This is a genomic window from Pantoea sp. X-Soil-TKNS-1280, assembly GCF_059730475.1.
On sequence record NZ_AP035962.1, the window covers coordinates 113,622 to 171,292 of the forward strand.

General features: G+C 57.0%; 47 protein-coding genes, 1 tRNA gene and 1 riboswitch (2 of these 49 cut by a window edge). Of the genes, 29 read left to right on the plus strand and 19 right to left on the minus strand.

Annotation, left to right across the window (positions count from 1 at the left end):
* The 4 genes in view from fdhE to fdnG are tightly spaced (at most 11 nt apart) and all read right to left on the minus strand, a layout consistent with a single transcriptional unit that may run on beyond the window.
* On the minus strand, positions 1-580 hold the 5' portion of the coding sequence (gene fdhE, locus AC6I8X_RS00560) for a formate dehydrogenase accessory protein FdhE (protein ID WP_084871637.1). It extends 350 nt beyond the left edge of the window; the window shows 580 of its 930 coding nt (coding positions 1-580); the start codon lies at positions 578-580; the stop codon falls past the left edge of the window.
* The gene (fdoI, locus tag AC6I8X_RS00565; protein ID WP_332667358.1) at positions 580-1,221 is read right to left on the minus strand and encodes a formate dehydrogenase cytochrome b556 subunit; all 642 of its coding nucleotides are present in this window, start codon (positions 1,219-1,221) and stop codon (positions 580-582) included. The genes fdhE and fdoI overlap by 1 nt, the downstream gene beginning before the upstream one ends.
* Positions 1,221-2,120: a formate dehydrogenase subunit beta gene (gene fdxH, locus AC6I8X_RS00570; protein ID WP_313683443.1), complete on the minus strand. Its 900-nt coding sequence runs from the start codon at positions 2,118-2,120 to the stop codon at positions 1,221-1,223. Before fdxH ends, fdoI begins: the two co-directional genes overlap by 1 nt.
* 11 nt (positions 2,121-2,131) lie before the next feature.
* The gene (gene fdnG / locus AC6I8X_RS00575; protein WP_313683444.1) at positions 2,132-5,179 is read right to left on the minus strand and encodes a formate dehydrogenase-N subunit alpha; all 3,048 of its coding nucleotides are present in this window, start codon (positions 5,177-5,179) and stop codon (positions 2,132-2,134) included.
* A 141-nt stretch (positions 5,180-5,320) separates the two neighbouring features.
* On the opposite strand from fdnG, the gene fdhD reads away from it, so the two are divergent.
* Positions 5,321-6,145 carry a formate dehydrogenase accessory sulfurtransferase FdhD gene (fdhD, locus tag AC6I8X_RS00580; RefSeq protein ID WP_313683445.1) on the plus strand — a complete coding sequence of 275 codons (825 nt, stop codon included), beginning with the start codon at positions 5,321-5,323 and terminating at the stop codon, positions 6,143-6,145.
* On the opposite strand, the gene AC6I8X_RS00585 is transcribed toward fdhD, so the two are convergent.
* A complete protein-coding gene (locus AC6I8X_RS00585; RefSeq protein WP_299455537.1) occupies positions 6,142-6,918 on the minus strand; it encodes a DeoR/GlpR family DNA-binding transcription regulator in 777 nt (258 codons plus the stop codon). The genes fdhD and AC6I8X_RS00585 overlap by 4 nt on opposite strands.
* Before the next feature lie 174 nt (positions 6,919-7,092).
* Between AC6I8X_RS00585 and AC6I8X_RS00590 the strand changes: the two genes are divergently transcribed.
* From AC6I8X_RS00590 to AC6I8X_RS00600, 3 genes are all read left to right on the plus strand, one after another.
* On the plus strand, positions 7,093-8,433 hold the full coding sequence (locus AC6I8X_RS00590; protein ID WP_313683447.1) for an aspartate aminotransferase family protein: 1,341 nt from the start codon (positions 7,093-7,095) through the stop codon (positions 8,431-8,433).
* A 180-nt stretch (positions 8,434-8,613) separates the two neighbouring features.
* Positions 8,614-9,231 carry a superoxide dismutase [Mn] gene (sodA, locus tag AC6I8X_RS00595; protein ID WP_313683448.1) on the plus strand — a complete coding sequence of 206 codons (618 nt, stop codon included), beginning with the start codon at positions 8,614-8,616 and terminating at the stop codon, positions 9,229-9,231.
* A 184-nt stretch (positions 9,232-9,415) separates the two neighbouring features.
* Entirely contained in the window at positions 9,416-10,384 is a 969-nt protein-coding gene (locus AC6I8X_RS00600) for a VirK/YbjX family protein (RefSeq protein ID WP_416410751.1), read from the plus strand.
* Positions 10,385-10,390: 6 nt separating this feature from the next.
* Here AC6I8X_RS00600 and AC6I8X_RS00605 read toward each other — a convergent pair whose 3' ends face one another.
* The 12 genes from AC6I8X_RS00605 to AC6I8X_RS00660 all read right to left on the minus strand — a co-directional run bounded on the left by AC6I8X_RS00605 (position 10,391) and on the right by AC6I8X_RS00660 (position 23,828).
* Positions 10,391-10,753, minus strand: a complete 363-nt coding sequence (locus AC6I8X_RS00605; protein WP_313683450.1) for a YibL family ribosome-associated protein — start codon at positions 10,751-10,753, stop codon at positions 10,391-10,393.
* A gap of 97 nt (positions 10,754-10,850) precedes the next feature.
* Entirely contained in the window at positions 10,851-11,396 is a 546-nt protein-coding gene (gene mtlR / locus AC6I8X_RS00610) for an MltR family transcriptional regulator (protein ID WP_208617271.1), read from the minus strand.
* A 32-nt stretch (positions 11,397-11,428) separates the two neighbouring features.
* A complete protein-coding gene (gene mtlD / locus AC6I8X_RS00615) occupies positions 11,429-12,577 on the minus strand; it encodes a mannitol-1-phosphate 5-dehydrogenase (protein ID WP_497840395.1) in 1,149 nt (382 codons plus the stop codon).
* A 92-nt stretch (positions 12,578-12,669) separates the two neighbouring features.
* Positions 12,670-14,604, minus strand: a complete 1,935-nt coding sequence (locus AC6I8X_RS00620) for a PTS mannitol transporter subunit IICBA (protein ID WP_313683452.1) — start codon at positions 14,602-14,604, stop codon at positions 12,670-12,672.
* A gap of 443 nt (positions 14,605-15,047) precedes the next feature.
* Positions 15,048-15,764, minus strand: a complete 717-nt coding sequence (locus AC6I8X_RS00625; RefSeq protein ID WP_497840396.1) for a DUF3053 domain-containing protein — start codon at positions 15,762-15,764, stop codon at positions 15,048-15,050.
* A 314-nt stretch (positions 15,765-16,078) separates the two neighbouring features.
* Positions 16,079-17,677: a gamma-glutamyltransferase family protein gene (locus AC6I8X_RS00630; protein ID WP_497840397.1), complete on the minus strand. Its 1,599-nt coding sequence runs from the start codon at positions 17,675-17,677 to the stop codon at positions 16,079-16,081.
* Between the two features lie 9 nt (positions 17,678-17,686).
* Positions 17,687-18,568: an ABC transporter permease gene (locus tag AC6I8X_RS00635; protein ID WP_497840398.1), complete on the minus strand. Its 882-nt coding sequence runs from the start codon at positions 18,566-18,568 to the stop codon at positions 17,687-17,689.
* Between the two features lie 2 nt (positions 18,569-18,570).
* Positions 18,571-19,512 (minus strand): ABC transporter permease, encoded by a 942-nt coding sequence (locus tag AC6I8X_RS00640; RefSeq protein ID WP_310617530.1) that lies wholly within the window; start codon positions 19,510-19,512, stop codon positions 18,571-18,573.
* Positions 19,513-19,529: 17 nt separating this feature from the next.
* Positions 19,530-21,002: an ABC transporter substrate-binding protein gene (locus AC6I8X_RS00645; RefSeq protein WP_497841058.1), complete on the minus strand. Its 1,473-nt coding sequence runs from the start codon at positions 21,000-21,002 to the stop codon at positions 19,530-19,532.
* A gap of 53 nt (positions 21,003-21,055) precedes the next feature.
* Positions 21,056-22,117 (minus strand): ABC transporter ATP-binding protein, encoded by a 1,062-nt coding sequence (locus tag AC6I8X_RS00650; protein WP_313683455.1) that lies wholly within the window; start codon positions 22,115-22,117, stop codon positions 21,056-21,058.
* Complete coding sequence (locus AC6I8X_RS00655; protein WP_497840399.1) at positions 22,114-23,109, minus strand: ABC transporter ATP-binding protein; 996 nt, start codon at positions 23,107-23,109, stop codon at positions 22,114-22,116. The genes AC6I8X_RS00650 and AC6I8X_RS00655 overlap by 4 nt, the downstream gene beginning before the upstream one ends.
* Positions 23,106-23,828: a FadR/GntR family transcriptional regulator gene (locus AC6I8X_RS00660; protein ID WP_313683457.1), complete on the minus strand. Its 723-nt coding sequence runs from the start codon at positions 23,826-23,828 to the stop codon at positions 23,106-23,108. Before AC6I8X_RS00660 ends, AC6I8X_RS00655 begins: the two co-directional genes overlap by 4 nt.
* Positions 23,829-24,324: 496 nt before the next feature.
* Positions 24,325-24,419, plus strand: a riboswitch (guanidine-I (ykkC/yxkD leader).
* Positions 24,420-24,481: 62 nt separating this feature from the next.
* Between AC6I8X_RS00660 and AC6I8X_RS00665 the strand changes: the two genes are divergently transcribed.
* The 7 genes from AC6I8X_RS00665 (at position 24,482) to AC6I8X_RS00695 (ending at position 32,724) form a co-directional block, all read left to right on the plus strand.
* On the plus strand, positions 24,482-25,540 hold the full coding sequence (locus tag AC6I8X_RS00665) for a putative urea ABC transporter substrate-binding protein (RefSeq protein ID WP_313683458.1): 1,059 nt from the start codon (positions 24,482-24,484) through the stop codon (positions 25,538-25,540).
* A gap of 15 nt (positions 25,541-25,555) precedes the next feature.
* Positions 25,556-26,368, plus strand: coding sequence for an ABC transporter permease (locus AC6I8X_RS00670; protein ID WP_084871657.1), 813 nt, complete (start codon positions 25,556-25,558; stop codon positions 26,366-26,368).
* A gap of 10 nt (positions 26,369-26,378) precedes the next feature.
* Positions 26,379-27,140, plus strand: coding sequence for an ABC transporter ATP-binding protein (locus AC6I8X_RS00675; RefSeq protein WP_313683459.1), 762 nt, complete (start codon positions 26,379-26,381; stop codon positions 27,138-27,140).
* An 11-nt stretch (positions 27,141-27,151) separates the two neighbouring features.
* Positions 27,152-27,862 (plus strand): urea amidolyase associated protein UAAP1, encoded by a 711-nt coding sequence (locus AC6I8X_RS00680; RefSeq protein WP_313683460.1) that lies wholly within the window; start codon positions 27,152-27,154, stop codon positions 27,860-27,862.
* The gene (locus AC6I8X_RS00685) at positions 27,862-28,497 is read left to right on the plus strand and encodes an urea amidolyase associated protein UAAP2 (RefSeq protein WP_084871660.1); all 636 of its coding nucleotides are present in this window, start codon (positions 27,862-27,864) and stop codon (positions 28,495-28,497) included. Before AC6I8X_RS00680 ends, AC6I8X_RS00685 begins: the two co-directional genes overlap by 1 nt.
* A gap of 79 nt (positions 28,498-28,576) precedes the next feature.
* Complete coding sequence (gene uca, locus AC6I8X_RS00690; RefSeq protein ID WP_497840400.1) at positions 28,577-32,176, plus strand: urea carboxylase; 3,600 nt, start codon at positions 28,577-28,579, stop codon at positions 32,174-32,176.
* 251 nt (positions 32,177-32,427) lie between these two features.
* A complete protein-coding gene (locus tag AC6I8X_RS00695) occupies positions 32,428-32,724 on the plus strand; it encodes an HTH-type transcriptional regulator (RefSeq protein ID WP_013507298.1) in 297 nt (98 codons plus the stop codon).
* Between the two features lie 44 nt (positions 32,725-32,768).
* Here AC6I8X_RS00695 and AC6I8X_RS00700 read toward each other — a convergent pair whose 3' ends face one another.
* Complete coding sequence (locus AC6I8X_RS00700; RefSeq protein ID WP_313683461.1) at positions 32,769-33,362, minus strand: HD domain-containing protein; 594 nt, start codon at positions 33,360-33,362, stop codon at positions 32,769-32,771.
* Between the two features lie 61 nt (positions 33,363-33,423).
* Between AC6I8X_RS00700 and AC6I8X_RS00705 the strand changes: the two genes are divergently transcribed.
* The 18 genes from AC6I8X_RS00705 (at position 33,424) to AC6I8X_RS00790 (ending at position 55,749) form a co-directional block, all read left to right on the plus strand.
* The gene (locus AC6I8X_RS00705) at positions 33,424-33,888 is read left to right on the plus strand and encodes a MarR family winged helix-turn-helix transcriptional regulator (protein WP_084871664.1); all 465 of its coding nucleotides are present in this window, start codon (positions 33,424-33,426) and stop codon (positions 33,886-33,888) included.
* A 91-nt stretch (positions 33,889-33,979) separates the two neighbouring features.
* Positions 33,980-34,408: an organic hydroperoxide resistance protein gene (locus AC6I8X_RS00710; protein WP_299455496.1), complete on the plus strand. Its 429-nt coding sequence runs from the start codon at positions 33,980-33,982 to the stop codon at positions 34,406-34,408.
* A gap of 159 nt (positions 34,409-34,567) precedes the next feature.
* Entirely contained in the window at positions 34,568-34,720 is a 153-nt protein-coding gene (locus AC6I8X_RS00715) for a DUF3289 family protein (protein ID WP_497840401.1), read from the plus strand.
* A 12-nt stretch (positions 34,721-34,732) separates the two neighbouring features.
* Positions 34,733-35,158: a DUF943 family protein gene (locus tag AC6I8X_RS00720; protein ID WP_313683463.1), complete on the plus strand. Its 426-nt coding sequence runs from the start codon at positions 34,733-34,735 to the stop codon at positions 35,156-35,158.
* 322 nt (positions 35,159-35,480) lie between these two features.
* Entirely contained in the window at positions 35,481-37,175 is a 1,695-nt protein-coding gene (eptB, locus tag AC6I8X_RS00725) for a kdo(2)-lipid A phosphoethanolamine 7''-transferase (protein ID WP_497840402.1), read from the plus strand.
* Positions 37,176-37,301: 126 nt separating this feature from the next.
* Positions 37,302-37,378 (plus strand) — tRNA-Pro (locus AC6I8X_RS00730).
* 713 nt (positions 37,379-38,091) lie between these two features.
* Positions 38,092-39,702, plus strand: coding sequence for a dipeptide ABC transporter periplasmic-binding protein DppA (gene dppA / locus AC6I8X_RS00735; protein ID WP_497840403.1), 1,611 nt, complete (start codon positions 38,092-38,094; stop codon positions 39,700-39,702).
* A gap of 200 nt (positions 39,703-39,902) precedes the next feature.
* Positions 39,903-40,922: a dipeptide ABC transporter permease DppB gene (gene dppB, locus AC6I8X_RS00740; protein WP_084871670.1), complete on the plus strand. Its 1,020-nt coding sequence runs from the start codon at positions 39,903-39,905 to the stop codon at positions 40,920-40,922.
* 9 nt (positions 40,923-40,931) lie between these two features.
* Positions 40,932-41,834 (plus strand): dipeptide ABC transporter permease DppC, encoded by a 903-nt coding sequence (gene dppC, locus AC6I8X_RS00745; protein ID WP_497840404.1) that lies wholly within the window; start codon positions 40,932-40,934, stop codon positions 41,832-41,834.
* 12 nt (positions 41,835-41,846) lie between these two features.
* Positions 41,847-42,833: a dipeptide ABC transporter ATP-binding protein gene (gene dppD, locus AC6I8X_RS00750; protein WP_416410713.1), complete on the plus strand. Its 987-nt coding sequence runs from the start codon at positions 41,847-41,849 to the stop codon at positions 42,831-42,833.
* Positions 42,823-43,833: a dipeptide ABC transporter ATP-binding subunit DppF gene (gene dppF / locus AC6I8X_RS00755; RefSeq protein WP_313688530.1), complete on the plus strand. Its 1,011-nt coding sequence runs from the start codon at positions 42,823-42,825 to the stop codon at positions 43,831-43,833. Before dppD ends, dppF begins: the two co-directional genes overlap by 11 nt.
* A gap of 472 nt (positions 43,834-44,305) precedes the next feature.
* Positions 44,306-45,034, plus strand: a complete 729-nt coding sequence (bcsO, locus tag AC6I8X_RS00760; protein WP_497840405.1) for a cellulose biosynthesis protein BcsO — start codon at positions 44,306-44,308, stop codon at positions 45,032-45,034.
* Positions 45,025-45,825 carry a cellulose biosynthesis protein BcsQ gene (bcsQ, locus tag AC6I8X_RS00765; protein ID WP_299455477.1) on the plus strand — a complete coding sequence of 267 codons (801 nt, stop codon included), beginning with the start codon at positions 45,025-45,027 and terminating at the stop codon, positions 45,823-45,825. Before bcsO ends, bcsQ begins: the two co-directional genes overlap by 10 nt.
* Before the next feature lie 54 nt (positions 45,826-45,879).
* Entirely contained in the window at positions 45,880-47,985 is a 2,106-nt protein-coding gene (gene bcsA, locus AC6I8X_RS00770; RefSeq protein ID WP_299455475.1) for a UDP-forming cellulose synthase catalytic subunit, read from the plus strand.
* Complete coding sequence (bcsB, locus tag AC6I8X_RS00775; RefSeq protein WP_497840406.1) at positions 47,982-50,474, plus strand: cellulose biosynthesis cyclic di-GMP-binding regulatory protein BcsB; 2,493 nt, start codon at positions 47,982-47,984, stop codon at positions 50,472-50,474. Before bcsA ends, bcsB begins: the two co-directional genes overlap by 4 nt.
* 11 nt (positions 50,475-50,485) lie before the next feature.
* Positions 50,486-54,289, plus strand: coding sequence for a cellulose biosynthesis protein BcsC (locus AC6I8X_RS00780; RefSeq protein ID WP_313683860.1), 3,804 nt, complete (start codon positions 50,486-50,488; stop codon positions 54,287-54,289).
* Positions 54,289-54,735, plus strand: coding sequence for a cellulose biosynthesis protein BcsD (bcsD, locus tag AC6I8X_RS00785; RefSeq protein ID WP_299455468.1), 447 nt, complete (start codon positions 54,289-54,291; stop codon positions 54,733-54,735). Before AC6I8X_RS00780 ends, bcsD begins: the two co-directional genes overlap by 1 nt.
* A gap of 9 nt (positions 54,736-54,744) precedes the next feature.
* Positions 54,745-55,749 carry a family 8 glycosyl hydrolase gene (locus AC6I8X_RS00790; protein WP_313683864.1) on the plus strand — a complete coding sequence of 335 codons (1,005 nt, stop codon included), beginning with the start codon at positions 54,745-54,747 and terminating at the stop codon, positions 55,747-55,749.
* A 530-nt stretch (positions 55,750-56,279) separates the two neighbouring features.
* On the opposite strand, the gene bcsC is transcribed toward AC6I8X_RS00790, so the two are convergent.
* Positions 56,280-57,671: the end of a cellulose synthase complex outer membrane protein BcsC gene (bcsC, locus tag AC6I8X_RS00795; protein WP_497840407.1), read on the minus strand. 1,917 nt of this gene lie beyond the right edge of the window; the window shows 1,392 of its 3,309 coding nt (coding positions 1,918-3,309); its start codon lies beyond the right edge, outside the window; the stop codon is at positions 56,280-56,282.

Genomic DNA, 57,671 nt, shown 5'->3' on the forward strand with positions numbered 1-57,671 from the left:
CGCATACCGGGCAGAACTGACGATGCTCGCCATATTCGGCACGGGCTTTGCCCGGGATCAGCGCCGCCATCTGCGCCCAGTAAATGGACAATGCCGCCCAGATAAACGGCGACTTGTCGTTACTGACTTGCGCAAAGTTGCCTTCCAGCAACGCGGTAGCGAGGGTTTCCAGCTCGGTCGCGGAGGCTTTCTCCAGATTTTCCAGCACTGCCAGCGCCTGGCCACTCATCTCCGGTTTCAGCTCAGCGATGAGCGAATGCAGCAGCCGCTGCCAGTGGGCATCGCGTGGGTAGGTGTGAATATCCAGCGGCGGGATACCCTGCTCGGCGCATTGTTCCAGCCGCGCGCGTAAATCGATCTGCAACGGATGGTCGTACAGCACGATTTCCTGCGCCTGGGCGATTACGGCGGCAAAGCGCAGATAATCGCCGAGCGGATTTTTCGCGGCCAGATCGCGCAAACGGGCTGCCCGACGGCTATATAAATTTTTCAGCCGGGGGAAAAGTAACGGCGGAATTTTATCCGCCGTGTTCTTATCGCTTTTCTCCAGCTGGTCCTGCGGGATAATGCGAATACTCATCAGGGGCGTTTTTCCTGTTGTGTTTGGCGTTGGCGCTGCTCGCGATACCAGCGTGGGTGATGTTTCTTCGCCCACGCGGCAGGGACCCAGCCTTCAACCATCGCGGTGATGGTGCCTTTGACCCACAGGGCGGCGTAAATATGCACCATAATCACGATAATCAGCGCCACGGCTGAGACCGAATGCACCACCAGCGCGGCGCGAATCAGCGGAATGGAGAAGGCTCCGGCGAAGTACGGTCGCCAAATCACAATTCCACTCGCCAGCAGCATGACTAAGCTGATGATAGCAGCCCAGAACACACACTTCTGCCCGAAGTTGTATTTGCCGGTATCGCCGACCTCCTCATTACGCGCGATTTTATGAATATTTTTCGCCCATATCAGGTCGTCACGGTTGATCAGGTTATGTCGCCAGTAACGCAAGAACATGATGAGAAAGGCAGCAAACATAATCACGCCAACAAAAGGATGCAGAATCCGCGCCAGTTGTGGTGTGCCCAACACGTGCATCAGCCAGTTGAACGACGGGAAAAAGAAACCCAGTCCACTCAGGGCGGCAAAGACAAAGCAAAACGCCACAATCCAGTGATTGATGCGTTCGGGTGCGCTGTAGCGCACCAGGCGATCGCGCTTTTTCATCATTTGCGCTCCTCTTTATCGTCATGCAGGTTGTCGTCTTCGTCGTCCACCCGGTTCGGTCCGATGCCGACGTAGTGGAACACCGCCGCCGCGAAGGTGGCGGCAAAACCGACCGCCGCCAGCGGTTTCCAGATGCCTTTCCAGAAGGTGACAGCGGGGCTGATACTCGGGTTTTCCGGCAGGCCGTGATACAGCTGCGGCTTGTTGGCGTGGTGCAGCACATACATTACGTGCGTACCACCCACCCCGGCGGGATCGTACAGACCGGCATGGTCGTAACCGCGTGTTTTCAGCTCCTCCACCCGTTCCCCGGCGAGGGTTTGCATATCGGCTTTGGATCCGAAATGAATCGCCCCGGTCGGGCAGGTTTTCACGCAGGCCGGTTCCTGGCCGACGGTGACACGATCGACGCATAGCGTGCATTTATACACGCGGTTGTCGTCTTTATTGAGACGCGGCACGTCGAACGGACAACCGGCGATGCAGTAACCACAGCCGATGCACTGCTCGGACTGAAAATCGACAATGCCGTTGGCGTACTGAATGATCGCCCCTTCCGAAGGACAGGCTTTCAGGCAGCCAGGATCGGCGCAATGCATGCAGCCATCTTTGCGGATCAGCCACTCCAGTTTGCCGTTTTCCTCGACTTCGGAAAAACGCATCACCGTCCAGGATTTGGCGGTCAAATCCGCCGGGTTGTCGTACACCCCGACGTTATGACCGATCTCATCACGGATGTCGTTCCACTCCGAACAGGCCACCTGACAGGCTTTGCAGCCGATGCAGGTGGTGACGTCAATCAGCTTCGCCACCTCCTGCTGATGGTTGCGCGCCTGCGGCGGTGGCGTGACGCCGTTGGTGGCGGAGCGGCGGATAATGTCTTGCGATTGATAAGCCATATTCGTTCTCCTTACACCTTCTCGACGTTAACGAGGAATGCCTTAAATTCCGGCGTTTGCGTATTGGCGTCGCCGACAAACGGCGTCAGGGTATTGGCGATAAAGCCTTTCTTCGCGACGCCCTGATAACCCCAGTGAATCGGAATGCCGATGGTATTCACGGTTTTGCCATCCACCTGCAACGGACGCAGGCGTTTGGTGACCACCGCTTTGGCTTTGATATAGCCGCGATTCGAGCTGACCTTCACCGTGTCGCCCTGAGCAATGCCCAGCTTGTTCGCCAGCACTTCGCCAATCTCCACAAACTGTTCCGGCTGTGCGATGGCGTTGAGCCGCGCGTGTTTGGTCCAGAAGTGGAAATGCTCGGTGAGACGATAGGTGGTGCCGACATACGGGAACTGTTCGGCTTTGCCCATCGCCGCCAGATCGTCCTTAAACACGCGCGCCGCCGGGTTCGATACCACGTTGGGGTGCAGTGGGTTGGTACCGATCGGTGTTTCAAACGGCTCGTAATGTTCCGGGAACGGACCTTCCGCCATTTTGTCGAGTGCGAACAGATGGCCCATACCATCGGGTTGCATGATGAACGGACCGACATTGCTGCCAGGTGCGGCGGCGCTGTAGTCCGGGATATCCATACCGGCCCACTTGCTGCCATCCCACTTCAGCAACTGACGTTTGGCATCCCACGGATTGCCCTGCGGATCGGCGGAAGCGCGGTTATACAGGATGCGGCGATTAAGCGGCCATGCCCAGCTCCAGTTCAGCGTGTTGCCGAGGCCGGATGGATCGGCGTTGTCGCGCCGTGCCATCTGGTTGCCCTCCGGCGTCCAGCTACCGGCGAAAATCCAGCAGCCGCTGCTGGTGCTGCCGTCATCTTTCAGATGGGCAAAGGTACTGAGCTGCTGACCTTTTTTCACCAGCAGGGTGCCTTTGTCATCGACGATATCCGCCAGCGCTTTGCCGTTGCTCTCCATCGCCACCTCTTCCGACGCCGGGTTATCTGGCGTCAGATAGTTCCAGGTCATGTTCAGCACCGGTTCCGGCGCAACACCGCCCTGGTGCGCATACATCTCACGCAGTCGCAGGTAGATGCCCGCCAGAATTTCGCCATCGTTGCGCGATTCACCCGGACCGTCCTGACCTTTCCAGTGCCACTGCAACCAGCGGCCGGAGTTCACGATCGAGCCGTTCTCCTCGGCAAAGCAGGTGGAGGGCAGGCGGAACACCTCGGTCTGAATCTGAGCTGGATCGACGTCGTTAAATTCGCCGTGATTCTGCCAGAAGGTCGATGTTTCGGTGTTGAGCGGGTCGATGGTGACGAGGAACTTCAGCTTCGACAGCGAAGCAATCACTTTGCGCTTGTTCGGGAACGAGGCCACCGGGTTGAAGCCCTGGCACAGATAACCGTTCACTTTCCCCTGTGCCATCATTTCGAAGTATTGCAGCACGTCGTAGCCTTTGTCCCACTTCGGCAACCAGTCAAAGCCCCAGCTGTTCTCTGCCTGCGCTTTGTCGCCAAAGAAGGCTTTCATCATGCTTACAAAGAATTTCGGGTAGTTGCTCCAGTAGTTCACCTGGCCCGGCAGCGCAGCTTTCGGCGTGTTGGCGGTGAGATAGGTTTGCAGATCGGTTTGCTTCTCAGAAGGCAGCGTCATATAGCCCGGCAGGCTTTGCGACAGCAGGCCGAGGTCGGTCAGCCCCTGGATATTGGAGTGACCACGCAGCGCATTGACGCCACCGCCTGCCATCCCCATATTGCCGAGCAACAGCTGAATCATCGCCATGGTGCGGATGTTCTGCGCGCCGATGGAGTGCTGGGTCCAGCCGAGGGCATACAGGAAGGAAGTGGTGCGATCTTTTGCGCTGGTCTCGCCAATCAGCTCGCAGACATGCAGGAAATCGGCCTTCGGCGTGCCGCAAATGCGCTCGACAATCTCTGGCGTGTAGCGGCTGACATGCTGTTTCAGCAGGTTCCAGACGCAGCGCGGGTGGCTCAGGCTGTCGTCGCGTTTGGCGAAGCCATCATCGCCCAGCTCGTAGTTCCAGCTGGTTTTGTCGTATTTACGATTTTCAGCGTCGTAGCCGCTGAATAACCCTTCTTCGAAGGTAAAATCTTCGCGCACGATCAGGCTGGCATTGGTGTACGCCTGCACATATTCATGCTGAATTTTGTCGTTTTCCATCAGCCAGCGCAGCACGCCCGACAGGAAAGCAATGTCGGAACCGGAGCGAATTGGCGTATAGAAATCCGCCACCGATGCGGTGCGCGTAAAGCGCGGATCGATGACAATCAGTTTGGCTTTGTTGAAGATTTTGGCTTCCATCGCCCAGCGGAAACCGACGGGATGCGCTTCAGCCGCATTACCGCCCATCACCACGATCAGGTTGGCATTACGGATGTCGACCCAGTGGTTGGTCATCGCACCGCGACCAAATGTTGGAGCAAGACTTGCTACCGTTGGTCCGTGTCAGACGCGTGCCTGGTTATCGACCGCCAGCATACCGAGCGATCGGGTCATTTTCTGGGTGAGATAGCCGGTTTCATTGCTGGACGCCGAGGCGCACAACATGCCGGTGGTGAGCCAGCGGTTAACCGTCACGCCAGCGGCGTTTTGCGCCTCAAAATGGGCGTCGCGGTCCGCTTTCATTAGCTTCGCAATGCGATCAAACGCATCGTCCCAGCTGATGCGCTGCCATTTATCCGAGCCTGGCGCGCGATATTCCGGGTAGTGCAGACGGCTGTCGCTATGGACGAAATCCAGCAGGCCAGCGCCTTTCGGGCACAGAGCACCGCGACTGACCGGATGATCCGGGTCCCCTTCAATATGGAAGAGGGTTTCTTTGGCGTTTCTCGCGCCATCGCCGAGGCTGTACATCAATAAGCCGCAGCCGACGGAGCAGTATGTACAGGTGTTACGGGTTTCGCGGGCGCGCAACAACTTGTATTGCCGCGTTTCCGCCAGCGCCACCTCTGGCGTAAAGCCGAGGAGTGCTGCCGTGGTCCCTGCCATACCGCCCGCGCAGATTTTGAAGAATTTTCTTCTGCTGACGTTCATGGATAATCCTTGATTCGACATTACTACATTTTATTTTTGCGGAGCGCTGGTTAGCGGTTCAAAATGACCCAACTAAGACTGCGAGTATAGCGGCTAAATATTACCACTGCTTTTGTAAGGTTGTTGTGCGAGGCGAAGAAAGTGACACAGAAAGATCAGAAAAGTCCCAGCAATGTGAGTGAGATCGCAGGTGCGAGCCAGGCGCAGGTATGGCAACGGCGCGACATCACTCATGCGGAGCCGGACTGGCTGGCGCAGGAAGTTCCGGTGGCGCTGGTCTACAACGGTATTTCCCATGTGGTGATGATGGCGACGCCCAACGATCTTGAAGCCTTTGCGCTCGGTTTTTCGCTGTCGGAAGGGATTATCGACACGCCGCAGGAGATTTTTGGTCTTGATGTGGTGCCGGGTTGCAATGGCATCGAAGTGCAAATCGAGCTATCCAGCCGTCGCTTTATGGCGCTGAAAGAACAGCGTCGCGCGATGGCAGGACGCACCGGTTGCGGCGTCTGTGGTGTCGAGCAGCTGGATCAGATCGGCAAACCGATCACCCCCTTACCCTTTACGCAGACCTTTTCCCTCGACCATCTGGATGCCGGGTTAGCGCGGCTGCGTGATTTCCAGCCGGTGGGCGAACTGACCGGCTGCACCCACGCGGCGGCATGGATGTCACCCACGGGTGAACTGCGCGGTGGCTGTGAAGATGTGGGTCGCCATGTGGCGCTGGATAAACTGCTGGGCTATCGCAGCAAAGCCGGCTGGCAGCAGGGCGCGGTGCTGGTGTCCAGCCGCGCCAGCTATGAGATGGTGCAGAAGTCAGCGATGTGTGGTGTCGAGATTCTATTTGCGGTGTCGGCAGCGACTCAGCTGGCAGTGGATGTGGCACAGCGTAGCAACTTAACGCTGGTTGGCTTCAGCAAGCCAGGCCGTGCCACCATCTATACCCATCCGCAGCGGCTGCGTTAAACCACCTGAACCTGCGGCAGAACTTGTTGCAGGGCATTGAGCGCGCCAGGTTTGCCCTGGCCCGCATCACAAATCAGCAAATCCACCTCGGCAATCGCTGCGTATTGAGTGCGACTGACGACGCCAAGTTTGCTGTGATCTGCCAGCAGGATGGTGTGACTGGCCTGCTGCACCATGGCGCGCGCTATCGCCGCTTCGTGCGGATGGAAGCTGGTGGCCCCCTGTCTGGACTCAATCCCCACCGGAGACAGCAGCGCCACGTCGGCACGATAACGATAAATCTCACCCACCGTCATTTCGCCACGCGTCTGCTGAGCACCGGCAGACATCATGCCGCCCAACAAAATCACCTGATTATTCAGCGTTTCATGTTCTTCGGCTGAACTCAATGCCAGCGCCGCTTGCAGGCTGTTGGTGATGATGGTCAGCCCGGACATGGTGCGTAACTCTTCGGCCAGCAGGGTGGTGGTGGTGCCGGAATCGAGGAACAGCGTCTGGCCGGGTTGCAGATGCTGCACCGCCGCGATGGCAATGGCACGTTTCTCTTTGGCCTGGGCGCTGCGTCGTTCGCGCAGCGGTGCTTCTGGCTGGCTATCCACCGCCACCAGGCCGCCATGGACTCGGCGCGCCACCCCCTGCGCTTCCAGCTCGATAATGTCGCGCCGCGCGGTTTCCCGCGAAATACCCAGCTCTTTGATCACGCGCTCGGTACTGACCTGATGATGCGTGGTCAGCAGTGCGCGGATGCGATGTAAACGGGTTTCCTGCAACATGACATTTCCCTGTGGCGAGTTCAGCGTGGGCCTAAGATTACCTGAGCTTCATCGTTCCGTCATGTGTATTTGGTTGTATTTGTGTATTTGGTTGCATTTCTCGCCAAAACCGGCATGATATCTGTAAACGGTTATTACGCATGCACCCCTTTCACCTTCGCAACGGGAGTTACCATGGCTACACGTTCCACCATCATGGATACCAACAGTTTTCGTGCTGAACATGCCGACGGCCTGGATGCCGATACGCGCAAACTGACCGATAAACGCAGCAAAGTGCTGGGCGAGTCGTATCGCCTGTTCTACCGTAAGCCGGTACATCTGGTGCGCGGTGAAGGACAGTATCTGTGGGATGCCGCAGGTAACAAATATCTCGATGTGTACAACAACGTGGCGAGCATCGGCCATTGCCATCCGGCAGTGATCGAGGCGGTGAATCAGCAGATGAAGATGCTGAACACCCATACCCGTTATCTGCACGAACGTATCCTGGATTACAGCGAAGAACTGCTGGCGACCACCCCGGATGCCATCGACCGTGCGATGTATATGTGTACCGGTTCGGAAGCCAATGACCTGGCGATTCGCATTGCACGCTCGTTTAGCGGCGGCACCGGTATTATCGTTTCGCAGGAGGCTTATCACGGTACCAGCGACCTCACTTCTGGCGCGTCACCGGCGCTGGGTACTGGCCAGCCGCTGGCACCGACTACCCGTCTGGTGCCACCGCCGGACCACTATCGCGTCAATGCGCCTGATCTCGGTGAGTGGTTTGCCAATGAAATCCAGAAGCAAATCGACGACATGAAAGCGCACGGCATCAAGTTCGCCGGTTTCCTCGCTGACTCCATTTTCTCCTCTGACGGCGTGCTGCCAAACCCGCCGGGTTTCCTGCAGAAGGCAGTGGAGGTGGTACACGCTAACGGCGGTATTTTTATCGCGGATGAAGTGCAGCCTGGCTTTGCCCGTACCGGTGATGCGTTCTGGGGCTTCGCCCGTCACGGCGTGGTGCCGGATGTGGTCACCACCGGTAAACCGATGGGCAACGGCATTCCGGTTTCTGGCCTGCTGGCGAAAAGCGATGTACTGGCAGCGTTCAGTGATGAAATCCCTTACTTCAACACTTTCGGTGGCAACCCGGTGGCGATGGCAGCGGCGCAGGCGGTACTGAAGGTGATCAAGGAAGAGGGTTTACAGGAACATAGCCGTATTGTGGGCGCGAAATTGCAGGCCGAGCTGGCGAAGCTGATGGACCGCCATGAATCGATTGGCGACGTGCGCGGCGCGGGCCTGTTTATCGGTTTCGAACTGGTCAGCGATCGCAGCAGCAAAACGCCAGACAAAGCATTGGCACTGGATTTGATTGAGAAGCTGCGTGATCACCATGTGCTGACTTCCGTCGCGGGTCCGTACGGTAACGTACTGAAATTGCGTCCGCCGTTGGCGTTCCAGGAAGGCGATATCGACTGGCTGGTCGGGGCGCTGGATAAGTCGCTGACTGAGCTGGGCCGCTAATCTTCATTCCCCTGAGTGGCGCGATTTATCGCGCCACTATTGCCAGATTCTTCAAATCCTTATCTTTACTAAGGCATTGATAACCCTTTTCCGGATCATGAATTTAACTATAATGATCCAACTGCTTACGCGGCACGCCAGCGAGGTTGTGCTGCTCAAACACTAATGGAGAGGAAGAACATGAGTTATTCACTGCCATCCCTGCCTTACGCATACGACGCACTGGAACCGCATTTCGACAAGCAGACGATGGAAATCCATCACACCAAACACCACCAGGCCTATATCAACAACGCGAACGCTGCGCTGGAAGGTACTGAATTCGCCGATCTGCCGGTTGATGAGCTGATCACCAAACTGGATCAGCTTCCAGCTGACAAAAAAGGCCCACTGCGTAACAACGCGGGCGGCCACGCTAACCACAGCCTGTTCTGGAAAGGCCTGAAAACCGGCACTACCCTGCAGGGCGAACTGAAAGCCGCCATCGAAAAAGATTTCGGCAGCGTAGAAAAATTCCAGGAAGAGTTCGAGAAAGCGGCTGCGACCCGTTTCGGCTCTGGCTGGGCGTGGCTGGTGAAAAAAGGCGACAAACTGGCGGTAGTTTCTACTGCAAACCAGGACAACCCGCTGATGGGCGAAGCGATCGCTGGCGTTTCTGGCTTCCCGATCATTGGTCTGGATGTGTGGGAACACGCTTACTACCTGAAGTATCAGAACAAACGTCCTGACTACATCAAGGCGTTCTGGAACGTGGTTAACTGGGACGAAGCAGCAGCACGCTTTGCTTCTGCTAAGTAATTAGCACCTGAATACCGCAACCGGTGGCCATGGCCGCCGGTTTTTTTTAAACGAAATTTAAACCAATCTTCAACAAAACTGATATTCCCGCCAGTGATTGCAACGTATCGAAACTTATTAACCCGTCGTTGATAATTTGGGGCATATACTTGCGCCAATTAGTCCTGCAAAAGCACAAATAATCATGTCTACGATAATTACTTCTGAGACGAATAATGATTCGTCAGCATCACTTTTTCTGCAATTAATAAGCGGAAAGTTTGTGCCAAATAAATTATGGCGTAGCAAAAATTTCCGTTTTAAATTTGCCTTAAGATCCCTTGTTTATCCTGTTACTACCCATCGTTATCTGCATGAACTGGCGGCGCTGCCGCAGTTGCCGCAAATGTTAACGGTGCAGGGGTTGCTACCCGCTAAGCTCCATCGTCCTTATCTGCGCGCGGGTTTTAGCGTGGCACAGCGGGCGCAAGCCATTCTCGATCACTATCATCTGATGGCTGGCCTGGAAAACACCGCCCTGCGCCAGATGCTGCAAAGCCCCGGTGACAATTTACTGGCGGGTTTTAAAGGCAAGAATGGCGAATCTTTCACGATTCACTGCTGCCCGGGGCGTTTCGACCGTGAAGGCGAAATTACGCTGGAATTGCATTTTGAAGAGAAGTTAATTGCGTCTCTGTCTTTCTCTATTTTTAATGAGAATCAACAACGCAGTTTATTAATTGGCGGTTTGCAGGGGCCACGCAAACATATTTCTAATGATGTGATTCGTGATGCGACCAAGGCGGCACACGGTTTATTCCCTAAACGTCTGCTGATGGAAGCGGTATTTATTCTCGCAGAACAATGCGGCGTGCAGGCCATCAGCGCAGTGGGGGATACCACCCACGTCTTCCGCAGCCTGCGTTATCGTCACAGCAAGGGCGATCACTTCTTTGCCAGCTACAGTGAATTCTGGCAGTCGTTAGGTGGTGAAGCACGGGCGGATGGGATATTTACGCTGCCGCTGCATATGCCGCGTAAGGCGCTGGAAGAGATTGCCAGCAAGAAACGTGCGGAGTATCGCCGTCGCTATGAACTGCTGGATAACCTGACGCAACAGGCATTGCTGGCATCAGGTGTGGAAGGGGTACGCGACGTGACTCACGCCGCGTAACCGCAATCAGAACGGCTGCTTCGCGTAGCCGGTCATGACTTTCAGCCCCATCTCACGTCCGAGCGCGGTCATCGGGTGCACCACCACCAGGCCGCGCACGCTTTTCTTCAGCGCACCCATATTGGCCTGTTCTTTTTTGGTGATCTCACGGCTGAATGGCAGTTTTTGCAGCTGCTGCGCTTCTTTGCTCAGCTTCTCAACACGCACACCGCGCAGGCGTTCAATCTCCACCACCAGTGCTTCTTTTTCTTTCAGCAGCGCACCGAGTTTCTCGGCATCACCTGCTTCCAGCAGCTGTGGTTCTTTGCGGTTCAGGGCATCCAGCTGATCGCTAAGACGTTTGATCTCAGCTTTTTCTTGTTCTTTCATCGGGAAAACTCGTTAAGGAAAACAGGGAAAGGATACACCAAATCAGGGGGGCTGTGCACCGCGCTGACTTTGCGCGATTTATCGCGCGGTGAATACCTCAAACCGCTGGCTTCTTAAACGCCTGCTTATGGGAAATGCGGGAAATCAGCTCGGTGAGGGACAACACCATGGTGGATCGCACCATCTGTAAATAACGCTGCTGCTGCATGGCGCGCAGTTCTTCATCATCACGCGTGAAATCGGGTTGGGGCGGCCAGGCAACGACGCAGTGCAGTTCGCGAAAAGGGCCGAGAATCTCGTCATCGGTAAAACGATACTCGTTGGTGTCGTGGTTTAACTCTTCGCGCAGTGCCAGCAACAATTCACAATCTTCATATTCATGACGATTGATCACGCCGAGGCCGTAAATCAGTTTCAGGCGGACTGACATCTCGCCGAGCGGACCATTGCCGAGCAGCAAGGGTTCGACGGCGTATTTCACTGCGTAATCATCCTTGCGGAAAACCTGCAAAACCAGCAGGTTAACCGCTTCAGTCAACAGCTCAACGGCGGCGATCAGAAAGCTTCTCACCGAACGACCGGCGTTCAGGCGCTCAAGCACCCGGTTTTCAAAAGCTTGCTTCTCTTCCATTATTGCCTGCATCGTTCAAATACCGCCGTGTTGCGTGGCGCGCATTATGCCATAGCGTTATAAGCACTCACCACTGAGGTGACGACTTCACTGTTGCTATCCAGCCCGGAAATTTGTGCCAGGGTTGCCTGCGGGCCTTTTTCCGCCAGCAGCGCTTCCAGCTCCTGGGCCTGCGGGTCCTGCGCGCTGCGGTAATGCATCGCGGCGGCAATGCCCTGCACCAGGTTGGCATGCGGCAGCTGATATTCCAGCGTGCCCAGCGTCGGTTTGATCAGACGATCGCCCGCGCTGAGTTTACGCAGCGGCTGACGGCCCACGCGCTCAACGTCATCTTTCAGGTACGGGTTTTCAAAACGACTGAGGATTTTCTGGATGTAGGCGGCGTGTTTATCCGCATCAAAGCCATAGCGCTTGATCAGCACCGCACCGCTTTCTTCCATCGCACCCTGCACCACGGCACGGATTTTCTGGTCAAGGATGGCATCGCGGATGGTAGCGTGACCGGCCAGCTGGCCGAGGTAGGCGGTAATCGCGTGGCCGGTGTTCAGGGTGAACAGCTTACGCTCGACAAACGCCATCAGGTTATCGGTCAGTTCCATACCCGGAATATTCGGCAGTTCGCCTTTGAACTGGGTTTTATCGACGATCCACTCGCTGAAGGTTTCTACCGTGACTTCCAGCGGGTCATTGCTGCCAGCTTCTGACGGCGGCACGATGCGGTCCACTGCGGAATCAACAAAGCCAACGTGTGCTTCAACCCAGGCGTGGTACTGCTCTGGCAGCGCTTTCAGGACGTGTTGTTTTAACTGGCTGGTGCCGCGCACCATGTTTTCACAGGCAATGATATTCAACGGACGGACATTACCGTTATCGCGGCGGCAGGCCAGACCTTTGGCGACGCCACCGGCGATGCGCTCCAGAATCTGTGGGCCAACCGCCGTGGTAACGATATCAACCTCAGCGATCAGCGCCACGATGTCATCGCTGGTGCTGTTCACGGCACTGACACCTTTCACAATCTCGACTTTCGCCTGCTCGCCAACCACATGAACCGGATACTCATGACGGGCGTTAAGGGCATCGAGCACTACCTGATTGACATCCGCGAATACCAGCTCGATACCGGCATCAGCCAGCAGCTTACCGATAAAACCACGGCCAATGTTACCTGCTCCGAAATGTAACGCTTTCATAATTTGACCCATATCAAATGACGATGGGGCGGGCATGTCCGCCCCGGAATGTGGGGACGGGCATGCCCGCCCCAGGGAAAAGTAGTTATCTATCAGGCGGTGGTTTTGCTGCCAGACAGCAGATCCAGCACATCCTGTACGCTGGTGGTATTCGCCAGCTTCTCAATCACGCTTTCGTCGTCCAGCGCGTTGGTCAGGCTGGTGATCACCTGGATGTGTTCGTTATTGCGTGCTGCAATACCGATCACCAGGCGCGCCACTTCATCCGCTTCTTCGCCAAACTTCACGCCCGCCGGATACTGGCAGAATACCACGCCCGTTTTCAACACGCGGTCTTTGGCTTCCACCGTGCCGTGCGGTACGGCAATCGACTCACCGAGGTAGGTCGGGGTCAGTTTTTCACGCTCCAGCATGGCATCAACGTATTCCGGCTGCACGTAGCCGCCTTTCACCAGTTGCTCACCGGCAAAGCGAATCGCCTGCTCTTTATTGCTGGCGCTCAGGCCGAGGAACACGTTGTTGGCACCCAGTTTGAACAGATGCGCGCTGCCGTCGTCATAGCTGTCGGCGAGGGCGGTCTGCACAGTTTCGCGATGCGCTTCGCTGCGATTTGCCGCCACCAGACGTTCGGTCAGGTTGGTGTACAACGCGCTGTCGAGGAAGTTGTTCAGCGAAATGTGCTGAGCCTGCGGTGCCTGGCGCATAGCACGCTCAGTCAGATCGCGGTGGGTAATCACCAGGTCCACATCACCCGGCAGGGCGTTGATGGCGCTGTTGGTCACCGAAATATTGCTCAGACCGGCATCCTGCACTTTCTTACGCAGCACGCCTGCACCCATGGCGCTGGAACCCATACCGGCGTCACAGGCCACAATGATTTTACGCACGTGGTTCAGGTCAACGCTCATCGCGTCACCGGCAACCGGTGCACCCGCCACGCTCTGGCCTTTGGACTGCGCTTTCATGTCCTGCATACGTTTGGTTGCGGCTTCGATATCGTCTTCTTCTTTCACTTTGCTGGTTTTCAGCAGGATAGAAGAGACGACGAAGGAGACAGCAAACGCCGCGATGATAGCGGTGATGTTAGCGAAGTAAGTGCCTTTCGGCGTCATGGCCAACACGGCGAGGATTGAACCCGGAGAAGCCGGAGATACCAGGCCGCCGTGCAGCACGGTCAATGTGAACACGCCAGTCATACCACCGAGGATTACTGCCAGCAGCAGACGCGGTGCCATCAGCACGTACGGGAAGTAAATTTCGTGGATACCGCCGAGGAAGTGGATGATCGCTGCACCACCGGCTGATTGTTTGGCGCTACCGCGACCAAAAATCATATACGCCACCAGCACACCCATACCCGGGCCTGGGTTGGCTTCGATCAGGAAGAAAATGGATTTGCCCACTTCGCTCGCCTGCTGGATGCCCAGCGGAGAGAAGATACCGTGGTTGATGGCGTTGTTGAGGAACAGGATTTTCGCCGGTTCAACAAAGATGGAGGTCAGCGGCAGCAGGTTGTTCTGCACCATCAGATTCACGCCTGCGGCGAGAATGTGGGACAGGCCTTCAACCAAAGGACCGATACCGATAAACGCCAGCAGTGCCAGCAGCATACCGATGATACCGGCAGAGAAGTTGTTAACCAGCATCTCGAAGCCGCTTTTGATCTTGCCATCAACGGCACGGTCAAAATGTTTGATCGCCCAGCCGCCCAGCGGACCGGCAATCATCGAGCCGAGGAACATCGGCATATCGGCACCGACAATCACACCCATGGTGGTGATTGCGCCGACCACACCGCCACGGTCGCCACCCACCAGACGACCACCGGTGAAACCAATCAGCAATGGCAGCAGATAGGTGATCATCGGGCCGACGAGTTTCGCCAGCGTCGCGTTGGGGATCCAACCGGTTGGAATGAACAGTGCAGTGATGATACCCCAGGCGATAAACGCACCGATGTTAGGCATCACCATATTACTCAGAAAGCGACCAAAGCTTTGAACTTTGACCTTCACTGATGAGGACATAAACCCACCCCTTATTGAGACGCGCCGCAATAAGAGAGCGCGTTTGTTTTTGTTAAGACGTTACGGCGGGGGCCGTGGCATTACTGTATGCAGGCGGACTCTAGCACTAGTTTATGACGCTGCGTAGGGCACGGAATAAATGTGATTTAGATCACGCTAATTTGGGGTGTGCAGGGTGCTATTTGGTGACATTGATCACAAAAAGGCAGTGTAAGAAAAGTACGATGCCGAATATTTAACCAAATCAGGGTGATAAATGTGACGACAATCACTTTTTTATGGGTGTGGTTTGTTTCATAAATGTGATGCTGATCACAAACAATTTATGGTCGAAAATGCGCCAGATCACACAATGCCGGGGGTGGGGTAAAGCAGAAAAGGGGAATGTAAGGAAGTGACAAAAGTCTGAAAAGCGGGTAATCCATGATTACCCGCCTGACGTTTTACTGAAAACCGCTCTGCACGGCATTCTGTGCCTGGGTCAGCGCCTGGGCATTGCTGGAAAGGGTGGTCATCAGTGCGTTGTACTGTGTCGCCTGATCCTGGGTGGGGAACTGCACGCCGCCATTATTAAAGGTGACACGCGTACCTTGCGCTTGCAGATAGTCACCGGTCTGGACTGCGGCCTGGCTCAGCGCCTGCAATTGCGGCAGCAGTGGCATCAGGGTGCTGGCGGGTTGCGTCACCACTTTGGTGAAGACGCTGTCATACACTTTTTTCAGGTCGTCCGGCTGTTTCAGGGCGGCGTGGCTGCTGTCAGCCTGCATTTTGGCGGCCTGAATCTGCTGGGTCAGCACACCCAGGTTGCCGCTGGCCTGGCGCAGTGTGTCACGGCGCGTCAGGTAATCCTGGGGTACGCGAATCGCGGCCAGCTCATCAACGACCGGGCGCATGCCCTGTTCGACCGCCTGATTGACCTGCTGAGAGAAGCCATAAAGGATGGCGTAATCGCTGGCATAGTTACCGAAGGTTTGTTTCTGGTTTTCGCTCAGGCTGGGCAGATGCTCGCCGCTGCGCATCACGGTGTTCTGGAGAAAATCAGTAAAGGCTTTGCGTTGATCGCCTTCTTTGTCGCCGCAGGCGGTAAGTTGCAGCACGGCAAGCAACGTAATCATCAACATGCCGCTACGCATCCAGATGCGGGAAATTCCTGACGCCATATTTCAACTCCTGTCAGTCACTCAATGGCTGATCCCTTCATACTTCGAGCCGCAGCTGCGTTGGCTGCGTGCGCTCACCTCAGGCACTTACTTGTGTAAGCTCCTGGGGATTCCCGCACTTGCCGCCTTGCTGCAACCCGAATTATTCGGGATATATTCAATTCGGTGGGAAAGGTTCTCAAGGATAGAACAATGGCATGAAGCGCACAACGGGCGGGATAATCTAAAAACTGCGCGATAAATCGCGCCGCTACAAATACGTGCAGTGAGCCGTAGCGGCGCAATTTATTGCGCGGAGTGGTGCGTGATCGGCGTCAGTACACCAGCGCCTGCCCATCCTTGCGGCTTTCAGTCGCCGCGATATAAAACCCCTGCGGGTCGCGCACAATCACCTGCGCACCGCCGAAGTTATAACCCTGCAACGGATCCTCCACCGCAATCTTGTGGCCCATCGCGCGCAGCGCGGCGAGGACATTGCGATCCATGCCTGCTTCAACCATCACCTCGCGGCCCTGCACCACACGCCAGCGTGGGGCATCAATCGCAGCCTGCGGGTTCTGTTTGTGCAGCATAATGCGTAGCGCCATCTGCAAATGCCCCTGCGCCTGCATCGGGCCGCCCATCACCCCGAATGACATCAGCGGCTGGCCGTCACCATCCAGCGCAAACGCCGGAATGATGGTGTGGAACGGACGTTTGCCTCCGGCAACCACATTCGGATGAGCAGGGTCGAGTGAGAAACCTGCGCCACGGTTTTGCAGGCTGATGCCGGTATCAGGCACCACCACGCCGGAACCGAAGCCCATAAAGTTGGACTGAATAAATGACACCATCATGCCGCTGGCATCGGCGGTCGAGAGATACACGGTGCCGCTCTGCTGCGGTGAACCGAAGGTAAAATCTCCCGCTTTATCCGGGTCGATCAGCGCAGCGCGCTGTTTCAGGTAGCTGTCGCTCAGCAGCAAATCCGCCGGGAATTCCAGGTGATCTTCATCGGTGATGTAACGGTCCAGATCCGCCAGCGCCAGCTTCATCGCTTCAATCGACAGATGCAGCCACGGCACGCTGTCCGGTGTATAGCGGCCGATATCCCAATGCTCCAGAATGCCGAGGGCGATCAGGGTAGCGATGCCCTGGCCGTTTGGCGGCAGCTCCTGCACCGAACCACCGGCAAACGGATGCGACAGCAGTTGCACCCAATCGGCACGATGATGGTTGAGATCTTCCAGCGTCAGCGCCGCGCCGTGTTCGGCGGCGAAGGCGGCCATTTGCTGTGCCAGTTCGCCGCGATAGAAAGCTTCACCGTTGGTTTCGGCGATTTTCTGCAAGGTGACGGCCTGCGCCGGATTGCGGAACAACTCACCGGCACGCGGTGGGCGACCTTCCGGAGCAAAACAGGCGCTGAAGCCGGGCTGATCTTTCAGTTTGTTGTAGCCACGCTGCCACAACTGACCAATCAGTGGCGATACCGGAAAGCCGTCGCGGGCGTACTCAATCGCCGGTTGCGCCAGCGTGGTGAGCGGCAGGGTGCCGAAGCGTTCCGCCAGCGCCACCCAGGCCGACACGGCGCCAGGCACGGTGACCGCCTCCCAGCCGATTTCTGGCATGGTTTGCTGCCCGGCAAAGCGTTCGGGGTTCCACGCCGCCGGGGCGCGCCCGGAAGCATTCAGGCCGTGCAACTCCTTGCCATCCCAGATAATGGCGAACGCATCGCTGCCGAGGCCGTTGCCGGTCGGCTCCAGCACCGTCAGCGCCATGGCGCTGGCAATCGCCGCATCGACGGCATTGCCGCCCAGCTGCAACATGCGGATACCGGCCTGCGCTGCCAGCGGCTGCGAGGTGGCGACGGCGTTGCGTCCCATCATCGGTACACGGTGTGAGGCGTAACTGACGTTGTAATCCAAATCACTCATAACCTTTCCTTAATGTGAGTCATTGCGCGGATCGAGCGCGTCGCGCAGTCCGTCGCCCAGCAGGTTGAAGCCCTGCACGGTGAGAAAAATGGCCAGGCCGGGGAAAATCGACATCCACGGTGCCTGTTCCAGGTAACCTTTTGCGGTATTCAGCATCGCGCCCCACGAGGGGGAAGGGGGTTGCTGGCCGAGACCGAGAAACGACAGGCTGGCTTCGGTGATAATCGCCGACGCAATCGCCAGCGTGGCCTGCACCAGAATTGGCGACAGCACATTCGGCAGCACGTAACGCAGGATGATCCAGCGGTCCGGCAGGCCAATTGCGCGAGCGCCATCGATATACTCCTCGTGACGAATGGCGATCACCTGGCCGCGCGTCAGGCGGGCGAAAATCGGCATCGCTGACAGGCCAATCGCAATCATCGCATTCGACAGGCTCGGGCCGAGAAACGCACCGAGCGCTATCGCCAGAATCAAAAACGGACAGGCGAGCAGTGCCTCGATAAAGCGTGAAATAATGCCGTCACACCAGCCCTGCCAGTAACCGGCAATCAGCCCGAGCGGCACGCCAATCAGGATGGCGATCATCACCGAAATGCAGCCCGCCAACAGTGAGGTCCGCGCCCCCCAAATCAGCCGCGACAAAATATCGCGCCCCAGCTCATCGGTGCCGAACCAGTAGAGCACCGAGGGGGCTTTGCGTACCGCCAGAAAGTTGGCTTTGATGGGATCGAAGGGGGCCAGCCACGGGGCCAGCAGCGCCACCGCGACAAACAGCACCACAATCACCGCGCCAATCAGCGCGCTTTTATTACGCAAAAACTTCTTCAGCACCCGGCGATTGGGCTTTGCTACGGCAGGCACTGCGCCTGCGGTTAACACCTCGCTCATGGTTAGCCTCGCATTTTCGGGTTGATTAACAGATAGAGCACGTCGGCCAGCAGGTTGAGCAGCAGAAACCCGATGGCAACCACCAGCACCACGCCCTGCACCACGGCGTAATCACGGTTAAACACCGCATCGACAATCATCTTGCCAAAGCCGGGCAGGGTAAAAACCTGCTCGGTCAGCACCGCACCGCCCAGCAGTTCGCCAAACAGCAGCGTGGTCAGGGTGACGATCGGCATCAGCGCATTGCGGAAGGCGTGTTTCAGCACCACTTTCGGGGCCAGCAGACCTTTGGCGCGAGCGGTGCGGATGTAATCCGCTTTCAACACCGCAATCATTGAGGCGCGGGTATGGCGCATCAGGGTGGCGGCGAGGCCGGTACCCAGCACCAGCGCCGGTAGCAGCAGGGTTTTCAGGTTCTGCGCCATATCTTCGCTGACCGGCACAAAACCGGACGCCGGTAGCCATTGCAGATGCACCGAAAACAGCAGGATCAGCAGAATCCCCAGCCAGAAATGGGGCACTGAGATGCCCGATAGCGCGACAAAGTTGGTGGTGTGATCGACCCAGCTATCTTTGCGTACCGCCGCGATAATCCCCATGCTGATGCCGATCAGCAGCGCAATCAGCATTGCCAGCAGAGACAGCTCCAGCGTGACCGGCAGTTTGCTGGCAATCAACGCCGTCACCGGCTCTTTGGTACGCAACGACATGCCGAGGTCGCCCTTCAGCGCGCTGCCAATCCACGCGAAATATTGCGTTGGGATTGGGTCGTCGAGATGGTACTCGGCACGCAACTGAGCGATGACCGCCGGATCGCGCTCCTCACCGGCCATCGCCAGCACCGGGTCGCCTGGCAGCAGCTTTTGCAGCGCAAACACCATAATGCTCACCAGCAACAGGGTGGGAATGGCCAGCAGCAGCCGTTTAACAATCAATTCCAGCATCATCGCTCCTTAGCGGTTTACTGCGCCATGCTCACGCCAGCCAGGCGAACCAGCCCGTCCGGCCAGGCTTTAAAGCCCTGCAATTTTTTCGTCATGCCAAAGATGCGCGGCTCAAAGTAGAGGTAAGCAATCGGCATATCAGTTTGCAGCTGGTTCACCACTTTGTTGTACAACGCCTGACGCTGCGCCTGATCGTTGGTCAGACGTGCGGCGTTCAGCCACTCATCCACCTGCGGATTGCTGTAACGGCCATCGTTCAGCGTGCCTTTGCTGTTGATAAACGAGTAAATGCTGCCATCCGGATCGGGACGACCGGACCAGCCTGACAGGCTGAGCTGGTAATCGCCGCGCTGCTGGCGATCCAGCAGGGTGGCGAATTCACTCATTTGCAGATTGAGGTTGAAACCGGCCTCGCTCACCATTGCCTGAATCACCTGGCCAACCTGCTGCGCGGTGGGGTTGTTGGTGACCAGCAGCGTCACGTTGAGTGGTGTGGTGACGCCAGCCGCCTTCAGTAACGCTTTGGCTTTCTCCACATCGCGCGCCGGGGTCGGGATATTGACGTGATACGGGCTGACCGGGGAAAACGCCTGATTAGCCGGGGTATACAGGCCTTCAAACGCCACCTGGTTCAGCGCATCGCGGTCAATGGCCAGCGAGAAGGCTTCACGCACACGCGGATCTTTCAGCGGGCTATTGGCATCGACTTTGCCGTTGTTGATGTTGAAGGTGATGCCCTGATAACCGAGGCCGGTGACTTTCGCCAGTGTCAGTTTGCTGTCGCCTTCAACGGTTTTCACGTCGCTGGCGGCCACGCCTTCGGTGAGATCGAGGTCACCGGCACGCAGGTTGGCGAGGCGTACCGAGGCATCCGGGATCGGCAGGAAAATCACTTTGTCGAAGTGGTACGCGCCTTTGTTCCAGTAATTATCAAAGCGTTTCAGGACGATGCGGTCCTGCTGCACGCGGCTTTCAAACTGATACGGGCCGGAACACACCGGGTGGGTGGCGAAATCAGGCTTCTTCGCCGCCTCGGGGGCCAGCATCGCGCCTGCGCGGTCGGTCAGCTGGCTGAGCAGCGCCGCATCCGGGGTTTTCAGGTGGAATTTGACCTGCATCGGCCCGCTGACTTCCACGCTCTGAATCGAGGAGATTTCGCTTTTACGCAGCGAACCCGGCAGCGTCAGCGCACGTTCGATATTGAATTTCACCGCGTTAGCATCGAATTTTTCACCGTCGTGGAAGGTGACGCCACTGCGCAGATTCATGGTCAGCGTTTTGCCGTCATCACTCCATGCCCAGTCGGTGGCGAGGCCCGGCACCACTTTCAGGTTCTCATCGACATCGACCAGCCGGTCACACATGGCAGCAAACACAAAGCGGCCATAGTAGGTACGTGCCAGATGGGGATCGAGCATGTCCGGGTCGGCACCCAGTCCGATGCGAATCACGCTTTCGGCGTGGCTATGTGCGCTGGCACCCAGCAACATCAGACCACTAAGGGCAGTTAATAACGCTTTCTTCACGGCTAATCTCCAGAGGGTTAAGCTTGCTGATTGACCGCCTGCTCAAACAGCGCGCGGCGACGTAAAAAGGCGGCAGACGGCGGCGCAATCACAATCGCGCTACGGTCGCGGTTAATCTCCTGCCAGCGGTGACAGGCAATTTGTCGTCCACCGCTCAGCACCTGGTTGATGGGTTCAAACTGGCGGCATTCGGCAGTGGCCCACGGGCAGCGGGTGTGAAAACGGCAGCCGGTGGGAGGATTGGCTGGATTGGGCAGGTCGCCCTGCAACATGGGAATGGTGCGGCTGGCGCCTGGCTGCATTTGCGGCGCGGAGGCGATCAGTGCCTGGGTATAGGGATGCAGCGGGGCATCGAAAATCTCGTCCACCGTCGCCAGTTCGACAATCTGCCCGAGGTACATCACCGCGACGCGGTCGCTCATATGGCGAATCACCGCCAGGCCGTGTGCCACGATAATCATCGTCAGGCCAAATTGTTGCTTCAGGCTTTCCAGCAGATTCACCACCTGTGCCTGTACCGAAACATCCAGCGCGGACACCGGCTCGTCCCCCAGCAGCAGCTTCGGTTGCGAGGCGAGGGCGCGGGCAATGCCGATGCGCTGGCGCTGGCCGCCGGAAAACTCGTGCGGATAGCGTTCTGCCCAGGCGGCGGGCAAGCCGACGGTGCGCAGCAGCTCCGCCACCCGTGCATGGCGTGCTTCCCGGTTCATTTTGTCGTGCAGCCATAGCGGTTCACCGACAATCTGCTGCACCGTCATACGGGGGTTGAGGGAGGCGAAGGGGTCCTGAAAGATAATCTGCAATTCGCGGCGCAGCTGATTGAGGCGCGTACCGCTGGCGTGGGTGATGCTTTCACCTTCGTACATCACTTCACCGGCACTGGCCGCCAGCAAACGCAGCAACAGACGCCCGAGCGTCGATTTACCGGAGCCGGACTCGCCGACAATCGCCAGCGTTTCCCCCGGCATCACCTGCAGTGACACGCGGTCCACCGCCGTGACGCCACGGTTGCGTTTAAACAGGCGGTTTGGGCCATTGAAGGTTTTGCTTAAATCGCGACATTCTAAAATCGGTTTCATGCGATCTCTCCCAGCGTAACGTGCTGTTCCAGCGGGGCGCGAAAACAGGCCACCTGATGTTCCGGCGTCAGCGCGCGCAGCGCCGGACGGTTCTGATGACAGCGCGTTTCTGCAAATGGGCAGCGGGTGGCAAAACGGCAACCGGCAGGCATGCTCTCCGGCAACGGCACCGAGCCGGGAATGGTTGCCAGTGCGCCGCTGCGCGCGCTCAGGCTGGGAATCGATCCCATCAGCCCGATGGTGTAGGGGTGCTGCGGATCGTTGAAAATCGCTTCCACCGTGCCGCTCTCCACCACCTGACCGGCGTACATCACCGCCACGCGCTGCGCGACTTCCGCTACCACGCCAAGATCGTGGGTGATCATCAGTACCGCGGTGCCGGTTTCCTGCTTCAGCGTATTCAGCAGATCGAGGATTTGCGCCTGAATGGTGACGTCGAGCGCGGTGGTGGGTTCATCGGCGATCAGCAGTTTGGGCTGGTTAATCAGCGCCATGGCGATCATCACGCGCTGGCGCATTCCGCCCGACAGCTGATGCGGATACGCCTTCAGCCGCATTTCCGCTGCCGGAATCTGCACTTTTTGCAGAATGGCCAGTGCGGTGTCCATGGCGGTGCGGCGGTTGACCTTACGATGGCGCATCACCGCTTCGCTCAGTTGATCGCCAAGGGTGAAGGCCGGATTGAGCGAGGTCATCGGCTCCTGAAAAATCATTGCCAGCTGATTGCCGCGCAGGCTGGCGTAGTCACCGGCGCTCAGCGTGCGCAAATCGCGGCCATCAAACTGCATCTCGCCCTGTAAAATCCGCGCGCTATCGGGTTGCAGGCCCATCAGCGTCAGCGAGGTGATGCTTTTGCCGCAGCCGGATTCGCCGACCAGCGCCAGCGTCTCTCCCGCGTGCAATGTCAGGGAGATATCGTCGATCACCGTGACCGGCGAACCGCGAAACTGCACGCGCAAATTGCTAACCGACAAAACAGGTTGGGCCGTCATGGCGTCTCCTCGTGGCTGGCATACAGGGTTTCCATCAGCGCCTGTTGCAGCGCCAGCAAGTGCTCACGCATCGCTGCCGCCGCCTCATGGGGTTGGCGATTGGCGATATGGTCCAGTAGCCGCTGGTGATGGTTGTCGTAGCTATCGAGGCGTGCCGGGGTGCGTGCCTGTTCGCGCAGATGCTGCCAGCCGGGGTCGCGGCGCACCGCATCGACGGCTTCAAACAGACCAAGCATCAGGCGATTCCCGGCGGCTTCGGCGATAGCGCGGTGAAAGGCACTGTCCCACAGCTCGTGCTGGTCGCCATCTTCTGGCGCGACAATGCCCTGCATGCGTTCAATCAGGCGTTTCATCAGCGCGATTTGTTCTTTGCTGGCGCGCAGTGCGGCGAGGCGCGCCAGCCCTGGCTCCAGTTGCAGACGCGCTTCCATCACCTCCAGCAGGTTCGACTGCTGTGGCAAATCGTGCAGTACCAGCGGCTGCACCGGGGCAGCCGGGCCGACAAAGGTGCCTTTGCCCTGCTTACGCCAGATGCGGCCCTCTTCTTCCAGCACATCCAGCGCGCGGCGGATTTCGCGCCGACCCACGCCAAAGCGTTCGGCCAGCTCGCGCTCGGTCGGCAGTGCGCGATCGGGCGTGTGCTCCTGCTGCTGAATCAGCTGGCGCAATTGCTCCAGCGCTGAGCTGGAGTTGATGGCAGATTTTGGCGTGTCACTCATGATTGGTTCGCTTGTTTATTCATCAGTTGGAATCGCGTAAAGCCTAATGTCTGTCGTAAATCGACAGCCTGCACAAACTTGTAGCGGCGCGATTAATCGCGCTTTTTATGCATATTCTGTTAAAAGGCGCGCGATAAATCGCGCCGCTACAGCCTGTGCGTTTGTTAAGCGAGGGCTGTTCTCAGCTTAGGCAAGAAGCGAACCAATATTTAATTGGTTCGGAGAAGGGAAAAGGGATTGAGGAATAACCCTATGATCGTTAAGTAAAACTTTTTTCGTGCCAGGTGAAAACTGAGAAGTGCATCAACCTGGGCCTGGTTGGCCTGCGTCATGTTGGTGCGCGGATGCTGCACCGCTGTGCAGAACCTGGCTGTCGGGGGAGATGTTTTTTATAAAAACTCATATTTTTCAATTAAATATAACATTGGCACTTTTTTTGCCTGACTTTAGCCAGATGCAGGAGCGATAGCGGGTAACCGATGTCGCCAGACAATTTGCAATGGGTCACTAGGGTTCCGATCGCGAGATGCTGGTCCGAGAGTGACCGACCGTCCTCTGACGGTTACACGGCGGGATAAAAGCCCGGGAGGAAAGCGAGATCGTTACTCGCCGCCTCCTGCTTTTATTCGTCCGCTAACGTCAGAGGAACCACCATGATCAAAGCCTGCCTTCGCTTGCTGTTGCTTTGCACCATCGCGCTGTTCAGCGTTAACGCGCTTGCCGCCGCGAAACCTTCCTTCAAGATTTGCTGGTCCATTTATGCAGGCTGGATGCCGTGGGATTACGCCCAGCAGAATGGCATCGTCAAAAAATGGGCCGATAAATACGGCATCGACATTCAGTTTGTGCAGGTCAACGACTACATCGAGTCAGTCAACCAATACACCGCAGGGGGCTTTGACGGCTGCACCATGACCAACATGGATGCGCTGACTATTCCGGCCACCGGCGGCGTCGATAGCACCGCGCTGATCGTCGGCGACTACTCCAACGGCAACGACGGCATTCTGCTGAAAGGCGCGGACAGTGTGGCGGCGCTGAAAGGCAAACCGATCAACCTGGTGCAGCTGTCGGTTTCACATTACCTGCTGGCGCGCGCGCTGGAGAAATCCGGCATGAGTGAGAAAGACGTCAAAGTGGTCAACACCGCCGATGCCGATCTGGTAGCCGCCTTTGGTACGCCGGATGTGGGTTCCATCGTTACCTGGAACCCGCTGCTGGCGGAAGCGAAGAAGGTGCCGAACAGCCATCTGATCTTCTCCTCGGCGCAGATTCCGGGCGAAATCCTCGACCTGCTGGTGGTCAACACCAACACCCTGAAGAAATACCCGCAGCTGGGCAAAGCGCTGACCGGTGCCTGGTATGAAACCCTGAAAACCATGTCCGGTCCGGGCGCGACCGCCGTCGCCGCACGCACGCAAATGGCGCAGGCATCCGGCACTGACCTCGCCGGTTTTGACCAGCAACTGGCCGCTACCCATCTGTTCAGCGATGGTAAAACCACCCTCGATTTCGTCGATAGCCCACAGCTGAAAGCCACGATGCAGCTGGTGGCGGAGTTCTCCTTCAAGCATGGCTTGTTGGGCGAGGCCGCGCCGAGTGCCGATGTGGTGGGGGTGGAAACACCGGCGGGTAACTGGGGTAACGCGGGCAACATCAAACTGCGCTTTATCGATACCTATACCAAACTGGCGGCCGCAGGCCAGCTGTAAGCGGGAGCAAAGCCGATGCGTAAACTGATTAACTATCAACCGCTGCCGATGGGCCGCCTGTTGCTCGGTGTGCTGCCGCTGCTGGCGTTGCTGCTGGTGTATCTGTTCGCGTCGGATGCGCGTCTGAGCCTCAACGCGGCGGATAAGCTGCTGCCGGGGTTCAACGCCATGGGCGACGCCATCAACCGGATGGCGTTTCAGCCCAGCCCGCGTACCGGGGAGTATCTGCTGTGGACCGACACCGCCGCCAGCCTGATGCGTCTGCTGAGCGGCGTGTTAATCAGCGCCATGCTGGCGCTGGCGATTGGCCTGTTCACCGGCGCGTTGCCGGTGGTGCGTGCGGTGCTGGCTCCGCTGGTCACCCTGTTCGCGCTGGTGCCACCGCTGGCGATTCTGCCGATTCTGTTTATCTGCTTTGGCCTCGGTGAAGTGTCGAAAGTGGTGCTGATTGTCATCGGCATCACCCCGCTGATTGCCCGCGATTTGCAACTTCAGGTGGAGAAAATCCCGCGCGAGCAGCTGGTGAAGGCGCAGACGCTGGGCGGCAATAGCGCGCAGATTTTGTGGCGGGTGATCCTGCCACAGCTGATGCCGCGCCTGTTCGATGCCGTGCGCCTGTCACTCAGCTCGGCGTGGCTGTTCCTGATCGCCGCGGAAGCCATCGTCGCCACCGAAGGCCTCGGCTACCGCATCTTCCTGATGCGTCGTTATCTGGCGATGGATGTGATTTTGCCTTACGTCGCCTGGATTACCCTGCTGGCCTTTGCCCTCGATCTGCTGCTGCGGCTGATTAGCCGTCGCTGCTGGCCGTGGTATTACGCCAAATAAGGAACGCAGCATGCCCTTACTGCAACTGAAAAACCTTGAGAAGCACTATGGCCAGCAGGTGGTGCTGGAACGTCTGAACATCAGCGTGGAAGAGGGAGAATTTGTGGCAATTGTCGGCGCTTCCGGCTGCGGCAAAACCACCTTCCTCAATATGCTGCTCGGCACCGAAGCCCCGACCAAAGGCGCACTGCTGCTGGATGGTGAACCGATTCCCGATGAACCGGATGCCCATCGCGGCGTGGTGTTTCAGCGCTACTCGGTGTTCCCGCATCTGACGGTGCTGGGCAACGTGATGCTGGCGGAAGAGTTCAGCACCGCACGCTGGCTGGGACGCGTCTGGGGGCGCAAACGTCAGGCGATTCGCCAGCGCGCGCAGGCGATGCTGGCGCAGGTGGGACTCGAACATGCGCAAAGCAAATATCCGCATCAGCTATCTGGCGGGATGCAACAGCGTCTGGCGCTGGCGCAGGCACTGATGAAGCGCCCGCGCATTCTGCTGCTGGATGAACCCTTTGGCGCGCTCGATCCCGGTATCCGCAGCGAGATGCATCAGCTGATCACCCAGCTGTGGCAGCAGCATGGCCTGACCATCTTCATGATCACCCACGATCTGAAAGAAGGCTTCAGCCTCGCCTCACGCCTGCTGGTTTTCGACAAGCTGCGCCACGACCCCCACGCGCCGGAAGCCTGGGGCGCAACCATTACCTACGACCTGCCGCTCGATCGGCAGCGGCCCGCTGATGCGCCGCTGGCCGAATCGCAGGTCGCCTGAAGGAGAGAATCATGACTACCTCGTATCAAACGCAGTTACCGGCTGGCTCGCACTGGTCGTTTGTGATGCGCAGCGGCACCGCGCTGACCCTCACCGATGTGGTGGGCGGCGCGAATGTCGGTATGTTGTTTTACAACCCGGAAAACCTGCTGGAGCGTTACAACGCGCCGGACACCCTCAAGTGCCAGCACACCTTTCGTCTTACCGCCGGGCACTGCCTCTACTCGGACATGGGGCGCATCTTTTGCGGTATTGAAGCGGATAGCTTCGGCTGGCACGAGAGCGTGTGTGGCACGCTAAACGCCGCGCAAACTGCCGCGCTGTTTGGTGCCAGCGATTATCAACAGGCGCGTAACCAGCGCCATCAGAATGGCTACGACAGTTTCCTCGTGGAGCTGGCGAAATATGGTCTCGGCAAGCGTGATATGGCCGCCTGCATCAACTTTTTCGCCCAGGTACGCGCCGACGACAACGGCACGTTGCAACGGGAACAGCAGGGTGCGGCTGGCGCTCAGGTCCGGCTGCGTTTCGCCATGGACACCCTGGTGCTGCTGCATACCTGCCCGCATCCGCTCACGCCAGCGGGTGATTATCCGCGACCGCCGGTGGAATTGCAGATCGATGCCCAGCGTGCGCCGCTGCCGGAGATTTGCCTGCAACGCGCCGAAAACCAGCGCGGCCTGCGTAATAACGCCCTTTATCAATTGCAGGGAGAGTTGTGATGATCAAAGAAAGTTTACTGAATCCTGCCGGGGCGCATTTTCAGCAACAGATTGGCGCCGGTGATTACTGGCTGCATCGTATCGAAAAAGGCGCGACGCTGCGCATCACCGATCTGGAAGGCAATCAGGCGGCGGATACGTTGTTCTTCAACGCTGACGACACCGCTGAACGCTACAGCATGACTGACACGCTGCGCGGCCAGCAAAATGTGTTTCTGACGGCGGGCAGCGTGCTGCGTTCCAATGACGATCGTCCGATGCTGACTATCGTCGCCGATACCTGTGGTCGCCACGACACCCTCGGCGGTGCCTGCGCCACCGAAAGTAACACCGTGCGTTATGACCTGGAGAAACGGCATATGCACGCCTGCCGCGACAGCTGGATGCTGGCGGTGGCGGAACATCCTGAATATGGCCTGACGCGCCGCGATATCACCCACAACATCAACTTTTTTATGAACGTACCGGTGACGCACGAAGGCGGGCTGACCTTTGCCGATGGGATTTCTGCGCCGGGTAAATATGTCGAGATGGTGGCAGAGATGAACATTCTGGTGCTGATCTCCAACTGCCCGCAGCTCAACAACCCCTGTAACGGTTACAACCCGACGCCGATTTTAGTCAGCGTGTGGTGATCTCCTGACGCAACGGGACGACCCGTTATTTGCCGTCAAGGCCAGCGCAGGACGACCTGCCGGAATGAGAGGTAAAGTCATGATTGAGCATGTATTGATTGCCAACCGTGGCGCGATTGCGGTGCGTATTATCCGCACCTTACAAGCGATGAATATTAAGGCGATTGCGGTGTATGCCGAAGCCGATCGTCATGCGCGCCATGTGCGGCTGGCGGATGAGGCCTGGTCGCTGGGCGAGGGCCAGGTGCGCGATACTTATCTGAACCAGGACAAGTTGCTGGCGATTGCCGCGCAGAGCGGCGCACAGGCGCTGCATCCTGGTTACGGTTTTCTCAGTGAAAATCCCGAATTTGTAAACCGTTGCGAGGCGGCGGGCTTGCATTTTCTTGGGCCGAATGCGCAGCAGATGGCCGCGTTTGGCCTGAAGCACCGCGCCCGCGCGCTGGCGCAGGACAATAATGTGCCGCTGCTGCCCGGCAGTGGCTTGCTGACGTCGCTGGAGCAGGCGCAGGCTGCCGCACGCGACATCGGCTATCCGGTGATGCTGAAAAGCACCGCAGGCGGTGGTGGCATTGGCATGCAGCGTTGCGATGATGCGCAGCAGCTGGCCGATGCCTTTACCCGTGTAAAACGCCTCGCAGGCAACAATTTCGCCGACGATGGCGTCTTTTTAGAGAAATTTATCGCCAGAGCGCGTCATATCGAAGTGCAGATCTTTGGCGATGGGGCGGGTGAGGTGATTGCGCTCGGCGAGCGTGATTGCTCGGCGCAGCGCCGTAATCAGAAAGTGATGGAAGAAACCCCAGCCCCGGGCCTGAGTGACGCGGTACGCGCCGAATTGCAGGCGACAGCGGTACGCCTGGGACGTGCGGTGCAGTACCGCAGCGCCGGGACGGTGGAATATGTCTATGACGAAGGCAGCCAGCAATTCTGGTTCCTCGAAGTGAATACCCGTTTACAGGTGGAACACGGCGTGACCGAAATGGTGTACGGCGTGGATTTAGTACGCTGGATGGTGGAGCTGGCACAGCAGACGCTACCACCGCTCGCCAGTTTGCCGCGGGTGGCAACCGGCCATGCGATTCAGGTGCGTTTGTATGCGGAAGATCCGGCAAAACAGTTCCAGCCAAGTGCCGGTCTGCTCAGTCATGTCGCCTTCCCGGGGGAACTGGCAGCTGCCACTTTGCGGGTCGATAGCAGCGTTGAGAGCGGGATGGAGGTTTCTCCGTTTTACGACCCGATGCTGGCGAAAGTGATTGTGCATGGGGCGGACCGCGACCAGGCGCTGGCCGGGCTGGCGCAGGCGCTGGACGCCACGGCGTTGTACGGCATCGAAACCAATCTGCTGTGGCTGCGCCATTTACTGACCCAGGCGGAAGTGCAGCAGGGGCGCATTATCACCGCCACCCTCGGGGGTGTGCAGTGGCAACCGCCGACGCTGGATATTATCAGCGGTGGCACCCTGACCACAGTGCAGGATGCACCGGGTCGTACCGGTTACTGGCATGTCGGCGTGCCGCCCTCCGGGCCGTTCGACAGCCGCGCTTTCCAGTTGGGTAACCGTCTGCTGGGGAATGACCCTCAGGCGGCAGGTCTGGAAATTACGTTGCGTGGCCCGACCTTACGTTTTAATCAGGCCTGTAGCTTTGTGCTGACCGGCGCACCGCTGGTGGCGCAGCTCGATCAGCAATCGCTGGCGATGAACCAGATTATCAGCGCCCAGGCCGGGCAAACCCTGACGCTGGGGGACGTACACGACGGCAGCCGCAGCTACCTGCTGCTGGCAGGCGGACTGGATACGCCGCGCTATCTCGGCAGCCGCAGTACCTTTACGCTGGGCAAATTCGGTGGTCATGCCGGGCGGGCGTTACGCGCCGGAGATGTGCTGCACCTCGCCGCCCCTGCGCAGCTACCGCAGGCCGCGTTGCCAGCGGCGTTGCTGCCGGAACTCAACGGAACCTGGCAACTGCGGGTGATTTATGGGCCGCATGGCGCGCCCACCTTCTTTACCGATAACGACATCAGTGAATTCTTCGCCGCCGAGTGGCAGGTGCATTACAACTCCAGCCGCACCGGCATTCGCTTAATCGGCCCGAAACCCACCTGGGCGCGTAGCGATGGCGGTGAGGCGGGGATGCATCCCTCCAATATCCATGACAACGCTTACGCGTTTGGTACCGTCGATTTTACCGGCGATATGCCGGTAATCCTTGGCCCGGATGGACCGTCGCTCGGGGGGTTTGTTTGCCCGGCTACGGTGATCGAGGCCGATCTGTGGAAGCTCGGCCAGCTGAAAGCGGGCGATCGGGTGCAGTTTGTGCCGATCGATCTGACCAGCGCCGATCAACTGGCGCAGGCGCAGCGTGCAGAGATCGCCACACTCCAGGCACAGCCGCTGAACGTCAGCGTAACGCTGCCCCTGATTGATCCGGTGTTGCACCAACATGCAGCAACTGAGGGGTTGCCATCGTTGTGCGTACGCGCCGCCGGTGACCGTTTTCTGTTGGTGGAATATGGCGATCTTCTGTTAGATATCGCGCTGCGTTTCCGCGTCCATGCGCTGATGCAGTGGCTGGAGGCGCATCCGCTGCCGGGTCGGCTGGAACTGACCCCTGGGATCCGCTCGTTGCAGATTCATTATGACGCGCAGGCCTGTACAAGAAGTGAGCTTCTGGCGCAGATTTTGCACGCTGATAAATTACTGGGAACCTTAGCAGATGCGGCTGTTCCTTCACGCACCTTGTGGCTGCCGCTCAGCTGGGATGATGAAGCCTGCCGTGTGGCGATTCAACGCTACAGCCAGTCTGTCCGACCCAATGCACCCTGGTGTCCGAGCAATATCGAATTTATCCGTCGTATCAACGGACTGGAAAGCGTTGAGGCGGTGAAAGACATTCTGTTCAGCGCCGCGTATCTGGTGATGGGGCTGGGCGATGTCTATCTCGGTGCACCGGTTGCCACACCGCTCGACCCACGTCATCGCTTAGTGACCACCAAATATAATCCGGCGCGTACCTGGACGGCGGAGAACTCGGTGGGGATCGGTGGAGCCTATCTGTGCGTGTACGGCATGGAAGGGCCAGGCGGTTATCAGTTTGTCGGACGTACCCTACAGATGTGGAACCGTGACCGTCAGACGTCAGTGTTCACCCAACCCTGGCTGCTGCGTTTCTTCGACCAGATCCGTTTTTATCCGGTCAGCGCCGACGAGCTGCTACAGATTCGCGAACGTTTTCCGTGGGGGGATTATCCGCTGCGGATTGAGGAGGGAGAATTCCGTCTCGCCGATTATCAGGCGCTCCTGACGCAGCAGGCCGACGAGATTGCTCACTTCCAGCAGCAGCGTCAGCAGGCGTTCGACAGCGAACTGGCACGTTGGCGTGCCGAGGGGCAGTTTACCTTTGACAGCCAGCTACCGGAGCAGAGCAGTGAAGAGGCCAGCATCCCCGCCGATTGTTGTGGCGTGGAGAGCCAGGTGGCAGGTAGCGTCTGGCAGTGGCTGGTGGCAGCAGGCAGTGACATTGAAGCGGGAGCCACCGTCGGTATTCTCGAGTCAATGAAGATGGAAATCCCGATCGTCGCGCCAGTCAGCGGAAAAATCCATAGCCTGCAACGACAGGTCGGGCAGCAAGTACAGGCAGGACAGTTACTTATGGTGATTGAGCCTGCTGCGGTATAAGAAAGATTAAAAAATACTCAGGAAATAAGGCAGCAAAGCCGGGGTTCTGACCCATACTTAGAAACCCGGCCTATTGTTGCATTGCTCTGACATCTTTTCGCAGTGTGCAACAGGCTGTGTCCCGTAACGGTTTGACAACAACTCTTCTTAAACCGCTGCGGGATGCAGCCTGAACTGGTCGGTTTCAGCGTCTGTGGACGCTTTACCTCTCTACTTTCACGTGATTCATAGTGAGTTTTAAGGAGTTCTCTATGGAAATAAAAGATCCAATGGTCGAGTTACTTAGTAGTCTTGAGCAGATTGTTTTGACACGTGATGCACAGCCTTCTGTATCTGAAATCGCCCTTCAAAGGGCATCAGTTCCCGAGCCACAGCGTTTACGAGAGATGACCGGCATGCAGGTTGATGAATTCGCCCGCGTGATGGGGGTGAGCGTCTCTTCAGTGAAAAGCTGGGAGGCGCAACGCACGCGCCCTTCCGCTACGGCACGTAAATTGATGAAGCTGCTGCAGGCCAATCCCTATCTGGGTCGACAACTACTTGAGTAAACACCGACTATTCGGTTCTGACCCGCCTTGATGGCGGGTTTTTTTTAACTTAAACCACCGTATTTGGCCGCCTGTTTGACAAACCAGCTCTCCGGTACGCTGTGTGGTGGCTGCGCCAGTTGGGCAATGCCCTGACGAATAATGTTATCCGCCTGCTGCCACAAACGCTTATCCCCTTCATTTAACAACTGAATCTGCACCTGCTTCTCCACCAGATAAACGCGGGCGAAGTCGGCGTCAAATTGCACGATGGCGCGGGTGTTATCGATGATGTCGGCCAGTTTGATGGTTTGCGCCTCGGGGGAGGCCTGTGCGGTATGGCGAAAGTGCGCCAGCTTACGGGCGGCGCGGTTTTTCGCCTGCGGCTGGGCGCTGTCAGTCAACATATCCACCAGTTCAGCCACGCGCGGGCCAAAGTGGCTTTCAATATCCTGTAATGTGCTGGGTGTATCTTCTATCGTGTCATGCAGCCAGGCGGCAGCCAACATCGCCTCGTCATCAGTGACGCTGCGTACCAGCTCAGCGACCGCTGCCGGATGGACGATATAAGGCTCATCGGTATATTTACGACGCTGTCCGGCGGCAGCATGGGCCTGGGTGGCATAGCGGCGCGCCTGATCTTCCAGTGAATCCCGCATAGTGTGTTCTCCGGGAAAAAGTAGCTTGCAATTGTCTAGCGCGCTATCTATATTAAATCGCATGAACAGTAATCAAGATGACAAAAAAGTGTCGCAGACGCCACTCCAGCTCGATCAGCATCTCTGTTTCGCTCTGTATTCGGCGAACCTGGCGATGCATAAAGTGTATCGGCAACTGCTGGCGCAACTGGAAATCACCTACCCGCAATATCTGGTGATGCTGGTGCTGTGGACGCAGGACGACCTGACGGTGTCAGAGATTGGCGAGCAGCTTTTCCTCGATTCCGCCACCCTGACGCCGTTGCTGAAACGGCTGGAAAGCGCCGGGCTGCTGCGTCGTGCCCGTTCCCGTCAGGATGAACGCCAGGTGGTGGTCACGTTGACGGATGAGGGACGCGCCTTACGCCAGAAAGCGGAATCTATCCCGGAAGCGATCAAATGCGCCTCAGCTTGCGATGATGACACGCTGCTGGCGTTGAAAAATCAGCTGGATGATTTGCGCGATAATCTGAATCGCGCTAAGTAAAAAAGGGCGGGTGCGACGCACCCGTGTCATGTGTATCAGGACAGTGCTAAATAAGTAGCACGCGATCATATAGCGAATTAGCGAGGTTATCATGTCTTTAGAGAAAGTTGTTTATACTGCAAAAGCCAAAGCCACCGGTGGCCGTGATGGTCGTGCGACCTCTTCTGATGGTGTGCTGGATGTGAAACTCGGCGTACCAAAAGAAATGGGCGGCGCGGGCGGTGAAGTGACCAACCCGGAGCAGCTGTTCGCAGCAGGTTATTCCGCTTGTTTCCTCGGTGCGATGAAGTTTGTCGCCGCGCGCGACAAATTCGCCATTGCTAAAGATGCATGGATTGAAGGTGAAGTGGGTATCGGTCCGATCCCGAATGGTTTCGGTATTCAGGTGACCCTGAATATTAATCTGCCAGGTATGGACGCTGCTGAAGCACAGAAACTGGTGGATGCTGCGCATATCGTTTGTCCGTATTCTAATGCTACACGCGGCAATATTGACGTTACACTGAATATTATTAATTAATGACTCTTTTTAGTTATTCGGGTAATAAGAAAAGACTCCTTGCGGGGTCTTTTTTATTTGGGCGGATTTCATTTCCTGGGGTTTGATCAATTTTTTCTGTCGGGGAACACGATTTAATAGCCAGCATTATGGACAGCCGGTTACAGGGAGTAACTCCGCATGGCAATCGCAACCTTTCCGCAAACGATTTATATCACGCAACGCTTTTTTAATGACTATGGCGCAGATGATATGCGTTATGGCGATATGTGTGAAAAGCGTTTAAAGCATGAGTTTGGTCTTTTTCATCTATCCTGCCAGGTCGGAGCTTGAAGGGGATTGCTGATGAAGAAACGATATATTTTATTCTCTTTTATCATCCTCGTGGCAGGTTTGTGCTTCTATTTTGAGTACAGAGAAGTCAATGTCATTGACACTCATCGATCAGGAGATTCTTTAGCCATTATCGTAGATCATCTTCCGTTATCAGAGTCAGGAAAGATTGATTGGTGGTTAAAAAAAAAGAACAGAATATTACCTCGGTATGCTGATAATCCACTCTATATAACTTTTTTTGCTTTTGGCGATGGGTACCAGCAATTAGGGAAAAAAGACCGCTTGTGCTTCAATGACATCAATCCACCTAAAAACTGTATTGATAAAAATATCCTAATGTCAGTTCTTCGAATGCGTAATGGCGATTTAAGGTTTGGCATTGACTATTCTGCCTATGTGCAGACCAAAGATGGAAAAATTACCAAAGTGAAATAAGGAATAAGAATTTCAGTAATTGCACATTCCGTAGCGGCGCGATTTATCGCGCGGGTTTTGATTCACGCGCCAAAAATATTGCGCAATAAATTGCGCCGCTACGGGTTCATGCAATTCTGGCGACGCTTAAAAAATTATCTGGTCATACCTCTGGTTAAATGTTCTACTGCCCGGGCTTCGCATCATCGTGTTCTCTCCGTTCAGATTCGTCCCGATCCTGCACGTTTCATCACGTTTTTAGCAAACTGTGCGAACTCTGTTGTCTTTACATAGTCACATTTAGGGTTATAGCTCCGACACCAGGCCGGGAATAAGTAAATTCATGAATTATATTAAAACCTTAACGCAGCAGAAGCTGTCTTTGCTGCTCGCGCTGTATATCGGCATCCTGTTGAATTTGCCGATTTTTTATCGACGTTTTGACAGTTATCTGACGAAATTCACACTGACCGAATGGGCCTCTGCTGTGGCAGAAGTGGTGGCGGCAGTGCTGCTGACCTTCTTCCTGATGCGGTTGTTGTCGCTGGGCGGTAAATGGGTTTATCGCGTGCTCGCCAGCCTGCTGGTCGTAATTTCCGTCGCCTCTGCCTATTACATGGCGTTTTTTAACGTGGTGATCGGCTACGGCATCGTCGCTTCGGTGATGACCACCGATGTTGATTTGTCGAAAGAAGTGATTGGCCTGCATTTTGTGCTGTGGATGGTGCTGGTGAGTGCCTTACCGCTGCTGATGATCTGGCGTAACAATCTGAGTCAGACGCTGATTAATCAGTTGAAAACGCCGGGCCAGCGTTTCAAACCCACGGTGATTTTACTGCTGAGCGTGGCGCTGGTGTGGCTGCCGATTCGCTATTTCGACAGGCTGCAAAAAGCCAATGAAGAGATCACCAATATCGACTTGCCCAGTTATGGTGGCGTGGTGGCGCATTCTTATCTGCCTTCCAACTGGATTGCCGCGCTTGGATTGTTTGCCTGGACCAAAGTGGATGAGCAGCTGGATAGCCAGGAACTGCTCGACCCGGCAAAGCAGTTTACCTACGTGGCACCGCCCGGTATTGATGACACCTACGTGGTGTTTGTGATTGGTGAGACGACGCGCTGGGATCATATGGGCATGCTGGGTTATTCACGCGATACCACACCGAAGTTATCGAAAGAGAAGAACCTGGTGGCGTTCCGTGGCGAGTCCTGCGATACCGCGACCAAGCTGTCACTGCGCTGCATGTTCGTACGTGAAGGCGGCACCATGGATAACCCAGGGCGCACCCTGAAAGAACAGAATATCTTCGCAGTAATGAAAGAGCTGGGTTTCACATCGGAGCTGTTCGCCATGCAGAGCGAAGTGTGGTTCTACGATAACGCCGATGTGAATAACTTCTCGTTCCGTGAGCAAATTGGCTCTGAGAAACGTAATCAGGGTAAGCCGGTGGACGATATGCTGCTGGTGCCAGAGTTACAGGCGTCGCTGGAGCGTTTCCCGAAAGGTAAGCATCTGGTGGTGCTGCATACCAAAGGTTCGCACTACCTTTATTCGCAGCGCTATCCGCGCAGTTTCGCCCGTTATCAGCCGGAGTGTATGGGTGTCGATGAAACCTGTAGCAAAGCACAACTGATCAATGCTTATGACAACTCGATTCTTTATGTCGATACCATGCTGGATAGCGTGTTAGACCAGCTGCGCGACAAGAAGGCGATTGTGTTCTATGCCGCCGATCACGGTGAGTCGATTAGCGAGAATATGCATTTGCACGGAACACCGCGCGAAATGGCACCGCCGGAGCAGTTCCGCGTCCCGATGATGGTCTGGGCCTCGGACAAGTATCTGGCTGACCCAACCAACCGCAGCAATTTCGAACGCTTGCAGGCGCAACAACGCGTCGGCAAAACGCATCGTCATGTTGAGTTGTTCGACACCATTCTCGGCTGCCTGGGTTACAGCTCGCCGAACGGCGGGATTAAAGCGGCGAATAACTGGTGCCAGGCACCAGCGGCAGCGACAGAAGCCGAAACGCTGTAATTTTTTGCCTGGAACTTATTGAGCAGCAGAGGCTTTTTCCCTGCTGCCTGCTTTCCAGGCGATCGCGTGGATTTGCACAAAAAGGGATTGACGCTCCAGAAGTGGCGCAGTAAGATGCGCCCCCATCGGTGAGTGGCGCAGCCTGGTAGCGCACTTCGTTCGGGACGAAGGGGTCGGAGGTTCGAATCCTCTCTCACCGACCAGATTTAAGAAACCTGCTTGTAAAAGCAGGTTTTTTTTCGTCTGTAGCCTGCCATTTTTTACCTGGCCGTGGCGGCGCGATTTATCGCACGGGTTTTTCGCGCCTGCAAGACTGAAAGTCCACAATTCACCCTTTACACCCTCTATTCACAAAATAGTCGTCATTATTCCTGCTCACGGCTATCAATCCCTTGCTGCTGCTTAGCTGCCCGCTTAATTCGCGACACATTCTTCTTATGACCGCTTTTTGCTTTTTGCTGATTTCTTATGCCAATAGTCCAGCATATTTCGCTGCCTGAACGTCATAACGCACGGGGAATCGTTCATATATTCAACATTTACTGGCAATATTTGTATGTTTTTTAGCGGTGATAATCACTGTCATTTGGCTATATATCCAGATAATCGCTCGGTGTAGATGGCTTTATCACCTTTTTAAATATTGGTTTACCGATTGAAGGGTATTTTTTATCGTTGCTTGCGGTTACTCACACTCTCTGTAAATAACCCCACCTTGTATTGACGTTCTTTGCAACTGTTGACAAATTGATGCGTCAATAGATGCAGAGTCCGACGCATCTGGCAGATTCCACGGTGCCAGTGCAACAACAACAACGGCTCGCATTTTGGTCACAAACGTGACTTGCCTGAACCGCATAAAAAAATCAGAGGTCAGGCGCAACGCACACAACATCACATCACAATGGAGCAAAACATGATCAACTCCCTGGCTAAATCCAGGATGCTGAAGGTCGGTCTGAGCCTGATTGCTATGACCGTTGCCGCAGGTGTTCAGGCGAAAACCCTCGTTTACTGTTCAGAAGGTTCGCCGGAAGGCTTTAACCCTCAGCTGTTCACCTCTGGTACGACCTACGATGCCAGCTCCGTACCGATCTACAACCGTCTGGTTGAATTCAAAATCGGCACCACAGAAGTGGAACCGGGCCTGGCCGAAAAGTGGGATGTGAGCGCTGACGGCAAAACCTATACCTTCCATCTGCGCAAAGGCGTGAAGTGGCAAACCACCAAAGACTTCAAACCGACGCGTAACTTCAACGCTGATGACGTGATTTTCTCCTTCGAGCGTCAGCTCGATAAAAACAACAAGTACCACGGCGTCTCTGGCGGCAGCTACGAGTACTTCGAAGGCATGGACATGCCGAACTTGATCAGCAAAATCGAGAAAGTGGACGACAACACCGTTCGCTTCGTGCTGACACGTCCGGAATCACCGTTCCTCGCTGACCTCGGTATGGACTTCGCTTCTATCCTGTCCAAAGAGTACGCTGACAACATGCTGAAAGCCGGTACGCCGGAAAAAGTGGACCTGAACCCGGTAGGTACCGGTCCGTTCCAGCTGCTGCAATACCAGAAAGACTCACGCATCCTCTACAAAGCTAACCCGGACTACTGGGGCACCAAGCCGAAGATCGATCGCTTAGTCTTCTCCATCACGCCAGATGCTTCCGTGCGTTATGCCAAGTTGCAGAAAGGCGAGTGCCAGGTGATGCCGTACCCGAACCCGGCTGATATCGCCAGCATGAAGAAAGACAAAAACATCAATCTGATGGAGCAACCGGGTCTGAACGTCGGTTACCTGTCGTTCAACACCGAGAAAAAACCGCTGGATAACGTGAAAGTGCGTCAGGCACTGACCATGGCCGTGAATAAGCAAGCCATCATTGATGCGGTGTATCAGGGTGCAGGCCAGGCGGCGAAGAACCTGATTCCGCCGACCATGTGGGGCTACAACGATGCGGTTAAAGATTATCCGTATGACCCGACTAAAGCGAAAGAACTGCTGAAAGAAGCGGGCCTGCCGAATGGCTTCACCATCGACCTGTGGGCAATGCCGGTTCAGCGTCCATACAACCCGAACGCCCGTCGTATGGCGGAAATGGTTCAGGCTGACTGGGCGAAAATTGGCGTGAAAGCCAACATCGTAACCTACGAGTGGGGCGAGTACCTGAAACGCGCCAAAGCGGGTGAACACCAGACGGTGATGATGGGCTGGACCGGTGACAACGGGGATCCGGACAACTTCTTCGCCACCCTGTTTAGCTGTGCAGCGGCGAAAGACGGTTCTAACTACTCGCGCTGGTGCTACAAGCCGTTTGAAGATCAGATTCAGCCTGCACGTGCTGAAGCCGATCACAACAAACGTATTGAATACTACAAACAGGCACAGGTGATCATGCATGACCAGGCTCCGGCGCTGATCATTGCTCACTCGACTGTGTATGAGCCTGTCAGCAAGAAAGTGACCGGCTATGTGGTTGACCCGTTAGGTAAACATCACTTCGAAAACGTCGATATCCAGGAATAACCTTTCGGATTATGGCGGTCAGGGCCGACGCCGTCGGCCCTCGGGCGGTCTCTTTACCGCCCGCACTCCGCACTTTTTTTCCGGCTAAATTCTTATATTGAAGCGCTTCTGGCGTCGCGTTCGGCTATGTGCCGGATGCTTGTTTTGAGCAATGTAGTCCCCGGTGGCAACGCTGTGGGAAATGACTGAGAGTCCGGCTTATGCTGCAGTTCATACTCCGACGTCTGGGACTTGTCATCCCGACATTTATCGGTATTACCCTGTTGACCTTCGCATTTGTCCATCTGATCCCCGGTGACCCGGTGCTGATCATGGCGGGCGAACGCGGTATCTCGCCAGAACGCCATGCGCAGTTGATGGCGATGTTTGGTCTTGACCAACCCCTGTGGAAACAATATCTCACCTACATCAACGGTGTGTTGCACGGCGATTTAGGTATCTCATTAAAAAGCCGCATTCCGGTGTGGGACGAATTCGTGCCGCGCTTTAAAGCCACGCTGGAGCTGGGCATCTGCGCGATGATTTTCGCCATTGCCGTCGGTATCCCGGTGGGCGTGCTGGCTGCGGTGAAACGCGGTTCGGTGTTCGATCACACCGCCGTTGGCATCTCACTCACCGGTTATTCGATGCCGATTTTCTGGTGGGGCATCATGTTGATCATGCTGGTGTCGGTGCAACTCAACCTGACGCCGGTTTCCGGGCGCGTCAGTGACACCATCTTCCTCGACGATAGCCATCCGCTCACCGGCTTTATGCTGATCGACACCCTGCTGTGGGGTGAACCGGGTGACTTCAAAGATGCGGTGATGCACATGATTCTGCCCGCCATCGTGCTGGGCACCATCCCGCTGGCGGTGATTGTGCGTATGACGCGCTCCTCGATGCTGGAAGTGCTGGGCGAAGACTACATCCGCACCGCGCGCGCCAAAGGGCTGACGCGGATGCGCGTGATTGTGGTGCACGCGCTGCGCAACGCCATGCTGCCGGTGGTGACCGTCATCGGTTTGCAGGTGGGTACCTTGCTGGCGGGCGCGATTCTGACAGAAACCATCTTCTCCTGGCCGGGCCTTGGGCGCTGGCTGATTGAAGCGCTGCAACGCCGCGATTATCCGGTAGTGCAGGGCGGCGTGCTGCTGGTGGCGATTCTGATCATCCTGGTCAACCTGCTGGTTGATCTGTTGTACGGCGTGGTGAATCCACGTATCCGTCATAAGAAATAAGGGGGCATCATGTCTGCTGTTGATCCCGCAAGCGTAAGCGCTGCACCCAAGCCGATGACCCCGATTCAGGAATTCTGGCACTACTTCAAACGTAATAAAGGCGCGGTGATTGGCCTGGTCTACATCATCCTGATGCTGCTTGTCGCCATCTTCGCCGAGTTTCTGGCCCCGCATGCGCCAGCTGATCAGTTCCGCGATGCGTTGCTGCACCCGCCGGTCTGGCAGGACGGTGGCAGCTGGAAATTTATCCTCGGCACCGATGATGTTGGCCGCGATATTCTGTCGCGCCTGATGTTTGGTGCGCGCCTGTCACTGCTGGTGGGCTGCCTGGTGGTGGTGTTGTCGCTGATCCTCGGGGTGATTTTTGGTCTGATGGCCGGTTACCTCGGTGGGGTGGTTGACGCCATCATTATGCGTCTGGTCGATATCATGCTGGCGCTGCCCAGCCTGTTGCTGGCGCTGGTGCTGGTGGCGATTTTCGGTCCGTCGATTGTTAATGCCGGGCTGGCGCTGACGTTCGTGGCGCTGCCGCACTATATTCGTCTGACGCGTGCGGCGGTACTGGTGGAAGTGCACCGCGATTACGTCACCGCGTCCAGCGTGGCGGGTGCCGGTACGCTGCGCCAGATGTTCGTCAATATTCTGCCTAACTGCCTGGCACCGCTGATCGTGCAGGCATCATTAGGTTTCTCCAACGCCATCCTTGATATGGCAGCGTTGGGCTTTCTCGGTATGGGGGCGCAACCGCCGACGCCGGAGTGGGGCACCATGCTCTCCGACGTGTTGCAGTACGCGCAAAGTGCCTGGTGGGTGGTGACCTTCCCTGGAGTGATCATCCTGCTGACGGTTCTGGCATTCAACCTCATGGGCGATGGTTTGCGTGATGCACTCGACCCGAAACTCAAGCAGTAAAGAGGCACCGAGATGGCGTTATTAAATGTAGAAAAACTGTCGGTGCATTTTGGCGACGAAAAAACACCGTTCCGTGCGGTTGACCGCATCAGTTATCAGGTTGAGCAGGGCCAGGTGGTCGGAATTGTGGGTGAGTCCGGTTCCGGCAAATCCGTCAGTTCACTGGCGATTATGGGCCTGATCGATTATCCCGGCCGGGTGATGGCAGAGAAGCTGGAGTTTAATCAGCGCGATCTGCAACGCATCTCTGAAAAAGAGCGTCGTCAGCTGGTGGGGGCGGAAGTGGCGATGATCTTCCAGGACCCGATGACCAGCCTCAATCCGTGTTACACCGTGGGCTTCCAGATTATGGAAGCGCTGAAAGTGCATCAGGGCGGCAGCCGTAGCACCCGCCGTCAGCGGGCGATTGACCTGCTGGAACAGGTGGGGATTCCCGATCCGGCCTCGCGTCTGGATGTGTATCCGCATCAGCTGTCCGGCGGCATGAGCCAGCGCGTGATGATCGCCATGGCGATTGCCTGCAAACCGAAACTGCTGATCGCCGATGAGCCGACCACCGCACTCGACGTGACCATCCAGGCGCAGATCATTGAACTGCTGCTGGAGTTGCAGAAGCAGGAGAACATGGCGCTGATCCTCATCACCCATGATTTGGCATTGGTGGCCGAAGCGGCTCAGCACATCATCGTGATGTATGCCGGCCAGGTGGTGGAAAGCGGCAAAGCGGCGGATATCTTCAAAGCACCGCGTCATCCTTATACTCAGGCGTTACTGCGCGCGCTGCCGGAATTCGCGGCGGATAAAGCGCGTCTGGCGTCGCTACCGGGTGTGGTGCCGGGCAAATATGACCGCCCGACCGGCTGCCTGCTGAATCCGCGCTGCCCCTATGTGACTGACCGTTGCCGTCGCGAAGAACCTGAGCTGCGCGATATTCCGGGCCGCCAGTCCAAATGTCACTTCCCACTGGATGATGCCGGGAGACCGACTTATGAGTCATGAAAATACACAGCAGGATTACCTGCTGCAGGCGATTGACCTGAAAAAACACTACCCGGTGAAGAAAGGTTTGTTCGGCCAGGAACGTCTGGTGAAAGCGCTCGATGGCGTGTCGTTCAACCTGGAACGCGGTAAAACGCTGGCAGTGGTCGGGGAGTCGGGCTGTGGTAAGTCCACCCTTGGCCGCCTGCTGACCATGATTGAAACCCCGACGGAAGGGCAGCTGTACTGGCACGGTCAGGATCTGCTGAAGCACGATCCGCAGGCGCAGAAACTGCGTCGCCAGAAAATCCAGATCGTGTTCCAGAACCCCTATGGCTCATTGAACCCACGTAAAAAAATCAGCCAGATTCTGGAAGAACCGCTGGTGATCAACACCACGTTGACCAAAGCGGAACGTCGGGAAAAAACGCTGGAGATGATGGCGAAGGTCGGCCTGAAAACCGAACATTACGACCGTTACCCGCATATGTTTTCTGGCGGCCAGCGTCAGCGTATCGCCATTGCGCGTGGTCTGATGCTGGACCCGGATGTGTTGATTGCAGATGAACCGGTCTCGGCGCTCGACGTGTCAGTGCGTGCGCAGGTACTGAACCTGATGATGGACCTGCAGCAGGACCTTGGCCTGTCCTATGTGTTTATTTCCCACGATTTATCGGTGGTGGAACATATCGCCGATGAAGTGATGGTGATGTACCTGGGACGCTGTGTGGAAAAAGGCAGCAAAGAGGCGATCTTCAGTAACCCGCGTCATCCGTATACCCAGGCATTGCTGTCGGCGACGCCGCGCCTGAACCCGGATGAGCGTCGTGAACGTATTAAACTGACTGGCGAGCTGCCCAGCCCGCTAAACCCACCGCCGGGCTGTGCTTTCAATGCGCGCTGCCGCCGCCGTTTTGGTTCCTGCGTACAATTGCAGCCGAAACTGAAAACCTATGGCGAACAGCAGATTGCCTGCTTCGCTGTCGATCAGGATGAGAACCAGCCAATTACGGGCGCATAAAAGTATTATGGTGATTGTTTAAGGCCCCGAATGGGGCCTTTTTCATTTGCTCGTCTATACTTCAATAAAATTAACGCTCGAAGCATTGATTATGCAAAAACAGAAAAATTCATTACATCATTTCATCCGTCTTTGGCTGGTCTTAAAAATTCTTCTCAATGCCAGGACAAATTCTGAATTTTGTCAGGATTGTGTGAAGCTCATCACACCTATGAAAAATCCGCAGATTGCAGAGGGTTGGTGATTTTTCAGTGGGTTAGAGAAATGTTATCACCGTGATTATTTCAGTTAATCGATATTAATTAATTCCGGATAATAAGCAGATGGATCGTTATATTGCTACTTTTTTTCAATCAGAAAGATAAAACTCTTTTATTGAATGCGACGCTTTAATAATCAGAATTCTCTCACTGTGTTTAAAGGTATGTGATATATTCGCGAAAAATTCCCCCTCCTTAACAGGCCCCTGGTCATGAAGAATTACGACGATTTGCAGCGTTTTAAGGAAAAAACGCAGACGCTGGATATCGCTTTTAAGGATATGTCTGGGCAAACGCAGGAAGCGGACCAAAGTCAGTGGGCGATTATTCGTCAGCTGGCGGCGGACGAAGATCAGGAAACCTTAGGTGGTGGCCAGCGTATTGATTTGCCGCAGCCGCAGCCAATTCGGGGTAACGAATTTACTGCCCCTGCGCCGCAACCGCAGGCGACACCCGTTGCCAGCAGCGTGCGGGGTTCAATTCTCGACAGCCTGGCCGCTACCCCGGTAGTGGCAGCTGCGCCTGCGGTGGCTGAGCCTCAGCCAGCACCCTCGCTGTTTCCACCTGAAACATCCCGGCCTACGCCGTCGATCATGCCAGTGGCACCTAAAGCGACCCATGTTGAGCGCCAGGCGACCACATCGCTGTTTCCGCCTCCGCCGCCAAAACCGGCTGAAGCCCCGGCGGCTCCGGTTCAGGCGGTTGTACCTGAACCTGCACCTGCACCCTGGGCGGTGCCTGCTCCAGTGGCCCCGGCCCCGGCCCCGGCTGCCGTTGCCCCTGTGCCAGCCTTTGTATCACCGGTCGCGCCTGCGCCGCAGCCTGCTGCGGCACCGTCACGCTTTGGCGCACTATTCCGTTCACGGCCAGCTGCGCCCGCGAACCTGTCGAAAGAGACACCACTGAAACCGTTACTGGAGAAGATTGCGCTATGCCGTTAGTTTGTGTGTGCTCGCCTAAAGGGGGAGTAGGGAAAACCACAATGGCAGCCAACCTGGCCTGGAGTCTGGCCCGCGCAGGCAGCAAAGTTTTGGCAATCGATTTTGACGTACAAAATGCACTGCGTCTGCATTTTGGTGTGCCGCTGCATGATGGTCGCGGCTTTGTGGCGCGCTCGGATGAGCAGGCAGACTGGAGTCAGTCGATTCTCACCACCGGCGGCAATATTTTTGTCATGCCTTACGGTGACGTCACCGAAGAACAGCGTGAACGTTTTGAAGAGCGGCTGGCAAAAGATCCGCATTTCCTGCGGCGTGGTCTGGATACTGTGCTGAATTATCCGGGACTGGTGATCATTGCGGATTTTCCGCCTGGCCCGGGTCCGGCATTAAAGGCGATGACGGCACTGGCCGATATGCATTTAGTGGTGATGCTGGCAGATACCGCGTCCGTCTCTTTGCTGCCGCAAATTGAAAATGACCGCATGATTGGTCAGCCACTGAATAATAAACGTGGGCACTATTTTGTTCTCAACCAGAGCGATAACCGCCGCAATATAAGCCGTGAAGTCACTGCTTTTATGCAGCAGCGTCTGGGGGACAATTTACTGGGTGTGGTGCACCGTGATGAAAGTGTCGCGGAGGCCAATGCGTCGCAGCAATCTGTTTTTGATTTCAGCCCTGCATCTGCGGCAGCGTTTGATATTGAGCTGGTTGCCAGACGTGTCTCCAATATCCTGAATATCACCGTGGGTAACGGCGAAGTTCAGGCACCCATTCGCAGTCATTATTAATAGTCTGGCCTTGCCAGACCGCGAATAAAAACAACACAGCTCCGCAGGTGAATCATGAGAAAACTCGGGTTTTACCTGCTGCTGCTGGTGCTTGCACCGGTCGCAGCGGTAATCATCATTACGCCGATGGATAGCCAGAAACAATATATCTTTGGCTTAATCAGCATCGGTATGATGTTTTTAATGGGCTTCAGCAAAAGCCGCAAAATAACAGTGGTGATGGTCATTCTCTCCGCGCTCATGTCAACCCGATATATCTGGTGGCGCACCACGGAGACTCTGCAATTTAATTCAGAGGTTGAAGCCATTCTTGGCATCGGCTTATATCTTGCCGAGCTTTATGTCTGGCTGATCTTAATTCTTGGCTTCCTGCAAACCACCTGGCCATTAAAACGTACCATCGAACCGTTGCCTGATGACACCAGTCTGTGGCCGACGGTGGATGTTTATGTGCCATCGTACAACGAAAGCCTTGATGTGGTTCGCGATACGGTGCTGGCGGCACAATGTATTGATTACCCGCGCGACAAACTCAAAATCTATTTACTGGATGATGGTAAGCGCAGTGAGTTTGCCATGTTTGCTGCGGATGTTGGTGTCGGTTATATCACCCGTGACGATAACCGCCACGCCAAAGCCGGTAACCTCAACCACGCGATGAAAATCACCAAAGGTGAGCTGATTTGCGTATTTGACTGTGACCACGTCGCCACCCGCACCTTCCTGCAAGCGACGGTCGGACCGTTCCTGAAAGATCCGAAACTGGCGCTGTTGCAGACACCGCACTACTTCTACTCGCCGGACCCGTTCGAGCGTAACCTGCGCGCCGCGCGCAGCATCCCGAACGAAGGTTCGCTGTTCTACGGCCCGGTACAGCAGGGTAACGATAACTGGAACGCCACCTTCTTCTGTGGCTCTTGTGCGGTGATTCGTCGTAGCGCGCTGGAGCAGATTGGGGGGTTTGCGGTTGAAACCGTCACCGAAGATGCGCACACCGCGCTGAAAATGCAGCGTCTGGGCTGGGGTTCGGCGTTCCTGTCGATTCCGCTGGCCGCCGGTCTGGCCACCGAGCGTCTTGGTCTGCACGTTATTCAGCGTACCCGCTGGGCGCGTGGCATGACGCAGATTTTCCGCGTCGATAATCCGCTGCTGGGCCGTGGTCTGAAATGGCAGCAGCGTCTGTGCTACCTCAACGCCATGCTGCATTTCCAGTTTGGTTTACCGCGCGTGGCGTTCCTGACTGCGCCACTGGCGTACCTGCTGTTTAACCTTAACATCATTCATTCGTCGGCATCGCTGATCTTTGCCTACGTATTGCCGCATCTGGTGATGTCGTTGTACGTCAACTCCCGCATGAATGGCCGTTTCCGCTACACCTTCTGGGGTGAGATTTACGAAACGGTGATGTGTTTCCACCTGGTTATCCCGACCATCCTGACCATGTTTTCGCCGAAACACGGCAAATTCAACGTCACGGATAAAGGCGGGGTACTGGATCAGGGCTTCTTCGATTTCCATATCGTGCGTCCCCATGTGATTGTGGCGGCGCTGCTGACGGTGGGCATCGTGGCAGGCGTGGTGCGTGCCACCATGCATAACTATTTTGGCGTGGACCCTTACGTTATCGCCCTGAACGTCGGCTGGGCGGTGTTCAGCCTGATTATCCTGATGGCGGCGATTGCGGTGGCGCGCGAAACCAAACAGGTGCGTAAAACCATCCGTATTGAGGTAGAAATCCCGGCGATTATTCACTACGCCAGCGGTATCTCATCACGCACCATGACCAGCAACCTGTCGATGGGCGGCGCGCAGCTCGACGCCCCGGATGGTCGCCATGAGTTTGATGAAATCGAAGAGATCGATCTGCTGCTGAAATCGGGTGCCATCACCATTCCGGTGAGCAAAATTTCCGGTGATGAAGAAACTATTCGCCTGCGTTTCGAAGCGATGCCGCTGTCGCGTCGTCGCGAACTGGTGCGCGTGGTGCTGGCCCGTGCCGATGCGTGGATTCAGCCGCAGTACAAGCAAGACAACCCGCTGCTGTCGATTGGCACCATTGTGCGTACCGTTTTTGAGCTGTTCTGGCTGACATGGAAAGATCGTCGCAACAAAGGCAAGCAGGACGCTCAGCCTGCCGTGAAAGAGGACAGCGCAGCATGAAGAATCTGACGCAAACGTTGCTGGCAAGTTCGCTGGCAACCGCGCTGCTGTTGGTGCCTGCCTGGGCGGATACCCCGGCAACGGTGACGCAGGATAGCTCTGCCCTGGGACAGGTGCCCCCGCCACAGGGGCTGGATAGCAACGCGGATGCCCAGCTTAAAGCGGCGGCAGGCAGTGCCCCTTACGTCCCGGCAGAAAATGCCCCGGCGACGGAAAACGATGCGCCTGCGGCAGCCAGCGAGGCACCGGCACCGGATATTGTGTTACCGACCCCCGCACCGCTTCCCGCTCCGGTAGCGGCACCGGTGGTGGCTGCGGCACCGCTGAATCAGCCGGTCAGCGCCGTGATTTCCGTGGCGCAGATGGGCCAGCCGCAGGGGATCGTGTTGACCGGCGGCCAGTTGCAATCTGGTATCGTCTTCACCCTGCCGGGTGATGAGGTGATCACCAATGCGCGCCTCAACCTGTCGCTGCGCGTCTCTGCGGCGCTGGCGTCACGTAATACCTCGCTGCAACTGATGCTTAACGGCCAGCCGCTGGGTACGCTGCCACTCGGCTCCAGCGACAGCGATGTCAGTGATTACCAGCTTGATATCCCGGCGGCAATGGTGGTGTCCAGCAACAACCTCAGCTTCAAGATTAACGACGCCGACAAATTGCTGTGCGAGAAAGATAGCGCCCGCCAGTATCAGGTGACGATTCTGCCGAAAACCACGCTGAGCATGGAAGGGCAGCAGCTGAACATCGGCACCGCCCTGCGTAACTTCCCGCGTCCATTTCTTGATCCGCTGCGTATGACGCCCGCCACCGTCACCATGGGTTTTGCCAATGATGTGGCACCGGATACTGTCAGTGCGGCGGCGCTGGTGGCTTCGTGGCTGGGTATTCAATCGGATTACCGTGGCATTCGTTTCCCGGTGGTGCGCGGCGATCTGCCGGAACACAACGGTATTCTGTTTGGTCATCCGGGCGATAAAATCGGCCCGCTGACGTTCCCGGCCGCCAACGGCCCGACCCTGCAAATGGTCGATAACCCGATCAACCCGGTGTACAAGCTGCTGCTGGTGAGTGGCGCGGATGACGCGCAGCTGCGTCAGGCGGCGAACCGTCTCACCACGCATCCACTGACCACCGATGCCAGCAGCATGAATGTGCAGACGCAGCCGATTGGTTTGCGTAAGCCTTATGATGCGCCGCGCTGGATTAACACCAGCCGTCCAGTGCGTCTGAGCGAGTTGCTGCGTAAAGATCAGAGCCTGACCACCACCGGCATCTGGCACGACGCGCTGAGCGTGAACTTCCGTGCCGCGCCGGACCTGTTTATGTGGGACGGCGACACCATTCCGGTGAACCTGCACTATCGTTTCCCGTCGGAAAGCTGGATCGACGAGAACAACTCGTTCCTCAACGTGATGCTGAACGGCACCTTCCTGCGTAACCTGACGGTGAACAAAGTCGGCCTGCTGGAAAGCGCATGGCACCGTCTGGGTGGCGATGCACGCCAGGAAAACTACACGCTGAAGCTCGATCCCTATCTGATTTACGGGGATAACCAGCTGGCGCTGTACTTCAACATCAAGCCGAAAGCGGATGCCCCTTGCGGCGTGTTGCTCAACAACAACATCAAGAGCCGCATTGAAGATGACTCGTCGATCGACCTGAGCCATACGCGTCACTTCACCATGCTGCCGAACCTGTCGTACTTCGTTGGTGCATCCTTCCCGTTCTCGCGTCTGGCCGATTTCGCCCAGACCACGCTGATGCTGCCGGAGAAACCGAGCGACGCGGAGATCTCCACCCTGCTGGATATGGCGGCCCGTGCCGGTAACGCCACCGGCGTACCGCTGGCGCAAAACCAGGTGCTGTTCGGCATGCCGAATGGCGGCACCAATCTGACGCGTCTGGAGCACAGCGATCTGCTGGCGGTGAGCACCACGCAAAACAGCGCCTTTAACCAGGCGATGCTGGCGGGAACACCTTATGAGACCAGCGGCAATACGCTGGGGGTGAAGGACCCGACCACCTGGGACAAGCTGCGCGGCTGGCTGACCGGCGACTGGTATCGCCAGCAGCTGGATGCCGATCGTTACTTCTCTTCGAATGAAGCCTGGCGCGGCTTTCTCAGCTATCGCTCGCCGTGGAACCCGGATCGCCTGGTGGTGATGACGGTCGCCACCAGCGATGATCAGCTGACACGTCTGCATAACGACCTGAACTCGGCACGGATTAACGCGGGTATTCGCGGCGACACCGCCATCATCACCGATGAAAACGGTATCCGCAGTTTCCGCGTCGGACCCCAGTTCCCGAGTGGTGAAATGCCCTGGTACATGATGGTGGTGTGGTATGCCAACCAACACTCGGTGCTGATGGCACTGGCCGCGCTGCTGGTATCGGCACTGGTGGGGGGAAGCGCCTGGGCGATGCTGAAACGTCACGCCTGGCGACGTCTCAATCCGCAGGGTGATAGCAAGTCCGGCAAGAAGTAAGGATAAAAACAATGAAAAAACATCTGATTAGCGCCGGTATTCGCCACGCCCTGATTCTGGGCGGGGCACTGACACTCTCTCAGCCGCTGCTGGCGGCCGAGAGCACTAACCCTGCGCTACAGGCGCTGTTTGATCAGGCGGCTTACTGGCATCAGAAAGCGCATGACGACCTGGCGCAGGCTTCGCTGCAGAAAGTGCTGATGGTGGAACCGAATAACACCCAGGCACTGTATCTGCTGGCGCTTTACGCACAACAAAGCGGTGATAACGTGGCGGCTTCACAATGGCGCGCGCGCCTGAGCCAGGTGTCACCAAACGATAGCCATCTCACCGAGCTGGACAACGCACGTCAGCTGCAAAGCATTCCGCAGTCGCAGCTGTCACTGGCGCGTCAGCAGGCGCGCAGCGGCAATATCGCCGCCGCGTTACAGACCTGGCGCAACACCTTCAGCGGCAACGAGCCGCCGCCGAGCGTGGCAGCCGAATATTATCTGACCATGGCGGGTGACCGCACGCTGCTGCCGCAGGCCGTTGAGGCGCTGCGTCAGTTCGCTGCCGCGCATCCGCAGGATACCGGGGCCAGACTGGCGCTGGGCAAGGCGATGACGTATCAGGAATCCACCCGTCGCGAAGGGATCGATGTGCTGGCAAGTATGGCGGATGGCAACAAAGACGCCGACCGTTCGCTGCGCCAGGCGTTGCTGTGGCTGGGACCGCAGGCATCCGATGCCTCGCTGTATCAGACCTGGCAGCAACGTCACCCGCAGGACAACGCGGTGATGGATTACTACCGTAAAAATGTCGGCGGTGCCGAGAAAGGCGCAGGCTTTACCGCCCTCAACAGCGGTGATGTGAGCAGCGCCCAGAACAACTTCGAAAAAGTGTTGCAGGCGAACCCGCAGGATGCCGATGCGCTGGCCGGTATGGGCTACGTGGCGCAGCGTGCCGGACGTTATTCCGAGGCCGCCGATTACCTGACGCGCGCAGCGCAGTTGGGTGGCGATCAGAGTGCAACGCGCCAAAAACAGGCCACCGATGCGCGTTTCTACGCGCAACTGGCGACCGCACAGCAGGCGCTGAAAAATGGTGACAGCGCCCAGGCGTTGGCACTCAGCGAACCGCTGACTCAGGCCGCGGGCGAGCAGGGCACCTCGGCCAAATTGTTCCGTGCGGATGTGCTGCGTCGTACCAACCAACTGCCACAGGCAGAGCAAACTTACCGTTCGATCCTGCAAGGTGACCCGGATAACCGTAACGCCAAAGAAGGGTTGTTCTATGTGCTGCGCCAGCAGAACCGCAGCGCAGAGGCCAACACCCTACTGGGATCGCTGCCGGAAAGCGTGCGTCAGAGCGTGGCCCCACGCGGCAGCAGCACCGACCCGATCCGTCAGCAGGCGAAGCGGGAACTGGCGGCAGGCAACAACGCCGCGGCGATTGCCACCCTGCAACAGGGTATTGCGCGTTTCCCTGACGATGGCTGGCTGCGTCTCGACTTAGCGCGCATCTATCGTGGCCAGGGTGACAGCATGATGGCGGCAAATATTATGCAGCCAGCGATGCGCACCGGTGCCAGCACCAATGAGCTTTACGCCGGTGCTTTGAATGCCAGCGAAAGCGGTGCCTGGCAGCAGGCCAGCCTGTTGCTGTCGCGTATTCCCAACAGCAGCAAAAGCAGCGATATGCGTGAGCTGGCGCAACGCGTCAACTTCAACCTGCAAATGAACACTGCCGATCAGTATCTGGCGCAGGGTTCCAATGCCGCCGCCGCCAATACCCTGCGCGCGCTGGCGTCCAGTCCGCCTGCTAACCCGGTGGATGCGGGGAACCTGGCGCAGAAACTGGCGAAAGCCGGGGACCTCACCACCGCCGTTTCAGTGGTGCGCAGTAATATGCAGCGAGGCGTGCAGGGCAACGCCGGTGATTATGCCGCCCAGGTGGCGGTACTCAATCAGGCTGGCCTGACTACCGAAGCGCAGAGCTTCCTCAGCAGCCCGGAATTGCAGGCGCGCAGTACGCCAACCCAGCTGGCCGGTATTCGTAATGGCTACGTTATCAACGAAGTGGATCGCCTGCGCGAGCAGAAACAGTACGCTGCCGCCTATGACAAGCTGGTGGGTGCGCTGCAACATGATCCGCAGAACCGCGACCTGATGTTTGCGATGGCGCGTCTTTATCAGTCCGGCAAGATGAATAAAGAAGCGGGTGTGGTGTATGACTACCTGATGACTCAGGACACCCCGACTCAGGATGCGCGCGAAGGGGCCATCAACGTGGCGCTGGCGCAGAACGACGTGCAGCGCGCCAATACCCTGGCGCGTGGCCTGCGTAATGAGCAGACACCGGATCGCCTGCTGCTGCTGGCGCGGGTGGCGGAAGCCAACGGCGAGCATAGTCAGGCGATGAGCTATCTGCGTAGCGCACGCGGCCAGCTGATTGGCTTGCAGGGTGCGCAATCCGGCAGCGTGCCGACCGTGGGTGGTCTGGCGCTGGCCGACAACCCGTTTATCAACCGCAGCACTTCACCGGTGGGGCGCACCCCGTCCAGCTATGGCGCGGTGATGCCGTGGCAATCCGCCCCGGATGCGACCAGCAGCGCCAGTGGCGTGACGCTGGCCAGCAATACTCCGGCGGTGCAGCAGAGCCGCACGCTGCGCCAGATCGACGACATGATGGACGATTTGCAGGAGAAAACCGGTACCTGGACGCAAGGTGCCGTGCAGGTTCGTGGGCGTGATGGCGAATCGGGTCTGAGTAAGCTGACCGAAGCCAAAGCACCGCTGACCTTCTCCACCGTGCCGTTCGGCGATTCACGTTTCGACTTCACCATGACGCCAATTTCTCTGTCGGCGGGCAGTGCGGCTGGCGATGCATGGCGTCGCTTCGGTACTAACTCGCTGATTCAGGGCGCGGTGGTAGCGGCGGGTGATGCCGAAGTCACCGATGTGCCGTCCTCCTCGACCAATTCGCAGAAAGGCAACGGGGTTGAGTTGAATCTGGCACTGAAAGGCGACAGCTATAAAATTGACCTCGGTAGTACGCCGCTCGGCCAGGATCTGAGCACGATGGTCGGTGGCGTGCAATGGTCGCCGAAACTGACAGATTTCCTGACGCTGATCCTGACCGGTGAGCGTCGTGCGGTGACCGATAGCCTGCTGTCGTACGTGGGGGCAGAAGATACCGCCACCGGTAAGAAATGGGGTCAGGTGACGAAGAACGGCGGCAACGCGCTGCTGAGCTACGACAACGGCGACGCCGGTTTTTATGTTGGCGGCGGTGCTTACAGCTATCTGGGTGAGAACGTCGCCAGCAACAACAGCGTGCAGGCCACAGCGGGTGCTTATGTGCGTCCGTTCCACTACGATGACCGCGAACTGAAAGTGGGGATGAGCCTGTCGTGGATGGATTTCTCGAAAAACCTCAGCTACTTCAGCTATGGTCAGGGCGGTTACTTCAGCCCGCAGAACTACGCGTCGATCTCATTCCCTATCGACTTCTCGCGTAAGTTTGACGACCTGAAGGTGAATATTGGTGGCTCGATTGGTTACCAGTCCTACAGCCAGGACCGGAGCGCCTACTTCCCGAACGATCCGACATTGCAGGCAGAGCTGCAGGCACTGGCGGATGCGGGCGACGTCAAGAGCGCTTACTACGATGGCGACAGCAAGAATGGCATTGGTTATAACCTGCACGCCGGTGCGGATTATAAGATCAATAGAGATCTCACCGTGGGTGGTCAGTTAGGTTATGACACCTTCGGCGATTACAACGAGACCACCGCGAATCTGTACTTCCGTTACATGTTCGGAGATAACTAATGAGTGAGCAATTGGCAGCGCGTGTCAGCCATCCGCATCAGCCGGGCTGGTTTGATCTGGTTAGCGTGATGGTTGAAGGCATGCTGGATAATGCCGGTGAGGAAGCTGAAGGTTTCCTGAACCAGGTGGGCGAATCACTGGCTGCGCGCTATCCTTTGCCGGAGGCGCGCACCGTGCAGGATCTGGAGCGTGAAATCAATTTGCAGCTGGCGCGTTTTAGCTGGGGTTTTGCCCAGTTACAACCGATAGAAAACGCCATTCTGATTCAGCACCATGCGTTACCGGTGGGTGACAGCCTGGTGGACGCGGAACGCTGGCAGCTGGCTTTTAGCGCGGTACTGGCGGGTGTCTATGCCCAATGGTTGCAGGCGCAGGGTGGCAGCGCAGCCGTTCCGGTTACCCTGGAAAAACTTGATGGCGGCACGCTGCACTACCGATATCAATAGGATGCTGAGATGAGAGTTAAGCCGTTCTGGCGTCAATGGATGCTGTGTTTGATGGTGATGTTTTTTAGCGCCCAGGCGGCCGCAAATGGCTGGAGTACCTTCAAGAGTCGCTTTATGAGCAGTGATGGCCGCATCATCGACACGGCCAACAACAACGTCAGCCATACCGAAGGTCAGGGCTACGGCATGTTGCTGGCGGTGGCGAATGACGATCGCGCCACCTTTGATAAGCTGTGGCAGTGGACGCAGCGTCATTTGCGCAATCCGCAAAACGATCTGTTTTACTGGCGTTACACGCCGGGTGCAGCCGATCCGGTTGCCGATAAAAATAATGCCTCCGATGGTGATGTGTTGATTGCCTGGGCGTTGCAGCGTGCGGCGCAGAAGTGGGGCGGTAATTATCAGCAGGCCTCGGACCGCATTCAGCGCGCGATCGTGAAGGATAACGTGATGACCTATGCCGGGCATACCGTGATGTTGCCGGGCGCGCAGGGTTTCAATAAAACCAGCTTTATCGTGCTGAATCCCTCCTATTTCCTGTTCCCCGCCTGGCGTGAGTTTGCCGAGCACAGTCATCTGCGCGTGTGGAATCAGTTGATTGACGATGGCATGGATTTGCTGGGAGATATGCACTTTGGCAAAAGTGGTTTGCCGCTCGACTGGGTGGCGCTGAATGCTGATGGTTCGGTGGCGCCGGCGGTGGGGTATTCCAATCGCTTTAGCTATGACGCGATTCGTATTCCGCTCAATATCTGGTGGTACGATCCGCAGAGCCTGCATCTGGTGCCGTTCCAGCGCGTCTGGCAGGGCTATGGTCGCTTAACCACGCCAGCGTGGTTTGATGTGCTGGCGAACACGCCTGCGCCTTATAACCTTGATGGCGGTTTGCTGGCGATTCGTGATTTAACGCTGAGCGAAACCGGGTATCTCAGCGACCAGCTGGCCGCGGATCAGAATTACTTTTCGGCAAGTTTGCAGTTGCTGGTCTGGCTGGCCTATCAGGAAAGGCGCTGACGCGTAGGGGTTGAGCTGATTTCGTTCGCCTTAGGCTGAGGGAGTTTCAGCTCGCCGGTGCGGCGACCGAGCAAAGGGGACCTGGCCGTCCCCTTTGCATTCCCCGGCCTTGCGCCGCCTGCCTCGCCGCTTCGCGGCTTTTTCGCGCGATAAATCGCGCCGCTACAAAGGATTGCACGTAACGTAGCGGCGCGATTTATCGCGCAATGCAGACAGCGCCGGGCGTGCAGGCGGGGGTGTTGGCGGCATTCGCAGCGCCGAGTGCAGAGTGAAGGCCAGGACGAGCCGCATGGATGCGGCGAGAGGGCGGCATGAGCCATGGATGGCGAATCCGCGCGGTCCGTCAGGCCTGAGAGATAAGCGAGGGAACAGCGCGTAGCGCTGCGCGAGGACGCCGCAGGGCGCGGATTGCAAAGGTCCGCGCCATCGGACCTTTGCCCGTCCGCCTGCACAGGCGGCCCTGAAACTACCTAAAGCCTGGCGGGCGGAACCTTCTCAGATCCAGGCCGCTGCTTGCAGGAACCCACCCGCTACTTAAAATCCGCGTAGGGGATCAACGGCTGTGGCGGCATATCCATATCACCATTCCAGCCCGCCATCGAATACCGCACATACAGCAACCCATGACTCGGGGTGTAATCCTTCGCCTGCTGAATATCCATCGCTACCCCGACAAACCAGTGCGGCGTTAATCGACGTTCCACAATCGCCTGCAAGGTATAACCAAAACCGCTGCCGGAGCTGCTGTCCGACATCGGGTTCGATGCCAGTACAAAGCCTGGATTGACCGGGTAACGTTGCTGCGCGTCGGTCTGCGAATGCGACCACGACAGCGAGCCGCCGAGATCAAATGACCAGTTCTCAGTACGCTGGCGATAGGTGACCGGCACCGAGAACGACAAATATTGCTGTGGGCTGTAGTAACCGCCCTGACCAAAGGTGTAATCACTTAAATCCTTCTGGTAGTGCCACAGCATCGTGTTCAGGCCAACCGTGGCGCGGCGATTGTCCTCGTTAATCAGCTTGTAGTAATAACCGGCCATCAAACGTTCACGGGTGTTATCCGCGACGTTTTCACCGGTGAGCTGATGCGCACTGAGATCGGCCCATACCCCGTGTGCGCCGCCCTGATCGTAACTCAGACCGAGCGAACCGCCGGTGGCGACCACGCCGCCCCAGGTTTTGCCGCCGTTGGTGGCCGGATCGCGCGCACCGGCATATGCCAGCAGCGAACTGGCAATCGGACGACGTGAAGCCGTCAGTGTCACGCCGATATCATCGACATCGGTTTTCCAGCTCAGGCCGCCAACCCAGTTGGTCACCTCAAAGCCGAGCGGGGTGGTGCCCACGTCGGCTGACCAGCGATCGTTATGCCAGCCAATACCCAGCGCGGTGCCTTCGGCGCGCTGAGTAAAATCACGGCGACAGCCGCCAGAGTTGTCATCGTTACAGCTGCCGAAACGGTCGTTGTGGCTGCCGTTCTCCGTCGCAAAGGTGCCAGCCGAAACCAGCACATGATCGACGCGCACAAAGCTACGACCATCAGCAAGCGGTGTTTCCGCCTGCATCATGGTGGTGTGGGCGGTGAAGTCTGAACGTCCTCCGCTGCCTTTATCGCGTGAGTAATCCTGCTCCAGCGTGAAGGTCGTGTCCTGCTGACGATAAAGATCGGCGGCATCGCTGCGGATACCGCGCTTCAGCCAGTCATCATCCGGCTGGTTACGGGTTAACCGGGTGTAGCTGTCATTATCTGTGGGGACAACGTCGCTGATACCGCTGGCGGCCATCGCCTGGCGATAGTCCTGCTGCGCCTGGGCGGGCTGTTGCCGCTGCGTTTCCAGCCGTGCGGCATCGCGATACACCAGTGCTTTCCCCTGCGACGGCGCTTCGTTGGCCGCACGGTTTTTCAGCTCGCTAAACAG

Bases quoted from the DNA above. Each gene is read 5' to 3' on its own strand.
- dppF (WP_313688530.1), top strand. From the start codon at position 42,823: ATGAGTCATGAAAATACACAGCAGGATTACCTGCTGCAGGCGATTGAC.
- AC6I8X_RS00655 (WP_497840399.1), bottom strand. From the start codon at position 23,109: ATGACGGCCCAACCTGTTTTGTCGGTTAGCAATTTGCGCGTGCAGTTT.
- AC6I8X_RS00695 (WP_013507298.1), top strand. From the start codon at position 32,428: ATGGAAATAAAAGATCCAATGGTCGAGTTACTTAGTAGTCTTGAGCAG.
- dppC (WP_497840404.1), top strand. From the start codon at position 40,932: ATGTCTGCTGTTGATCCCGCAAGCGTAAGCGCTGCACCCAAGCCGATG.
- AC6I8X_RS00715 (WP_497840401.1), top strand. From the start codon at position 34,568: ATGGCAATCGCAACCTTTCCGCAAACGATTTATATCACGCAACGCTTT.
- AC6I8X_RS00670 (WP_084871657.1), top strand. From the start codon at position 25,556: ATGCGTAAACTGATTAACTATCAACCGCTGCCGATGGGCCGCCTGTTG.
- AC6I8X_RS00685 (WP_084871660.1), top strand. From the start codon at position 27,862: ATGATCAAAGAAAGTTTACTGAATCCTGCCGGGGCGCATTTTCAGCAA.
- AC6I8X_RS00705 (WP_084871664.1), top strand. From the start codon at position 33,424: ATGAACAGTAATCAAGATGACAAAAAAGTGTCGCAGACGCCACTCCAG.
- AC6I8X_RS00625 (WP_497840396.1), bottom strand. From the start codon at position 15,764: ATGGCGTCAGGAATTTCCCGCATCTGGATGCGTAGCGGCATGTTGATG.
- AC6I8X_RS00650 (WP_313683455.1), bottom strand. From the start codon at position 22,117: ATGAAACCGATTTTAGAATGTCGCGATTTAAGCAAAACCTTCAATGGC.
- AC6I8X_RS00780 (WP_313683860.1), top strand. From the start codon at position 50,486: ATGAAAAAACATCTGATTAGCGCCGGTATTCGCCACGCCCTGATTCTG.
- mtlD (WP_497840395.1), bottom strand. From the start codon at position 12,577: ATGAAAGCGTTACATTTCGGAGCAGGTAACATTGGCCGTGGTTTTATC.
- AC6I8X_RS00680 (WP_313683460.1), top strand. From the start codon at position 27,152: ATGACTACCTCGTATCAAACGCAGTTACCGGCTGGCTCGCACTGGTCG.
- bcsA (WP_299455475.1), top strand. From the start codon at position 45,880: ATGAGAAAACTCGGGTTTTACCTGCTGCTGCTGGTGCTTGCACCGGTC.
- AC6I8X_RS00630 (WP_497840397.1), bottom strand. From the start codon at position 17,677: ATGAGTGATTTGGATTACAACGTCAGTTACGCCTCACACCGTGTACCG.
- dppA (WP_497840403.1), top strand. From the start codon at position 38,092: ATGATCAACTCCCTGGCTAAATCCAGGATGCTGAAGGTCGGTCTGAGC.
- fdxH (WP_313683443.1), bottom strand. From the start codon at position 2,120: ATGGCTTATCAATCGCAAGACATTATCCGCCGCTCCGCCACCAACGGC.
- AC6I8X_RS00600 (WP_416410751.1), top strand. From the start codon at position 9,416: ATGTCTACGATAATTACTTCTGAGACGAATAATGATTCGTCAGCATCA.
- bcsD (WP_299455468.1), top strand. From the start codon at position 54,289: ATGAGTGAGCAATTGGCAGCGCGTGTCAGCCATCCGCATCAGCCGGGC.
- sodA (WP_313683448.1), top strand. From the start codon at position 8,614: ATGAGTTATTCACTGCCATCCCTGCCTTACGCATACGACGCACTGGAA.
- AC6I8X_RS00585 (WP_299455537.1), bottom strand. From the start codon at position 6,918: ATGTTGCAGGAAACCCGTTTACATCGCATCCGCGCACTGCTGACCACG.
- mtlR (WP_208617271.1), bottom strand. From the start codon at position 11,396: ATGCAGGCAATAATGGAAGAGAAGCAAGCTTTTGAAAACCGGGTGCTT.
- AC6I8X_RS00640 (WP_310617530.1), bottom strand. From the start codon at position 19,512: ATGCTGGAATTGATTGTTAAACGGCTGCTGCTGGCCATTCCCACCCTG.
- AC6I8X_RS00590 (WP_313683447.1), top strand. From the start codon at position 7,093: ATGGCTACACGTTCCACCATCATGGATACCAACAGTTTTCGTGCTGAA.
- AC6I8X_RS00605 (WP_313683450.1), bottom strand. From the start codon at position 10,753: ATGAAAGAACAAGAAAAAGCTGAGATCAAACGTCTTAGCGATCAGCTG.
- AC6I8X_RS00635 (WP_497840398.1), bottom strand. From the start codon at position 18,568: ATGAGCGAGGTGTTAACCGCAGGCGCAGTGCCTGCCGTAGCAAAGCCC.
- uca (WP_497840400.1), top strand. From the start codon at position 28,577: ATGATTGAGCATGTATTGATTGCCAACCGTGGCGCGATTGCGGTGCGT.
- dppB (WP_084871670.1), top strand. From the start codon at position 39,903: ATGCTGCAGTTCATACTCCGACGTCTGGGACTTGTCATCCCGACATTT.
- AC6I8X_RS00790 (WP_313683864.1), top strand. From the start codon at position 54,745: ATGAGAGTTAAGCCGTTCTGGCGTCAATGGATGCTGTGTTTGATGGTG.
- bcsO (WP_497840405.1), top strand. From the start codon at position 44,306: ATGAAGAATTACGACGATTTGCAGCGTTTTAAGGAAAAAACGCAGACG.
- dppD (WP_416410713.1), top strand. From the start codon at position 41,847: ATGGCGTTATTAAATGTAGAAAAACTGTCGGTGCATTTTGGCGACGAA.
- bcsQ (WP_299455477.1), top strand. From the start codon at position 45,025: ATGCCGTTAGTTTGTGTGTGCTCGCCTAAAGGGGGAGTAGGGAAAACC.
- AC6I8X_RS00700 (WP_313683461.1), bottom strand. From the start codon at position 33,362: ATGCGGGATTCACTGGAAGATCAGGCGCGCCGCTATGCCACCCAGGCC.
- bcsB (WP_497840406.1), top strand. From the start codon at position 47,982: ATGAAGAATCTGACGCAAACGTTGCTGGCAAGTTCGCTGGCAACCGCG.
- AC6I8X_RS00620 (WP_313683452.1), bottom strand. From the start codon at position 14,604: ATGTCCTCATCAGTGAAGGTCAAAGTTCAAAGCTTTGGTCGCTTTCTG.
- fdoI (WP_332667358.1), bottom strand. From the start codon at position 1,221: ATGAAAAAGCGCGATCGCCTGGTGCGCTACAGCGCACCCGAACGCATC.
- AC6I8X_RS00665 (WP_313683458.1), top strand. From the start codon at position 24,482: ATGATCAAAGCCTGCCTTCGCTTGCTGTTGCTTTGCACCATCGCGCTG.
- AC6I8X_RS00710 (WP_299455496.1), top strand. From the start codon at position 33,980: ATGTCTTTAGAGAAAGTTGTTTATACTGCAAAAGCCAAAGCCACCGGT.
- eptB (WP_497840402.1), top strand. From the start codon at position 35,481: ATGAATTATATTAAAACCTTAACGCAGCAGAAGCTGTCTTTGCTGCTC.
- AC6I8X_RS00645 (WP_497841058.1), bottom strand. From the start codon at position 21,002: ATGTTGCTGGGTGCCAGCGCACATAGCCACGCCGAAAGCGTGATTCGC.
- AC6I8X_RS00660 (WP_313683457.1), bottom strand. From the start codon at position 23,828: ATGAGTGACACGCCAAAATCTGCCATCAACTCCAGCTCAGCGCTGGAG.
- AC6I8X_RS00675 (WP_313683459.1), top strand. From the start codon at position 26,379: ATGCCCTTACTGCAACTGAAAAACCTTGAGAAGCACTATGGCCAGCAG.
- AC6I8X_RS00720 (WP_313683463.1), top strand. From the start codon at position 34,733: ATGAAGAAACGATATATTTTATTCTCTTTTATCATCCTCGTGGCAGGT.